Source organism: Rhizobium sp. PDO1-076 (assembly GCF_000247475.1).
GTDB lineage: Bacteria > Pseudomonadota > Alphaproteobacteria > Rhizobiales > Rhizobiaceae > Allorhizobium.
Map to the genome: position 1 here is coordinate 1 of NZ_AHZC01000210.1, position 43,841 is coordinate 43,841.

A 43,841-nucleotide genomic window follows, 5' to 3' on the forward strand; every position below is an offset into this window, starting at 1 on the left:
CGGGCGGCTGACAGAGCCATGCACCACGACTTTCTTGCCGAGCAGGACACTGGCCCGATCCTCGAAGTTCTGCCGGAAATTCGTCCAGTCCACGAAGAGCGGAGCCAGAAGCGCCGAAAAAAAGCGCAACGACGAGCAGGCCTCCGAGACTTACCAGGATGCGTCCGAGCACCAAATGCCACTCCCTTGTTCACAGCCCGCAAGGTAACCCAATTCGCCGTGGGAGCAAGCTGCAAGGTCTTGTAATCAGAGCCTAAAAATCTTGCCCGGATTGAATATGTTGTCGGGGTCCAGGCTCGCCTTGATTGTTCGCATCACCGGCAGCGCACTCGCCAGTTCCTGCTCGAGGTAACTGATCTTGCCCTGGCCTATGCCGTGTTCGCCGGTGCAGGTCCCCTCCATCGCCAGCGCGCGATTGTTGAGCCGCCCGATAAACGCCTCGGCCTTCGCAACGTCTTCAGGATCCTTGTCGTTGAAAAGTAGAAGCACGTGAAAATTGCCGTCTCCGGCATGGCCGACGATTGGAGCCAGAAGATTGTTTTCGCGAATATCAGCCTGTGTTTGTGCAACGCAGTCTGCCAGCATCGAAATCGGCACACAAACGTCGGTCGACAGCGCGGCAAGTTCCGGCGCCAGCGCGCGGCTTGCCCAATAGGCGTTGTGACGCGCCTTCCACAAGGTCGCGCGCTCTTCGGCATTGGTCGTATAGTGGAATTCGCCACCGCCGAATTCGGCCGCGATCTCGGCAAATTGCTGTGATTGCAGGGCGACCGTTTCATCCGTGCCGTGGAACTCGACAAACAATGTCGGCCGCTCCTCGTAGGACAGTTTGGAATAGGCGTTGCAGGCGCGGATCTGCATCTCGTCCAACATTTCGATACGCGCCACCGGCACGCCCATCTGGATCGTCATGATCACCGCGTTGCAGGCATCCTGCAGTGTCGGAAAGGCACAGACACCACCGCTGATCTTCGCCGGTATGCCCTGAAGGCGCAATGTGATCGACGTAATCAGCCCGAGGGTTCCTTCCGAACCCACGAACAATCGGGTCAGGTCGTAACCGGCAGACGACTTGCGGGCCCGCTGCGCAGTGAGGATTTCCTCGCCATTGGCCGTAACCACGGTCAAGGCCAGCACATTGTCCTTCATCGTGCCGTAACGCACGGCATTTGTGCCCGAGGCGCGTGTCGACGCCATACCGCCGATCGAGGCATTGGCTCCCGGGTCGATGGGAAAGAAAAGGCCGGTGTCGCGCAGATAGGTATTCAGCTCTTCGCGCGTCACGCCCGGCTCGACCGTGCAGTCGAGATCCTCGGTATTGACCCGCAAGACCTTGTTCATCCGGCTGAAGTCGACGGAAATGCCGCCGAAGGGGGCATTCACCTGCCCTTCCAGCGATGAGCCGATCCCGAAGGCAACGACGGGAACCTTGTAGGCGGCGCAGGCACGCACGACATCGCGCACTTCCTCACTGCTTTCGACGAAGACGACACCATCCGGTAACTGCGACGGCAGGTATGTAGTCGTGTGGCTGTGCTGTTCGCGAAACGATTGGCCGGTCTGGAAGGCATCGCCGAAACGCTGTTTCAGGATCGCGCTGACAGTTGCAATTGCCTCGACATTGCGCAGGCCCTCGATAACATCTTTCAGCGCCATATCGGCCACTCCCATAAACCAGCACTATTGCGGCCGATCATGCGCCGCACTTCGTGGCGTCTGCTATGGGATAGGCTCCGGCGTTTGTCCAGCCGGTGAAAGGCGCGGCGCGGCAAAGCACCGCGCCCTTTCGTCGGTTGCTACTCCGCAGCAATCCATCGCGGCTCTCCGGCATCATTGGCAGCCGACGTGGCGTCCTGCAGTTCCGACTTCAACCGCTCTTCCTCATGCGCATGCGGCTTGGAGAAGCGGGCTAGGAGCAGATAGGCAACCGGCGTAATATAGAGCGTCACCAGTGTCGCCATGCCAAGCCCGCCGACAATGACCCATCCGAGCGCGATACGCGCTTCGGCGCCGGCTCCCTTTGCCAGCACCAGCGGCAAGCCGCCCAGCACCGTGGCAATCATCGTCATCATCACCGGCCGAAGGCGGATCGAGCAGGCACTTTCGATCGCCTCGCGAACGCTGGCACCCCGATCGCGCAACTGATTGGCGAATTCGACGATCAGGATGCCGTTCTTCGCCATGACACCGACCAGCAGAACGAGACCGATCTGACTGTAGACATTCAGGCTGGAGCCGGTGATCACCAAGGCAAACACTGCACAGGCAAGACCGAGCGGCACCGTAGCCATGATGATCAGCGCTGAAATGACGCTTTCGAACTGCGCCGCAAGCACCAGGAAGATGATGGCAAAGGCAAATCCGAAGGTCAGCGCCATGCCTGAGGCATTTTCCTCAAGCGTTGCGGCTTCGGCGAGAGGAACCAGCCGCGCTCCGGAAGGCAGAAGCGGTTCGGCAATGGCCTTCATCGCCTCGACCGCTTCGCCAAGCGATACGCCCTCGTTAAGGCTCGACGAGAACGACACCGAGGCTAGCTGCTGCTCGCGATTGAGCTGCGGCGACACGGCATTTTCCTGCAGGGTCGCAATGGTCGACATCGGCACCACGCGACCATCGGACGTGGTGAGGAATATGTTTTCCAGATCCGTCGGATCATTGATCGGTTGCGTGCTCGAAATCAGCCGAACCGGAATGGCATCGCCGTCAACGAAGACATCCGTTACCGAGCGGCCTTCCAAAAGAGCCTGCACCGAGGTTCCGATCGCATTGATATCGACGCCGAGATCGGAAGCGCGCTCGCGATTGACCGTCACCGATATCTGCGCCTGGGTCGGTTCGTTATCCAACCGCGGCGTCTGGAAAAGACTGGAGTTGCGCATCTGGTCAACGACCTTGATCGCCGCTTCCGTCAGTTTCTCGTGGTCGCTGCCGACAAGCGCCATCTGCAGACCGCTACCCGCACCACGGATGCGCAAACTGTTGGTCTGGAAGACATTGCCGCGCAATGCCGGCACGGTCGCCGCGGCGGCATTGATATCCTGGACGATCTGGTTCTGTGTGCGCTCACGCTCGCTCCAGGGTGCCAGCGTCAGTACCATGAATGCGCTGTTCGTTGCACCCTGCCCGGAGATCGAGAAGATATTGCGGATCTCGCCGCTATCGACCAGAGGCTGCAGCTTTTCCTCGACGCGCTGGACCTGATCGCGCGTATAGGCAAGACTCACGCCCTGCGGCGCGGAGAGCCGAAGCATGACCATCGACCGGTCTTCCTGCGGCGTCAGCTCGTTCTGGATCAAGCCGAATGTCGCAAATGCCGCCCCCGAGATCAGTATCGAGACAACCACGACGATCAGCGGATTGCTGAGGCTTGAATGCAGCGTACGTTTGTAGACCTTTGAAAACAGCGCGCCAAATCGACCGAGCAGCCCATGATCCTCGTGCTCGGACTTTCCGAGCATGCGTGACGCCAGCATCGGGCATAGGGTCAGAGCCGTTACCGATGACAGAAGAACGGCAAAGGCCAACACGAAGCCGAACTCGCGGAACAGGCCGCCAAGCTGTCCGGGCAGGAAGGAGAGCGGAATGAACACCGCGGCCAGTGTTGCCGTGGTTGCCAGTACGGCAAAGAACACTTCCTGCGTTCCCAGAACAGCCGCCGCACGCGGCCCCATGCCCTCGGCCCGCCGACGCACGATGTTTTCCAGAACCACGATGGCATCATCGACTACCAGTCCGGTGGCCAGAACGATGGCAAGCAATGTCAGAATATTGATCGAGAACCCGACCATGTAGATGGCGACCAGCGTTCCGATGAGCGCCACCGGCATGGTCAGTGCCGGAATGAGCGTGGCCCGCCAATCGCGTAGGAAGAGATAAAGCACGACGACAACGATGAAGGCGGACAGCGAAAGCGCCAACTCTACTTCATGAAGCGCCCCTTCGATGAACACCGCGTCATCGCTGGTAATGGCGATTCTCGTGCCTTCCGGCAGCGTTTTCGACAGGGCGTCGACGGCCGCGTGCACGCCCTCGGAGATGTTCAATGTGTTAGACTGCGCCTGGCGGATAATGCCAAGGCCCACCCCCTGCACGCCGTTCGAACGCAACGATGTCGATCCGTCATCCGGACCAAGCGTCACGGTCGCCACATCGCGCAACCGGACATTGTCGCCGATCAGCACATTCTCGAAATCTTCGGGCGTCGTCAGATTGGCTGTTGCCCGCACGACGATGTCCTGCGTCATGGATTCAAGCGAACCCGCCGGCACATCCATGGCCGAACTCTGCAGTGCGGTTGCAAGATCCGCGACGCTCAGCCCACGGCTGGCCAGTGCCGCCTGATTGACATCGACCCGGAAGACCTTCTCCTGATCGCCATACACCTGGACATCGGCCACGCCTTCGACGGCCGCAAGACGGTCGGATATCTCGTTATCGACGAGCAGCGTCAGATCTTCCATGCTGAGCTTCGACGACGTGACCGCAAGGCGCATGATGGCCTGCGAATCCGAGTCTGCCTTGACGATGCGCGGCTCGTCGGCATCATCCGGCAACTGGTTCGCGACGCGGCCTAGCGCGTCTCGCACATCGTTCGCCGCAACCGCCAGATCGACATTGTCGCTGAACTCCAGCGTCGTCCGGCTTTCGCCGAACTGCGATCGGGACGAGATCGACTTCAGGCCGCTGACGCGAGCAACGGCGCCCTCAACCACCTTGGTCACTTCCTGGTCCATTGTCTGGGCCGAGGCGCCGTCATAGTCGGTGGTGACGGAAATGACCGGCTGATCGACATCCGGCAATTCGCGCACTTCGATACCGGCGAGGGCTGCGAGACCCGCGACGACCAGGAGCGTATTCAGCACCGCAGCCAAAACCGGGCGCCGAACGAAGAGCGCCGTGAAGGACTGACCTGATTTTTCAGATGAGCTGTCGACAGGGTTCATTGGCTTGCCACCTCCGGCGTCGCCGCGCTCTTGTCGCTGCCCGCAACCTGCCCCGCAACCTGAACGCCGCCGCCCTCCCGCACCCGTTGCAAGCCTTCGATCGCAACGACATCGCCCTCCTTCAGGCCGGAATCAACAAGAACCTGATCCGAGTTGCGCTGGATAATCCGCACCCGGGTCTTGACCGATTTGTCATCCTTGATCTGCCAGACGAACGAACCGAGCCCGTCCCATTGGACCGCCAGCGGGTTGACGGCCGGATAGTGATCGCCCGGAAACTGCATGGTCACATTGAACGACATGCCGGCCCGCAGCAGATCGTTGGAATTGTCGATACGGGCGCGAATGCGGATGGTCCGGCTCGCCGGGTCAACCCGGTTGTCGACAGCATCGACCTTGCCAGCGAACACATCGCCCGGTCTCGAAACCGAAATCGCCTTGATCGCCATACCGGCTTTTACCGCTGTTGCGAACCGCTCCGGCGCCCAGAAGTCGACGAGTAGCTCGGACCGGTTGTCCAGCGTCACCACATTGCTCGAGGTCGTGACATTGTCACCGATGCTGACCCCGATAATACCAATGATCCCGTCGATCGGGGCGACGATATCGCGTCTCTTGAGATTGAGTTCCGCTGTCGTCAACTCGAGTCGAGCCTGTTCCAGTGCAATCTGGGCGTCGAGAACCTCAAGCCGCGAGAAGCTCTGAAGGTTGCGGTAGGATTCGGATTTCTCGCTCGCGCTGTGCAGCCCGACCTTGGCCAGGTCACGCAAGATGACCTGTTCATCATCATCGAGCTTGGCGACGACCTGGCCCTTTTTGACCCGCTCGCCAGAAGATACGAGTATCTCGGTGATCGTTCCGGAAGCCTGCGGCATCACGGTCACCGCCTGGATCGCTTCGCCATCGCCGATCGCGCTCAGGCGATCGTTCAGAATGCCAACCGTCACCGGCTGGGTGACAATCAGGATCGGCTGGTTGCGGCCACCCTGACGCTGTCCTTGGCCTGCAGTCTGGCCTTTGCCGCGCGACTGACCCTGTGCCTGCGTTCCTTCGCCGGCTGCACCGGAACTTGAAACCATTGCGACCAAGTTCTGCGGCACGCCCATCTGAACCAGCGTCTGGCCGGCCTGCGGCGAGACATAGACCCAAAGACACAGCCCTGCGAAAAGCAGCAACAGACTGAGACCGAGTTGCTTCCAAAGCGGCATGCGGAACTCCAAATTTATACAATGAAAATCGTGCTCAACTATCTTGTTTCAAGGGGCCGAATGCAATGCCCGATCATCAAGCTTACTGATTTGTAATATCACGCGAATTCACGCGACTGTGATTGCCGGTCGTGGTTGACAACGGCGCTTGTGGCCGGATTTGCCTATGGCACATGGCGTCAGTGCACCCGGCAACGGCCGCAACCAGTTTGCCTGAGCCCTTGCAGGCGTGACAGCGACAAAAACCGTCAGCAAGTCAGGCTTCTGGAATAAAACCAGAACGCTTCATCTGGCCTTTCCAGACCGAATCACTACATTGAGCCGCATGAGTAACGGTTTCGATGACATTCCTTTCTTCGATGAAGAACCCGCCCCGCGCAAGCCGGTGCCGGCGACAGCCTCCCCCTCGGCCCCATCTTCTGGCAGCGGGCTGGGTATTGCCGCACGCGCCATGGCGGCACGCGACCAGGCGCGTATTCCGGATTATCTGTCCGGCCTGAACCCGGAGCAGCGTCTGGCCGTCGAAACCGTCGATGGTCCACTTCTGGTCCTGGCGGGTGCGGGGACCGGCAAGACCCGCGTTCTGACCACCCGCATCGCCCACATTCTCGCAACAAACAGGGCATTCCCCTCCCAGCTTCTCGCCGTGACCTTCACCAACAAGGCCGCCCGCGAGATGAAAGAGCGCATCGGCCACCTCGTCGGTGGCGCGGTCGAGGGCATGCCCTGGCTCGGAACTTTCCACTCGATCGGCGTCAAGCTCCTGCGTCGCCATGCCGAACTGGTCGGGCTGTCGTCGGATTTCACCATTCTCGACACCGATGACGTGGTGCGCCTGATCAAGCAGATCATCCAGGCCGAGGGTCTCGACGACAAGCGCTGGCCGGCCAAGCAGTTTGCCGCCATGATCGATGGCTGGAAGAACAAGGCACTCGACCCGGCTCAGATCCCCGAAGGAGACGCCCGCGCTTTCGCCAATGGCAAGGGACGCGAGCTCTATGCTGCCTATCAGGCCCGGCTAAAGGCCCTGAACGCCTGTGATTTCGGCGATCTCCTGCTGCATCCGATCCGCATGTTCCGCGCCAATCCGGATGTGCTGAAGGAGTATCATCAGAAGTTCAAATACATTCTGGTCGACGAGTATCAGGACACCAACACTGCCCAGTACATGTGGCTCAGGCTGCTGGCCCAGCGACCTGCAGGCGTGCCGCAGAATGTCTGTTGTGTCGGCGACGACGACCAGTCGATCTATGGCTGGCGCGGCGCCGAAGTCGACAACATCCTGCGCTTCGACAAGGATTTCCCCGGCGCCAAGGTGATCAAGCTGGAGCGCAACTACCGCTCCACCGAACATATCCTCGGCGCCGCCGGCCATCTGATTGCCCACAATGAGGGCCGCCTCGGCAAGACGCTGTTCACCGATCGCGTCGATCCGAACGATGACAAGGTCGTCGTGCACGCAGCCTGGGATTCCGAGGAGGAAGCCCGTGCCGTTGGCGAGGAAATCGAGCAATTGCAGCGCAACGAGCATCCGCTCAACAATATGGCGATCCTGGTGCGCGCCTCCTTCCAGATGCGCGAATTCGAAGACCGCTTCGTCACGCTCGGCCTGAACTACCGGGTGATCGGCGGCCCGCGCTTCTACGAGCGTCTCGAAATCCGCGATGCCATGGCCTATTTCCGCATGGTCTGCCAGCCGGCCGATGATCTCGCCTTCGAGCGTATCGTCAACACGCCGAAGCGCGGGCTTGGCGACACGACCATCCGCAATCTGCACGACTATGCGAGAGCCCGCGACATACCCATGCTGGCGGCAGCGGCCGACATCATCGAGACCGACGAGTTGAAGCCAAAGGCGCGCAAGTCGCTGTTTGACGTCGTCACCGACTTCCGCCGCTGGCAGACGCTGCTGGAGAACACGCCACATACCGAGCTTGCCGAACAGATCCTCGATGAGAGCGGCTACACGGCCATGTGGCAGAATGACAAGTCGGCCGAGGCGCCGGGACGACTGGAAAACCTGAAGGAACTTGTCCGCTCGATGGAAGCCTTCGAGAGCATGCGCAGCTTCCTCGAACATGTGTCGCTGGTAATGGACACCGAGCAGAATGCCGAGATGGACGCCGTCTCGATCATGACGCTGCATTCGGCCAAGGGGCTGGAATTCGAAACCGTCTTTCTCCCCGGCTGGGAAGAGGGCCTCTTCCCGCACCAGCGTGCACTGGATGAAGGCGGGCGCTCCGGCCTTGAGGAAGAACGGCGGCTTGCCTATGTCGGCGTCACGCGCGCCAAGCGGCGTTGCCATATCTGGTTCGTGTCCAACCGCCGCATTCATGGCCTGTGGCAGTCGACCATGCCGTCGCGCTTCCTCGATGAATTGCCGCCGGCGCATGTCGAGGTCGCCGAATCCGAAACGTCCTACGGCGGCTATGGTCGCAACCCCTACGGCCAGTCACGCTTCGACAAGCAGGAGCCTTTCCAGAACTCCTATTCGACACCGGGCTGGAAACGCGCCCAGGCCAACAAGACCGACGCCACGCGCGACAACTGGGGCAGTCGCTCCGGCCACGCCGTCGAACGCATCGGCTATGGCGAGAGTGGACCGCGCGCGAAAACCATTGACGGCGACCTGGTGGCGAAATCCACCAGCACCGAGCCTTCGCGCTTTTCTGTGGGCGACCGCGTCTTCCACATCAAGTTTGGCAATGGCAACATCGCCTCGATTGAAGGCAACAAGCTGACCATCGATTTCGATCGGGCCGGGCAAAAACGCGTGCTGGATGGGTTTGTCGAAAAAGCCGGCTGAGCCAGGCTCGACTGCCGGTCGGCCGGCCCTTGCTTGACCCATGCCCAAAGCCTGCTAGGAGGCGTGGAAGAATTCGCTCACCCGTTTTGTCGGAGATCGCCTTGCATTTTCTGCCCAAGAGCCAGATGACGCTGTCCGTCTACCTGATCAACATGGATGGCGCGACGGACCGCCTCGCGGCCATGACCGAAAAGCTTCAGGCCGCAAGCCTCGAATACGAGCGCGTGCCTGGCGTCAACGGACGCGCGATCACCTTCCCGATCAAGGAATTCAGCGAACTGTCCTACAAGCTGCTGCATGGGCGTCGCACGACCCCTGCTGAAGTCGGCTGCTATCTGAGCCATGTCGATTGCGCCCGGCGGCTGCTCGCCGGCCACGCGGATCTCGGACTGATCCTCGAAGACGACGTGTCGTTCGAGCCGGATTTCCTCAACAGTGTCGATTGCGCCGCCATGCACCCGACGGATTGGGACATCCTCCGCCTGACGACGGTGAACCGGGGTCGGAAATACCCATTCAAGCCCCTGGAAGATGGTCGATCTCTGGCGCTGGCCCTGACCCGGGAAAAAGGCGCCGGCGCCTATGTCATCAATCGCGAGGCAGCACGCTGGATCGTCAATCGGCTGATCCCGATGCGACTGGCCTATGATATCGCCTTCGATCTGGAATATCTCGACGGCCTCAAGGCTGCCTTCGTTGATCCGCAACCGGCCAGCCAGTATTCGGAACACGAAACCCAGATCCAGAGCAACATGCAGCAATACAAGCTGCCGCGCTGGCGCTACCTGACAGTTCTGCCCTACCGCGCTTATCTGGAAGTGTCGCGCTTCTTTTCGCGCGGTTTCCAGTTGCTGAGAAACAGGTTTTTCTAGCTGAATTCGGCGGCGCGCATCATAGAGCGCGAGATCCGGATCGCGGGCCTCAGCCGCGCGCTTCTTCGGCCCGGTGAAGCCACATCAGTTCCATCTGGACGGCGGCCTGAAAATCCATGATTTCAACCCGCATCTCGTCTTCCGGGCAGCCAAGCGAAAGCAGTTCGGCGCCAAGTGCGCGGCATGTCGTCTTCCAGAATTCGACGGCAGCATAGCCGTTGAGGCGATCGAGTTCGACGGCCGAGCGACGCACCAGATCCGTGCGGTTCGCAAGCGGGAAGAAGGCGATGGACGGGTTGGTTTGGCCGGTCATGGCTTGGTCACTCATGCGAATACATCCTCACGTTACGTGAATGTGTGTAGAATCACATGGTTAACGTTTGGTTTCCTTCAGGCACCCGCAGCCGAATCGATCGGAAAACTGCGCCAAAAAGAAACCCTCCGGGCGTTTCCGCCCGAAGGGTAGCACTTCATCGTGGTGACAGGGCCGAACTCAGTCCGGCAATTTATAGGCGATCACATAGTCACCCGGCTTGGTGCCGACTGAGCCATGACCGCCCGCGACCATCACCACATATTGCTTGCCGTTGTCGAGCGCATAGGTCATCGGCGTCGCCTGGCCACCGGCCGGCAGTCTGGCTTCCCAGAGCTGATTGCCGCTCGTCAAGTCATAGGCGCGCAGATAATCGTCGACGGCGGCCCCCAGGAACGCGACACCGCCCTTGGTGATCATCGGCCCACCGATACCCGGAACGCCAACCTTCAACGGCAGCGGCAAGGGCGTCATGTCATAGACCGTGCCGTTGCGATGCTGATAGGCCACCTTGCCCGTGCGCAGATCGACGCCTGCGACGGTTCCCCATGGCGGCGCCTGGCAGGGAATGCCGATCGGCGACAGGAACGGCCCCATATAGACGCCGTAGGGGGCGCCTTCGTTGCGGTTGAGCCCCTGTTCCGAGCCTTTTTCGCCCGCCCCCTTCGGCGCGATTTCCGATCGCGGCACCAGCCGTGAGGTGAAGGCCAGATAGGTTGGCATTCCGAACATCACCTGGCGCTCGGGATCGACCGCGACCGAACCCCAGTTGAACGTGCCGAAATTGCCCGGATAAACCAGCGTGCCCTCCAGCGACGGCGGCGTGTACTGGCCCTCATATTTCAGCTTGTGGAAGGCGATGCGGCACATCATCTGGTCGATGAGGCTCAGCCCCCACATGTCGCTCTCGACCATAGTCTTCGGTCGGAAGCTCAGATCCGAAATAGGCTGCGTCGGGGCTGTAAAATCTTCCTCGATCGCACCGCCAGGTGCCGGGATTTCGTTGACCGGGATGATCGGATCGCCGGTGCGCCGGTCCAGCACGTAGATATCGCCTTGCTTGGTCGGTCCGACCAGTGCCGGCACCGGCGTGCCCTCGGCATTGGTGATATCCAGCAGCACCGGTTGCGCCGGAACATCCATATCCCAGAGATCGTGATGAACGGTCTGGCGCACCCAACGGTCTGCGCCGGTGTTCAGATCGAGCGCCACGATCGAGGAGGAGTATTTCTCGACATTTGCGGACCGGCCCATACCGAGCTGGTCAGGAACCTGATTGCCGAGCGGAATGTAGACCAGGCCCAATTGCTCATCGACGGCAAACACAGACCAGCTGTTCGGCGAATTGGCCGTGTAGGTCTGGCCCGGGCCGATCGGCTGTATCTGGCTTGGATTGCCGGCATCCCAATTCCAGATCAGGGCGCCCGTATTGACGTCGAAGGCGCGGATAACGCCCGATTGCGACTGTGTCGAATAGTTGTCGTTGACCGCACCACCAACAATGATCTTGCCGGCAGCGACCACTGGCGGCGACGTCGAATAATAGTAGCCGGCCGGGTTATACGGCATGCCCTGCTCCAGGCGCAGCGTGCCACCGTCGGCAAAACTTGTGCAGATCGAGCCGGTCTCGGCATCCAGGGCAATCAGTCGCGCGTCGGACGTCGGCAGATAGACGCGTGCGGCACAGCTGGTACCGGCCGCGGCAGCTGGATCCGCGTAGTAGGTCACGCCACGGCATGTCTGGTGCTGCCGGTCCGGGTTCAGGCCCGCATTCGGATCGAATTTCCACTTTTCCTTGCCGGTTTCGGCATCGATGGCGATTGCCCAGTTGTGCGGGGTGCAGATGTAAAGCGTATTGCCGACCTTGAGCGGCGTCACCTGATAGGTTGTCTCGCCAACATCCTCCGGCAATTTCACGTCGCCCGTCTGGTAAGTCCAGGCGACTTCCAGCTTGTCGACATTGTCGGTATTGATCTGCGTCAGTGGAGAATAACGCTGGCCGTAGGGCGTCCGACCATACTGATGCCAATCACCGTCCGGCACATCACCACCAAGGCTCGGGGCGGCGGCAACCTGCTCTGTTGGCAAGGCGCCGGCGCGGTCGTAGGGATCCTGCGTCATCGAAAAGACCGCGACAACCAGTGCCAGCAGCACCGGAAGTGCAACCGGCCATGCATTCGCAGCCACCCGACCGCGGCGATGGACCGGACCGAGCTTGCGGCGTAGCACCGGCAACATCAGGCACAGGCCAAGCACCACGACCAATCCGCCGCGTGTTCCGAGTTGCCACCAGTCGAATCCGACCTCCCAGATCGCCCAGGCCAGGCTGCCGACGATGAACAAGCCATAAAGCCACAAAGCCTCGTCCCGTCGGAGCAACAGCAACACAGCCGTGAGAAGCAGGACGACACCCGCGATGAGATAGTAGAGGCTGCCTCCCAGCATCAAAAGCTGCCCGCCACCCACGGCAAGCACCAGCCCCAGCACGCCAAAAATGATGGCAGTAATGGTGATCAGCATTTCCAATTCCGTTCATTCTAAAATGGATCGAAGCGCCTCCGGCCGGAGGCGCATGACCATGCCGCAACGCACAAAACCGGTGATTGTTCCATGCTGACTGGAAAAACGATTTTAACGCCGCTGTGCTGGAAATGAGCGATGGATTGACGACGCGCTTGAACAGTGTCGCCTGAATCGTCATCTTGCATTGCACACAAGCGCTGGGGAGCGTCCATGACCAAGGCCTTACTGCTGATCGATATTCAAAACGGTTTCTGTCCGGGTGGCAATCTGCCCGTGGCCGATGGCGACATCGTGGTTCCAATCGCCAATGGCCTGATGGAAAGTGGCCACTACGACCTGATCGTCGCCTCCCAGGACTGGCACCCTGCCGATCACGGCAGCTTCGCCTCGCAACATCCCGGAAAACGGCCCTTCGACATGGGCGAACTGTCAGGCCAGCCCCAGGTGATGTGGCCCGACCACTGTGTTCAGGGAACACCGGACGCCGCCTTTCATCCGGAACTCCTGACCGCAAAGATCAACCACGTGCAGAAAAAAGGGCAAAATCCGGCCGTCGACAGCTACTCCGCCTTTCGCGACAATGATCAGGCGGCCCTGACAGGTCTCGCCGCCTATCTGCTGTCGAAAGACGTGACCGAACTCGACATCATGGGCCTTGCGACCGACTACTGCGTCAAGTTTTCGGCCCTGGATGCGGTCGACATGCTGCCCGGCGTCAAGGTGCGCCTGATTGCCGACGGTTGCCGTGGGATCGATCCCAAAGGCGTTGAAGAGGCGATCGAGGCGATGCGCGAGGCCGGCGTCGACATCATCGAGAGCAGCGGAATCACCCTCTGAGCAGATGACTGCAAACGATTCGTGCGATTGCCTTTTTTGACGCCACGGGTTAGAGCCCGAGCCAATGAAAAGTCAGGGAGGACGCCGATCATGGAAATCATCACCACGATCGCCGCATTGCGCGACAAGCTCGCGCCCCACCGCCGCGCCGGCCATGCGATTGGTTTTGTGCCGACCATGGGCTACCTGCATCAGGGCCATCTCAGCCTTGTTGCGCATGCCAAGGCCGAGAACGACGTCGCTGTTGTATCGATCTTCGTCAACCCGCTGCAGTTTGGCAAAAACGAGGATCTCGACAAGTATCCCCGCGATCTCGCCCGCGACAGCGCCATGCTGGAAAAGGCAGGCGTCGATTTCATTTTTGCGCCCGGCGTCACCGACATGTATCCGGAGCCGATGCAGACGGTGGTTGACCTGCCGAAGCTTGGCTCCGAACTCGAAGGCGAAGCCCGGCCCGGCCATTTCGCCGGCGTCGCCACGGTGGTGACCAAGCTCTTCAACATCGTCCAGCCCGATGCCGCCTATTTCGGCGAGAAGGACTATCAACAGGTCACGATCATCCAAAAGATGGTTCAGGATCTGGCGCTCCCAGTCCGCATCGTCCCGGTCGAAACGGTCCGAGAAACGGACGGCCTCGCCTGCTCCTCGCGCAATGTCTATCTGTCGAAAGAAGAGCGCGCCGCTGCCGTCATCGTCCCGAAGACCTTAGCCGAAGCCGATCGGCTTTTGCTCGCCGGCATCCGCGACGTGAAGACGCTGGAGGCACGGCTGACCGACTTCCTCAAGACAGAACCGCTGGCCATTCCCGAAGTCGTTGCCATCCGCCACCCGGCAACGCTTGCAAAGCTGGAGACGATCGACGGCCCTGCCCTCGTGCTTCTCTTCGTGCGCTTCGGCAAGACCAAACTCCTCGACAATCGCGTCATCGGCCACCAGGCCAACGCCGGCATGGAGGCCGCCTGACATGAGCACACCACCCCGCCAAAAACGTTTCACACCCGCGGACATCACCGCGCTGAAGGGGAACCGGGCGATCGTCTCCCTGACGGCCTATACGACGCCGATCGCGCGATTGCTCGACGGGCATTGCGACCTTCTGCTGGTCGGCGACAGCCTCGGCATGGTGCTTTACGGCCTCGAGACAACAGTGGGCGTCACCATGGAGATGATGATCGCCCATGGTCAGGCGGTCACGCGCGGCGCCAACCGCGCCTGCGTCATCGTCGACTTGCCGTTCGGCTCCTATCAGGAATCCAAGGAACAGGCGTTCCGCAATGCCGCACGTCTGATGAAGGAAACCGGCTGCGACGGCGTAAAGCTTGAGGGCGGGGCGGAAATGGCCGAGACCGTCGCATTTCTGGTCGCGCGCGGCGTGCCGGTCTTCGGCCATATCGGCCTGATGCCACAGCAGGTTAACACATCCGGCGGTTACCGCTCCAAGGGCCACAGCGACCAGGAGCAGGACAAGATCCGGGCCGATGCCAAGGCGATCGATGAAGCCGGCGCATTTGCCATGGTCATCGAAGGCACCGTCGAACCGCTGGCGCGAGAAATCACCGGAACACTACGCGCCGCAACCATCGGAATTGGCGCATCTCCGGCTTGCGACGGCCAGATCCTGGTGTCCGACGACATGCTGGGCCTGTTCAACGATTTCAAGCCGCGCTTCGTTAAGCACTTCGCCGATCTCGCCCAGGTGATTTCCACCGCGGCCGAAAATTACGCATCCGAGGTTCAAGCGCGAAGCTTCCCGGGCCCGGAGCACACATTCCAGATCCGCACCAAGAAGTAGTCGAACGGACTATGTCTCTGACGTCCGCTCGAGTTGGTAAACCGCATCGTTGAACAGATCGACCTGCTTGGTGAGAAGTGCCTGCGCATCATGCAGCCCGCGATTGTAGAATTGCGGGCCGAGCACGTTCGAAAAGAACGCAGCGACACCTTCCGCTTCGAAGCGTCCCAGTTCAAGATCGAATTCATCCTGAACGTGCGCCTGAATACGCGCCACAAGACGCGCCTGCTCTTCCTTTGAAAATCCGGGTGCCTCCAAAATTCCGTCTCCCCAAAGCAAGCCCCACCCGAATATCGACAACGTGTGGCGGCTGAACCGAATCAAATATTCACAACCATAGACGCCGCTTGACTGCCGCGAACGGATTTCGAATGGCTGAAATGCAGAACCGTGTTTCTTTTCGACAAGATCTTCAAAGGGTGTGCGTGCAACAGGTCTGTTCCATCAACCCTGATGCACGTTCCATCAAACCTATTGGTTTGCCTGTACACGGCAGACAGGGTAACCGGGCTGCAAAACACGGAATTTCAGTATGTCACGCTCAGAATTCAGCGAAGGGATCACCCGGTCCATTCCGATTGTCGTCTCCGCAAGCCCCTTTGCCGTGCTTTTCGGTGCCATTGCCATCGCCAACGGCCAGACAATCGGTGAAGTCGCGCTGACCAGCGGCACCATTTTTGCCGGCGCAAGCCAGCTTGTCGGCATCGAACTGTTTGGCCACCATGTCCCGGCCTGGTTGATCGTATTGTCGATCTTTGCCGTCAATTTCCGCCATGTGCTCTATTCCGCGGCGCTCGCCCCCTTTGTCGAACATTTCTCCGCGTCGCAGAAGGCTGCAACCTTCTTCCTGCTCACCGATCCGCAGTTCGCCGAAACACTGAAGCGTGCAGAGACCGGCACAAAGGTGACCTTTGCCTGGTACATGGGGCTGGGATTGCCAATTTTTGTCGCATGGGTCCTGCTCAGCGTCGTCGGCGCCTATTTCGGCCGCCTGATGGGCGACCCTGCCCGTTTCGGCTTTGACGTGCTGCTTCCGATCTATTTTCTCGCTCTGGTGCTCGGTTTTCGCCGCCGCAGCAATTTCCTGCCGGTGGTCGTCGTCAGCGCGCTCGCTTCGGCCATCGCCCACAAGACCGTCGGCTCTCCTTGGCATGTCAGCATCGGCGCGCTGGCCGGCGTTCTGGCTGCCGCGCTGATGCCTCCCGCCAAGGCTGAGGAAGCGAAATCCGCATCCGGTGCGGCTGCGGAGGACAGCCAATGAATGCGCACTTCAATCCCGAAATGGTGGCGATCATTCTCGCCTCGGCGGTCGCAACCTATGTCACGCGCATCGGCGGCTATGTCCTGATCCGCAAGATGAAAAACATACCGCCGCGCATGGAAGCCGCCCTCAACGCCGTGCCCGCTGCCGTTCTGACCACGCTTGTGGCGCCGGCCTTCTTTGCAGGCGGCATCGAGGTCAAGATTGCGCTTGCGGTCAGCCTGTTGGCGGGCATGCGCCTGTCGACAATCCCGATGCTGCTGGCCGGATGGGCTGTCGCCGTCGCGATCCGCCATTTCGGTGGCTGAACGGCCAGTAGGAGTGCCGGACCGCCGCACGTCAAAATCAACAATCCGGACGCTGGAACATCTTGTTATCCGACAGGATGATCCAGCGGAAACGGCTAGTGTTCGAAGGCTTCGGTCGCACGCTCCAGCCATTCACGCGCTGACGGATCACCGATCAGCGGCAGAAGCTCGGCACGCGTGCGAGCGTGATAGTCATCAAGCCATTGCAATTCCTCGCGTGTCAGCAGGTCTTCGACGATCAACTGTCGATCGATCGGCGCAAAGGTCAGCGTCTCGAAGCCGAGCATCGGCTGATCACCGCCTTCGATAACCTCCGCTTCGCGCACATAGATCAAGTTTTCGATACGGATGCCGAAGCTGCCGGGACGATAGTAGCCCGGCTCGTTCGACAGGATCATGCCCGGCAGCAATTCCTGCGTCGACAGCCGGGAAATCCGCTGCGGCCCCTCATGCACCGACAGGTATGACCCGACACCATGGCCCGTGCCATGGGCAAAATCGGCACCGGATTTCCACAACGCGATGCGCGCCAGCGGATCGAGATCGCAACCGCGCGTGCCCTTCGGAAAACGCGCCGTGCTGATCGCGATCATGCCCTTGAGAGCAAGCGTGAAAAACCGCTTCTGCTCCTCCGGCACGGCGCCGATCGAAATCGTCCGGGTAATGTCGGTCGTACCATTCACGTACTGCGCGCCCGAATCGATGAGAAACATCTCGCCGGCATTGATCATCCGATCGCTTTCGGTCGTCACGCGGTAGTGCATGATCGCGGCGTGCTCCCCGGCGCCCGAGATCGTCTCGAAGGAAATATCCTTGAGCGGGTTCTGCATCCGCTCGCCAACGCGAACCCGACTTGCTTCGAGCGCCTTGGCCGCGCCGATTTCGGTAATGGTTCCAGCCGGCTGCTGATCGAGCCAAGTCAGAAACTCGACCACGGCCACGCCGTCCTGCAAGTGGGCCACAGCCGAGCCATTCAGCTCAACGAGGTTCTTCACTGCCCGCCCAAGCTTGGCCGGATCGTTGCCGACGATGGCGGTACCACCGCCCTGCTTGATCATCTGCGCCAGCGCATGTGGCGCGAGATCCGGATCGATCAGGATGCGCCCGCCGCCGGTGGCCACTCGCTCGACCCGTTCGGCCAGCAATTGCGGATCGACCTGCTCGCACAAGTCGCGCAGGTAGGTTTCCACCTCCAGATTGGTCTTGGCGCTATCGAGGAAAAGTTCCGCCTTGCCGTCGGCCTTGATGATCGCACGCGCCAGCGGATGCGGCGTATGCGGCACGTCGGCACCCCGGATATTGAAAATCCAGGCCACTGATGAGGGGTCGCTGATCAGCACCGCCGAAAGTCCCTTGGCGGTGAGGTCAGCAGCAATCCTGGTGATTTTCTCGGCCGCCGGCACACCGGAATAGCTTTCCGGCTGAATGCTCACCTGTCCCAGCGGTTCTGCCGGTCGATCGCTCCACAGCCTGTCGATCGGATTGAACGACAGCAGGACCAGCGCACCGCCTTTGTCTTCCAGCACCTTTTCCAGCCGGCTGACCTCGACGCCGGTATGCATCCAGGGATCGATGCCAAGACGGAAGCCCTTGCCCGCATGGTTGGCGATCCAGGTATGCGGCGGTTCGCCGATCAGATCTCCAGGCGTGAAAACCGCCAGATCGACCTGCTGGGCGACTTGCGTCACATAGCGCCCGTCGACAAACACAACAGCCTCCGCATCGGTGACCAGCAATTGCCCGGCAGAGCCGGTGAAACCGGTCGCCCAGGCCAGCCGCTCGGCAGAGGCCGGCACGTATTCCCCGAGATGTTCATCCGAGCGCGGGACCAGCACGCCATCGACGCCCATTTCGGAAAACAGCGCGCGCAGCGCCGCAATGCGCTCCTTGCCGTGGAGAGGAGTGGATTTGACATCAAAGGATTGAAACATGGAAAGGCCTGCGGAATGGAGGAGTCTCGGCGACGGTTATAACAAGGCGCCACACGCCTGCCCATCCGTCGCCAGAGGTCATCCGCAGTTTCTCGATGCAATTGAACGCCAGCAATCACCAAGGCGCCTCAAATTCAGGCAAACCTCATGTTGCTATGCAGCAATTGCAGGTCTCCCGTGCCGTTGCCCACCTGACTGAACCTGCTGAATAGATCTATATATGGCTCATCGAACGACGCGGTGATCGCGTCATACCCGAAAGGAACAGAGATATGGCTAAGTCATTCCTGCGTGTCGCTTTGGACAATTTCGTTGAAGCCCGCCAGCGTCGCGCCAACCTCTATGCAAACGGCGCCCTGCAGACCCTCGATGACTCGACGCTTTCGGCAATGGGCCTGAACCGCGAAGAACTGCGTCGCAAGCCTTCGCTGCGCTCGATCAGCTGAGACCGCCTATCGGTCACGGACGGCGACAACAATATCCGCTTGAGCCCATCCTCCCAGGGCTCGCGGAATGCGCGGCATGATGCTGCGCCTAAGGCGACCTGCTTTTTGGGTCGCCTTTTTCTTTGCTGGACGTTGAGCGAAAGACCTCAGCCCTTGCCATGCCGAAGGTGGATCGTCACCCAGCCATTGCGCCAGATGGTCCGCACATGCGACAGGCCAGCACCGCTATAGGCGGCAATCACCTTCCATCGCTGCGCTGCCAGAATTCCCGACAGGATCACCGAGCCACCATCGGCCAGATTGTTGACCAGCTGCGGTGCCATCTTGATCAGCGGCCGCGCCAGGATATTGGCGATGATCAGGTCGAAGGGACCATATTGTCCGAAGGCTGTCGAATGAAAGCCAGGAGCCGTGCGGAAATCGATTCCAGTGACGATCTTGTTGCGGCGAGCATTTTCCTTAGCGACACGCACGGCAATCGGATCGATATCGGTGGCGAGCACCGGCACCGGCAGAAGCTTGCGGACCGCGATCGCCAGCACGCCGCTGCCCGTGCCCAGATCCAGCGCATTGCGAACCTTGCGGGCTCGCACCACCTCTTCGATGACTTCGAGGCATCCTGCCGTCGTTCCATGATGGCCCGTCCCGAAAGCCTGGCCGGCATCGATCTCGATCGCCACGTCGTTAAGCTGGACCTTGTCGCGGTCATGCGATCCATGCACCAGGAAGCGGCCGGCGCGCACGGGCGTCAATCCTTCAAGCGACTTGGCAATCCAGTCGATCTCCGGAATGATCTCCCGCTCGATACTGAGGTCGGAAAAGTCTGGAGCAAGCATTTCGGCCAGCCGCTCGCGGAGCTCATCCTCTTCCTCGAACGTTAGATAGATCGAAGTTTCCCAGATGTCTTTTTTCTCGTCGACCTCGGTGGTGGCGATCGCATAATCCTCCTCCCCGAAGCCGAACGTCATCACGTCGAGCACGTCGTTGGCACGAGTCTCGGTGGTCGTCACATAGAGGCGGATTTCACTCACGGGCGCAGGTCCTGTCGATCTAGACTTGAAGGGGTTGCGGTACAACGCAATCGCCGCCAAGGCAACCGCCCAGCCGGCGACAACGCGCAGGTGATCAGCCCTTCATCAGATTTTCAAGCTTCTTCACCGCGGTGTCCGGGTTCTCGCCATAGGCAATCGTGCCCTTGAAGCGACCATCCGCGTCGAGCAGGAAAATCGAGGCGGTGTGATCCATTGTGTAGTCGCCGTTCGGATCCTTTTCATCCAGCGGCACCTTCTTGGCATATACCCGGAAGCCCTTGATCACTTCGGCAACTTTCGCAGGATCACCGGCAATGCCGATCACGCGATCTGTCACGTTCGAGATGTACTGGCCGAGAAGCTCGGGGCTATCACGCTCGGGATCGACAGTGACGAAATACGCCTGCAACCCCTTGGCATCGGGATCAACCTGCTTCATCCAGCCATTGAGTTCGAAAAGCGTGGTCGGGCAGACCTCCGGGCAATGGGTGAAGCCGAAGAACAGAGCCGTCGGCTTGCCGCGAAAGGCCTGTTCGGAGATGGCCTTGCCATTCTGGTCCACCAGTTCGAAAGGCACACCGAATGGACCTTCGGCGATCTTGTCGCCGGATTGCGTAACGGTCAGCGTCAGCCAGCCCAGCAGACCCGCCATGATCAGCACGCCCGCCCATAAAATGACCCGCAAAGTCCGCATTTCAAAGTCCTCAACAAAATTGGCCACCGATTGAGCCGGATAAGCCGCGCTTCGGTGAAAGGCAATTCAACTCGCCGTCAAATCCGCCTCAAGCGCTGATTTGTCGCAAAAACCATGTCGAAGGTGATTAGAAACAATAGGACAGGCCGGTCTCGACCAGACTGAGAAAGATCGCAGAACCATAGCGCATCCAGCCGATGAAGATCAGGCACGCGATGAGGACACTGGCCAGCCCGATGGCGGCAAGAGGGAGAAACTTGAGGCGGCGCTCTGCAGTGAACATCATACGAATATAGCGCGTTTATCGCTCTGATAAAACCGGGGATCGGGCTGGTTCGCGGACAAAACTTGACCGAGATCAAGGAAGCCATTTGATTTTTGCTGAAACATTGCACGCAGGCGGGTGTCTTGGGAGGGACCAATGGAAGAACAGGCGATACACAGTGGTCAGACGCCGAAGTTCCGCGTCAACCGTCTGATGGGATCCGATGTCACCGCTGCATTTCGCGATGGCTGGCGCGATTTCCGCCGCTATCCGGCGATCGGTTTGTTTTTCGGGACCATCTATGCATTGGGCGGCCTCTTCATTGCCGTCGTTCTTGTCCACTATCATCTTCCCTGGATGATCATCCCGGTCGCAATCGGTTTTCCCCTGATCGGTCCTTTCGTCGCCGTTGGCCTCTATGACGTCAGCCGGCGCCATTATCGTGGCGAAGACGTCCGATGGTCGGCGGTCCTCACCGAGGTTTTCCGCCAGCGCGAACGTCAGTTGTCGTGGATGGCTTTTGTCGTCCTGTTCATTTTCTGGATCTGGATCTACCAGGTGCGCCTGCTCATGGCACTGTTTCTCGGTTTCAGGATCCCCGCATCTCTGGATGCCTTTGCACACCTGCTGATCTCGACACCGCACGGCCTGCTGTTCCTCGTCGTCGGAACGGTCGTTGGCGCCGTTCTGGCAACCATACTCTTCACCGCGACCGTCATTTCCATGCCGCTTCTGCTCGACTACGACGTCGACTTTGTCACGGCCATGCTGACCAGCATGCGCACGGTTCTGGAAAATCCGCTGCCGATGCTCTCTTTCGGCGCGGCAGTCGCAACGCTGGCGATCCTCGCGCTGGTACCCGGCTTTCTCGGTCTGTTGGTCGTCTTGCCGGTCGCCGGACATGCGACATGGCATCTTTACCGTCGCGCCATCAGCAAAATCTAGGCTCACGACCGGGAATATCGGTGATCCGCCGCCGCCCGGCAGCATCGTTAGCCGTAGATTAACTAATATTCGGGATTCTTAATACGCGTTGCGATCCCGCCGGGTCGCGCACGGACATGAACCGTCCGCCAGGCCGCCAAACCGCCTCCCTGGTCTTCGCATGACATGCTTCCGGCTGGCACACGCCAGCGGAACACGCGCTTGGGGAGACAAATGCTAAATTTCATTTCAGGACAAAGCCTGTCGGTTCGCCAGCGGCTCATGACACTCGGTGTCGCAGCGGTGGTTGGTATCGGTTCGATGCTCGGCGTCGGCTGGTATCAGAACGCCGGGCTGGACAGCGCCCTCCGGCGCGCCGTTCAGATGAAGGCCGACGTTGAACGTGTCAACGAGATGCAACTCGCCAACGCCAATCTGGTATTGGCGGCCATGGACACGATCATCGACCGCTCGGAAGGGGCTATCCAGCCAGAGCGCATCGCAATCATCGACACAGCTGTCAATCTTTTGGCCGCGGGCTCGTCCACGCTCAAATCGATTGCGAACGAGGCCGGAGCAGCCTCCGAGGTTGCAACTTACGACGACGACCTGAAGGCCGTCGCTGGTGCGATCCAGATCGATTTGAAGCGCCTGGTCGAGAATGGTGCTGCAGAAGAAGACTATGCCGCCATCGACGATGCGATCGACGGTGCCGGTGAGCGGCTCGGAAATGTCCTCAGCAAGATTGCCACACTTGGCGGCAAGGAAGTCGAAGAGCGGGTCGGCGAAGCGACAGCCCGCAGCCGCAGCGCCCTGTCTGTCCAGCTCAGCCTCGGCGGCATCGCTTTCGTCCTCGTGGTGCTGCTGCAGTTGATCCACGGCAATTCCATCGCCAACGGCATTCGCAGCGTCCGGGCGAGCATGCAGCGCATTGTCGACGGCGATTACGATAGCGAGGTCGAAGGCACCGACCGCCAGGACGAAATTGGCGGCATGGCCCGTTCGACCGACATATTCCGCAGGGCCGCAATCGAAAAGCGCGATCTTGAAACCTCTACCCGTGACACCAACCGACAGAACGAAGCCGAGCGCGAAAGCCGTACCGCCGCGATGGAGGCCGACACCCGTGCATTGAAGCTGGCTGTCGATGCACTCGGCGGCGGGCTGATGCAGCTGTCTGAGGGCGACCTCTGCGCCGAGATCAGGGGTCCCTTCCCGGCTGATCTGGAACGTTTGCGCAATGACTTCAACCAGGTCACACTGCACCTGCGCACCGTCATGGGCGAGATTGCCGCCAACAGCAGTTCGATTCGCGCCAACGGCCAACAGATGCGCAGTGCCGCCGACGACCTCGCACGCCGTACCGAACAGCAGGCGGCCTCCCTTGAGGAAACCTCGGCCGCCCTTTCCGAAATTACGGCAACCGTCCAGAGCGCGACCCATCGCGCCGAGGAAGCAAGCCATATGGTCGATGACGCCAGGGACTTCACCGAGAAGTCTGGTCTTGTGGTCAACGACGCGATGGCCGCGATGGAACGCATCGAGGATGCAACGGGCGAGATCGGAAAGATCATCAACGTCATCGACGAAATAGCGTTCCAGACCAATCTGTTAGCGCTGAACGCAGGCGTCGAGGCCGCTCGTGCGGGGGATGCCGGCAAGGGCTTTGCAGTCGTGGCGCAGGAAGTTCGGGCATTGGCCGGGCGCGCTGCCGAAGCCGCCCGCGACATCAAATCCCTGGTCGGGCGTTCGTCTGAAGAAGTCAAAACCGGCGTCGAATTGGTGACCGCAACCGGCGATGCACTGCACCGCATTGGCGAAGACGTTCTCAGAATTAATGAGCACGTTAAGGCAATCGTTACCAGCGCACGTGAACAATCGGTTGGACTGAGTGAAATCAATTCTGCCGTGGGCCAGATGGACCAGGTTACCCAGCAGAATGCAGCCATGGTAGAACAGACCAATGCTGCAAGCCATACCCTGGCGGGCGACGCGGAAAACCTGTCGCGCCTCGTTGGACAATTCCAGGTGGGTAGCGACCAGCCGGTCGCCGCTTACCGCCCGGAGCCGGCCCAGGTCGCCTCCAAACCGAGACCATCTCCTGCAAAGGCCTTGATCGAAAAGGTTGCAGGAACATTCAACCGAACGACTCCGGCGTCCTCAAGCAACGCCGCAGTAGCAGAGCACTGGGAAGAGTTCTAACATGTCTAACGCAATCAAGCAGTCTGGCGCTTATCTGGAAATCGTATCCTTCCATCTGGCCGAGCAGGAATTCTGCATCGACATCATGGCCATCCGCGAAATCCGTGGCTGGGCACCGGTGACGCCGATGCCGCATACTCCGCCTTACGTTCTCGGCCTGATCAACCTTCGCGGCGCCGTGATCCCGGTTATCGACATGGCCTGCCGCCTGGGCATGAACATGACCGAACCGTCGGAGCGCGCGGCAATCATCGTCACCGATATCGCCGGCAAGCTGGTCGGCCTTCTGGTCGAACAGGTTTCCGACATGATGACCATTCGTGGCGAAGACCTTCAGCCGGCTCCGGAAATCATTCCGGAAGAGCAGCGCGCATTCTGCCGCGGTATCGTTGCGCTGGAAAAGTCGATGGTCTGCTTCCTCAATCTCGACACGGTCATCGCCGACGAGCTTGCCCAGGCCGCATAAGCCGAACCTCTCTTCCCAGGGACAAGGCCCCGCCACGGCGGGGCCCGCCCCATCCAGAACGTGATGACGCAATTGGCGAAAGCAGGTTGCGATTTTTTGCGTCGGCAGACGCAGCCGACGTTGGGCCCGCTTCGTGCCGGGTGCGTGATGCTTCCATTTTAATCGGAACATGTCGATCTCCGGGGAGTTCTACAATCACTTCCAAAAGAAAAAACGGAAGTTTCTGTAAGGAAACCAAGGAGAAAGATCATGAATTCTGTATTTAGGATCGCACTTGCAGGTGCCATGACCGCCGCTTCGCTTTCTGGTGTGGCACTGGCGCAGACTGCCACCAAGCCGATGGTGGACACCACGACGACCACCAACTCGACGGCCATGGATGACAATGTCTCCGTTGTGATGATGAGCAGCCTGGAAGGCGAGAACAATAGCGCCAAGTTTGCCGAGATCGAAGCGCTGTCCAAGAGCGAAACCGCGCTTGCCGAAACACGCAGCATGATCGAAGGCGATGCCAATCTCGCCGCTGCTCTGACAGCAAAGAACGTGCAGCTGGAGAACGTGGTTCACATCGAAACCGCGGCCAATGGCGGCAAGGTTGTCTACGTCAAGTAATTGTCGGATATCGGATCATAAGCGCCCTGGAGCCCAAAGGCTTCAGGGCGCTGTCCGTTTGGCGCAGGCCCGGTGAACAGATCCTTGCCCGGCCTTGGACACGACCGAACCACTTTGGACGGCGATATTGGGGATCACGCCGCCCGGTCCAGCCCGTCATGTACGTGGCAAAGTGCACCTCAAAGCAAAAGTGACCTTCGTCACACCGGCCTGTATATGCGCCGATGCACCCTAAAACGGTCGATCAGTTTGGCTTACCCTTGGTCCATGTCACCGGCTGATTGAACAGCGGCACAGTCGAGATCGCCATCTTTGCCGAGCCGTCGACAACTTGGCGCGAATGAATGAGATAGATCAGCGTGTCATTCTGCTTGTCATAGATCCGGTTGACCACCAGCGACTTCCAGATGATCGACAGGCCCTCGCGAAATACTTCCTCACCCTCCTTCGACAAATCGATATCGCCGATCTCGATCGGGCCGGTCTGCCGGCAGGCGATTGAATTATTGGAGGGATCCTCGAACCAGTTGCCCTTCGACAGACGATCGATGATCGAACGGTCGAAATAGGTGACATGGCAGGTCACGCCCTTGACGCCGGGATCGCTGACCGCCTCGACAATGATGTCATTGCCCACCCAGTCGACCCCGACTTCGCCGACCACTTCCGCGCTGGCCGCAACGGGCAACAGCGCCAGAGCTGCGGCACCGGCGAGGTTTCGAATGGTCTTTGCAATTGTCATCGAGCTATCTCCACTATCATCTCTGCAGAGACTTAAGGCAGATCCGCCCCGTTACAAGGCGCGTGCCGAAACCTTGCGCACCGAACAGGCCTGATAGCCCGCTGCATGCAGGCGTCCGGGCGTCAGCCCGATCATCGCAGCCAGATCAAGGATCCGTGCAGCACCCTTCTGTTCTGCCATGACGATGGATGCCTGGGCGCAGACCACAGCGTCTTCCGCGGCATTGTGGTGGACAAACCGCATGCCCAGATGATCGGCGAGAATGTTTAGCTTGTGCGACGGCAGATGCGGCCAGACGCGTTGTGCCATCTTCACGCTGCACAGGTAGGATAAGGTCGGATACGCCATGCGATAGCCATCAAGCGATGCCCGCCAGACCGAAAAATCAAACGCCGCATTGTGTGCGATCATCGTCGCCCCGGCAAAATCCTCGGCGAACTCGTCCATCACCTCGGGAAACTCACCGGCATCTTCGACATGCTCGGCGCGAATTCCATGGATCGCGACATTGAACAGCGAGAACCGCATGCTCCTCGGCCTGATCAGACGCTCTTCCACCCGCACGATCCGGCCATCCTCGATCCAGGCAAGCCCCACGGAGCAGGCACTGCCGCGTTCCTCGTTGGCGGTCTCGAAATCGATGGCGATGGTCTTCAACGGATGCGACTCTTCTCAACGGCAGTTCACCTTGTCATAACCGAGACCGCAAGTGACGCAAACCCGGATTGACGAAGACCCGCCGACAACGCACAGTAACCGCATGATCGCTAACCGCTCGACCCATCTCGTGATGATGCTCACCACCGTTCCTTCAGGGAACGTGGATGTTTCGTTGCGCGGCTAGACGGCGTATCGATCACCCCACGAACCCTGCCGGGATGAGCAGGGTTCGAAAAGTCCCTGCTCCCCGCAAATTTGAAGGAGAGCAGCGATGCAGCAAGAGCCACCTATAAATCCGACAGCGGGCCCGATCATGCGGGCCGACAAGAGCCCTGTCGCGCGTGATGCCCGATGGCCGGTCGATCTCTCGATTCGGGCGCAATCGCCTGACGATGCAAACGGAATTGCCGAGCTGCAGAGCATGCCTGGCGTCCGCGCCGGTACGTTGCGTCCGCCCTATCCGCGTATCGCGGATATCCGCAAGCATATCGAGAATCAGCCTGCCAACACCGTGGCCCTGGTTGCGATCCTGGAAGGACGGCTCGTCGGCAATGCCGGTTTGACACGCCTGCCCGGTCGCCGCAGCCATGTCGGCGAGATCGGTATGGCGGTGCATGATGTCTATCAGGGCCGCGGCATCGGCCGGGCTCTGCTCGGCGAACTTGTTGCCAATGCCTTCGACTGGATGGACATCAGACGGCTTGAACTGACTGTCTTCACCGACAATGTCCCGGCGATTGCTCTCTATGAAAGCTTCGGCTTCGAACGTGAGGGCTCCCATCGCGCATATGCATTGCGCGCGGGCAGATATGTCGACGCCTATGCAATGGCCAGGATAAAAACCTGACGCTGCACGGGTCTGATGACCCCGGGCGCGGCAGGCGGGGCAGCGTTTTGGTTGCCCCGCCTTCACCATATGCGGCCTTTTGCACGCAGCCCCCTATACTTTCCGGGCCGAGACGAGTAGGAACGGCGCCAACATACCCGCAATCGGCGGGCGCGGTGCTTTGGCCCGCAAGAGACACCAATTTCGAAAGTTGACCCCGATGACTGATTTTGACGGCATCGTCCCGGCGATCGCCGAGGCATTGCGCCAACGTGGCTATGACACGCTGACCCCCGTGCAGCAGGCGATGATCGACCCCGATCTCGAAAGCCAGGACGCACTCGTCTCCGCCCAGACAGGTTCCGGCAAGACGGTTGCCTTCGGCCTCGCGCTTGCCCCGACGCTGCTCGGAACCGAGAACCGCTTCGGCCGCGCGGCAGCCCCGTTGGCGCTTTGCATCGCACCGACACGCGAGCTGGCCATGCAGGTCATGCGCGAACTGGAATGGCTCTACGAGAAGACCGGTGCGGTCATCGCCTCATGCGTCGGCGGCATGGATGTACGCAACGAGCGCCGTGCGCTCGAACGTGGCGCCCATATCGTCGTCGGCACGCCGGGCCGACTGCGCGACCACATCACCCGCCGCGCGCTTGATCTGTCCGAACTGCGCGCCGTCGTTCTCGACGAAGCCGATGAAATGCTCGACCTCGGATTCCGCGAAGATCTCGAATTCATCCTAGAAGCCTCGCCGGACGAACGCCGCACCCTGATGTTCTCGGCAACGGTTCCGCGCTCGATCGCCGACCTTGCCAAGAATTTCCAGCGCAATGCAAAGCGTATCGAGACCGTTTCCGAAAAGAAGCAGCACGTCGACATCGAATACCGCGCGCTGACAGTTGCCAATCCGGACCGAGAGAACGCCATCATCAACGTCCTGCGTTTCTACGAGGCTCGCAACACCATCGTCTTCTGCTCGACCCGCGCCGCTGTCAATCATCTGACCGCGCGTCTGCACAATCGTGGCTTCTCAGTCGTCGCTCTGTCTGGCGAACTGTCGCAGAACGAGCGTACGCACGCCCTTCAGGCCATGCGTGATGGCCGTGCCCGCGTCTGCATCGCGACCGACGTCGCCGCCCGCGGTATCGACCTGCCCGGCCTCGAACTCGTCATCCATGCCGACCTGCCGAACAATTCGGAAACCCTGCTGCACCGTTCGGGCCGTACCGGCCGCGCCGGCAACAAGGGCGTTTCCGCCCTGATCGTGCCGGTCAGCGCCCGCCGCAAGGCCGAGCGCCTGCTCGCCGGCGCCAGCGTCCAGCCGACCTGGGCCCTGCCGCCATCCGCCGACGAGGTGCTGGCCCGCGACGACGAGCGCCTGCTTGCCGATCCGGCTCTGGCACAAGCGATCAACGAGGATGAAGCCCCCTTTATCGCAACGCTTCTGGCCCAGCATGGCGCCGAACAGGTTGCAGCCGCCTTCCTGCGGCTGCAGCGCGGCAATCGCTCGGCTCCAGAAGATCTGATCCCCGTCGCCCTCCAGGCAGAACGCAAGCGTCGCGAAGGCGAAACCTTCGAGCAACGCCCGACAGAACTGCGTCCGCGCAGCGAATTCGGCCCGAGCGTCTGGTTCTCGCTGTCGGTTGGGCGTCGCCAGAGCGCCGAGCCGCGCTGGCTGATTCCAATGATCTGCCGCAACGGCAACATCACCAAGAATGAAATCGGCGCGATCAAGATGCAGCCGGAAGAGACCTTCGTTGAAATTGCCAAGAGCAATCTCGAGCAGTTCCTCACGGCGCTCGGCCCCAACAAGGCCCTCGAGCGCGGCATCACAGTGACCCAGCTGCCCGGCGTGCCGGACTTCTCGGCACCGCCGAAGGAACGCGCAGCCCGTCCGCCGCGCGAAGAAGGCGAACGCCAGTCCTATGGCGACAAGAAGCCCTTCGCCGACAAGAAGCCCTATGGCAACAAAAAGCCCTACGGTGACAAGAAGCCGTATGCGGCAAAGAGCGAAACTGCCGAACGCAAGCCTTACAAGGACGACATGGCGCGCGCCGACGCCGACGTCTGGGGCGACGCACCGGCACGGCCCAGGCGTGACGATTCGACCGGGGCCAAGCCCGATTTCAAGAAGAAGCCGAAGAGCGCGTCTAACGCCTGGGACAAGCCGGCCAAGTCCGATTGGGCCGGCAAGCCGAAGGGCGACAAGCCCGCATATGCCGGCAAGCCGAAGTTCGACGATCGCGGCCCGTCGGCCGGTCCGAAAAAGAAGACCTTCAAGCCCAAGGTCTGAGTGATCGATGGGGCAGTCTATGCCCCATCCCGCCTCTCCGAGGCACGGGCTCCGTCACTGATGGAACAAGCCCCGCCCCCTGCGCATTGAGTGCGCGAAGGGGAACAATTTCACATGGCCGCCAACAGCGCTCGACACAAGACCTCCACGGATATCCACGATTTCCTGACAGGGCTTGCCCGTGGCCTGGCTGGCGCCCTGCTGTTTGCGCTGCCTATGCTGATGACCATGGAGATGTGGAGCCTCGGTTTCTACATGGAGCGCGTGCGACTGCTCCTGCTCTTGATCATCAACATCCCCTTGCTTGTCTTTCTGTCGCACCGGATCGGCTTCGAGCACACCAATTGCTGGAGCAGCACCATCCGCGATGCGCTGGTTGCCTTCGGCATGGGCATCGCGGCAAGCGCTGCCCTCCTGCTGGTCCTCGGGGTCATCACCACAGACATGCCGCCACGGCAATGGGTCGGCATGGTCGCGATACAGGCGGTGCCGGCGAGCATCGGCGCCCTGCTCGCACGAAGCCAGCTAGGCATGGGCGCCGATCATGAGGACGAGGACGAGGAAAAAGACGCCGACGAGACCGACCACTCATCTGAAGGCAGCAGCTATGTCGTCGAACTCTCGATGATGGCCGTCGGCGCGCTGTTTCTGTCGCTCAATCTGGCGCCCACGGAAGAGATGATCCTTCTCGCATACAAGATGACGCCCTGGCATACACTTGCACTGATCGCCATCTCCATCGGCATGATGCACGGCTTCGTCTATGCCCTGTCCTTTCGCGGTGGCCACCGGCTTGAAAGCGGCGTGCCCGGCTGGCATGCCTTCATCCGCTTCACTCTGCCCGGCTATCTCGTGGCATTGGCCATCAGCCTTTTCACCTTGTGGACCTTCGAGCGGCTGGACGACACGGGCGTGACGCAGATTGTTCTGATCGTCATCGTCCTGGGCTTACCGGCAGCCATCGGTGCGGCTGCCGCACGGCTCATTTTGTAGGAAGATCGCCAATGACCAGTTTGGAGAGCAAAAAGGTGGCAAGAAAAGGCAAGCCCCCGAATACCGAGCGCCTTAAACCACACTGGATAGAGTGGCTGACCGGTGCGGTCTCCTCGCTTCTCATCCTCGCCATCATCGGTTGGGTGAGCTATGAGGCCGTCAATGGGACAGACACCCCTGCCGAGTTGCGCGTCGACATTGCATCGATCGAAAAAACGGGCGCCGGTTGGCGGGTGCTGTTCGACCTGAGCAACAGCGGCGAAGCCACCGCAGCGGCCGTCGAAGTGCGCGGTACCGTGACCGATCGCGGTCGCTTCGTTGAAGAGGCCGCAGTCATATTCGACTATGTTGCGGCACGCTCCATTGCGCATGGCGCATTGATCTTCACTCAGGATCCAGCCGGCCGCGACCTCAATATCCGGGCTGTCGGCTTCAATGAACCATGATATCGGCACCATCCTGGATCAGGCGGCACGCCCTGCCTTAAACCGCAATTGCTCAAGCATCCGGCCAATACCGTCAGAAAGTTCGATCGACGGCGCCAACCCATAGTCAGCCTGCATTCGGGTATCGCCGCAACGATAGAATACGCCTTCAGGCTTGTCGGACAGGCCGGAGACCTTCGGGTCCCATCCGATTTGCCTGGCGACCTCCTCGGCAAGTGTAATGAACGAGGTTGCAATACCGGTCGAAAGGTTAAGGCTCGCGCCCGTTGGCAACCTGTCCACGGTGCGCCAGACGAAATCCACACAATCGGAAATATGGATAAAATCGCGGCATTGCCGTCCGGATCCCCAGACGAAAACCTCGTCTCTGCCCATCTCGGCCATCAGACGCTGGCAGATCGCCGGAAAGGGATAGGCCAGATCCTGATCCTCTCCGTAACCGCTGAACGGCCGATAGGCCACCGCTCGCCCGCCATAACGCTCGACATAGAGCTTCATCAAAAACTCGCCGGTCAGCTTCGCCCAACCATAGCTGAGATCAGGAACACCGAGGCCTTCCTGGAACGAGATCATCTCCTCTCTCAACAAGGTATGCCCGATCGCCCTCTGGTGGCCGATCGAATAGGCGGCACTCGAACTGAAGAAGACGACGCAGCCCGGGCGCGTGGCCGCCGCCCATTTCCACATCAATGCATCAACCGCAAGGTCCTCGGCCACGCTAAGCGCTTGCGTCTCCATCATGATCCGCCCCCCGACAACCGCAGCAAGGTGGTAGACATAGTCGAAACGTTCGTTAGTCCGGGCAAAATAGTCGCGGCAATCGGACGACACGAAGGTAAACCGACCCTTCGGCGGAACCGGCCAGTGTTCGGGAAGAAGGCCACCGGTCCCATGGACAACACTGTCGACGCAGACGACATCGAGCCCCTCTGACAAGAGACGCGCGCAGAGATGACGTCCGACAAATCCGGCCCCACCGGTCACCAAAGCCCTTGTCATGACATCCCTCTCTCAGTGCACGGACAAACTCGAATTGCCTCTGTAGATATCGACGATCCGCTGGCGCCATTCGTCGTTCGACGGCGCAATGCGTTTGCCGTATTCGTAAGCGCCCTCACTCAAGTTGCGCACGAGTGCGTCATTGTCCATCAGCGCGATCTTCTCGGCGAGCGAAGCTGCATTGCCGCTCTCGAACACAAGCCCTGCACCATTGCGGGAGACTTCCTCGGCGATCAGCGCATTGCTGCTTGCGATCACGGGAATGCCGCTCATCACCGCCTCGGCCGCCACGAGGCCGTAGGGCTCGGGCATGCGCGAAGGCATGATGAAGAAACGTGCCTCCGCCGCCATCCGGTTGACTTCGCTGTCTTCGAGCCAGCCGGGCACGTAGCAGTGCGGCAGGGCTGCCTGCATTTCCTGAAGCAAGGGCCCGCGCCCGATCAGCGTCGCGGCCCGGCCGGTGCTGTTCAGCGCTTCGGCAAGCGTTCGCACGCCCTTCTCCCAGGTCATGCGACCGAGGAAAAGAGCGCGGCTGTTTTCCCAGGCCCTGACCGGTCCGGCCGTCAGGGGTTTGCAAGGCGTCCTCAGCGTCTGGAAATGCTGGAGCGCGCCACCCGTCAGGTGCAGCTCCATATTCTCATGCGCCAGGATGACCTCGACCCGCCCCCAGAAGTCCTTGCCGGCAGAGGTCTGGGTCAGCATGCGGCTGACCCGCCAGAGCTTGTGCAGATAGTTCCGCTTGTCGCAATTGCTGGCAAGGCAGCCGAACGACATCGGCTGCTGTTCACAGACTTCGCCAGTGTTGAAATTCAGATAGCCGCCATTCGGACAGGTCAGGAAAAAATCATGGGCCGTGACGATGACCCGCGCACCATGTTTGGCCAGCGCGTGAAAGATCGAAGGCGACAGGATCTGCGACCAGCCATGCACATGCACGACCGTCTTTTCCGCGCTGGCACCCAGGAGCCGGTCAAGCGCAGCATAGGCCTGCCGATTGAAATTCCGATCCACCACGTCACGCAGGCGAACCCCGTCGCGCAAAGGTGTTTCGCCCAGTGCCTCGACCTTTGCCGCCGGAAAATTGCGGCGCACGCCCTCGCCGTCGTCACCGACCAGCACCGTGCAATCGAGCCCGGCCGAGAGGCCGGCCTCCACACATTGCATCGCCACCTTGGTGGCGCCACCCAAAATCACAGAGACATCATTGATCAGAATAAGCCGCATGACCCGCCGTGATGCAATCGAGGATAGAGCAAACGAGAAAGGGCGGCGCAACCTACCGCGGCGCGCCATTTCCCTCGTTCTCAGGCCTGATTGACCGCTATTTCAGGGGGTAATTCAACTTATCCTTTTTCACTAGACGAAGAGGTATTTTGCCCCTTCCGGGCCGTCTCCATCAGCCTCTCCAAACCGCTTTCAGCCGCCGATGAGTTCGAGCCATTCGTCTTCCGTCATCACCGCAACACCCAGTTCTCGGGCCTTGTCGAGCTTGGACCCCGCGCCGGGACCAGCCACGACATAGTCGGTCTTTTTCGAGACGGAGCCGGCAACTTTGGCACCCAGTCCCTCGGCGCGCGCCTTGGCTTCATCACGGGTAAAACGCTCCAGAGAGCCGGTGAACACGACTGTCTTGCCGGCGACAGCGCTGTCGGTCGCAACCTGTGCTTCCGCATCGAGCGGCGTTACCTCGTCCAGCAGCCGCTGGACAACTTCCAGATTACGCGGCTCCTTGAAGAACTCGACAATCGAGGCCGCAACCACCTCGCCAATGCCATCGATGCTGTTCAGTTCGTTCCAGGCTTCGCCATGTCTCGGAGCCGCCGCCTGCATCGCCTCGGCGAAGGCAGCGTAGGAACCATAGGAGCGCGCCAGCAGCTTGGCGGTGGTCTCGCCGACATGACGAATGCCAAGTGCGAAGATGAAGCGCTGCAGGGCAATCTCGCGCCGCGCATCGATTGCATCGAACAGCTTGCGCACGCTGACGCGACCAAAGCCCTCGATATTCTCAAGCTTGGTCAGCAGAGAACTTTCCTGGCGCCTCTTCAGGGTAAAGATATCGGGTGCCGTGCGAATTGAAAGCGATGGATCTTCGGCCTCAAAGAAGAAATCGACCTGCTTCGTCCCCAGACCCTCTATATCGAAGGCGTTGCGCGAAACGAAATGCTTGATGTGCTCGACCGCCTGTGCCCGGCAGACGAAGCCGCCGGTACAGCGCGTGACAGAATCGAGCTTGCCGGTTTTCTCGTTTCTCTCGCGCACGGCATGGCTGCCGCAGACGGGGCATCTTGCCGGAAATGCGTATTTCTCCGATACCGCCGGACGCTTTTCCAGCACCACGTCCAGCACCTGCGGGATCACGTCGCCCGCACGTTGAACGATGACTGTATCACCAATGCGTATATCATGGCCGTCCGGGCGGATGCGCTCGCCGCCATTGCCGATGCCTTCGATATAGTCGGCATTGTGCAGCGTCGCATTGGTGACCACGACGCCGCCGACGGTAATCGGCTCAAGCCGCGCCACCGGCGTCAGCGCCCCGGTGCGCCCGACCTGGATGTCGATCGCCTGCACCGTGGTAAAGGCCTGTTCGGCCGGAAACTTGTGTGCGGTCGCCCAGCGCGGGCTGCGTGAGCGAAACCCCAGCCGGCCCTGCAGATCGAGCCGATCGACCTTGTAGACGACGCCGTCGATGTCATAGTCGAGATCGGCGCGCTGCAGGCCAATGTCGCGGTAATGCGCGATGATGTCATCGACAGAGCTCAGGCGACGGGTCAGAGGATTGACCGGGAATCCCCATGTCTTGAAGGTCTCGACCATGCCCCATTGGGTATCGGCCGGCATGGTGGTGATTTCGCCCCAGGCATAGGCAAAGAATTTCAGGTTGCGGCTCGCCGTCACCTTGGGGTCAAGCTGGCGGAGCGAGCCCGATGCCGTGTTGCGCGGGTTGACGTAAGTTTGCTTGCCTTCGGCCTCCATCTGGGCGTTGAGCGCCAGAAACGCGCTCTTGGCCATGTAGACCTCGCCGCGCACCTCGACCACGTCGGGTGCATCCGCCGGAAGCTCGGTCGGGATCTCCTTGATGGTGCGGATGTTGGCCGTGACGTTTTCGCCGGTTGTCCCGTCTCCACGGGTCGCAGCCGTGACCAGCTTGCGGTTCTCGTAGCGCAGCGACATGGAGAGACCGTCGATCTTGGGCTCGGCGGTAAAGGCAATCGAATTGTCCGGCAGCATGCCGAGGAACCGATAGACCGACGCGACGAAATCGGCGACGTCGTCATCGGAAAACGTGTTGTCGAGCGACAGCATGGGGCGTGCATGAACAACCTGGGCAAAGATGCCGGCAGGCGCTGCGCCCACCCGCTGCGACGGGCTGTCGGTGCGAACGAGCTGCGGAAACTGCGCTTCGATCGCATCATTGCGCCGTTTCAGCGCATCATAGTCGGCATCGGAAATCTCCGGCTTGTCCTTGCCGTGATACAGCGCATCATGATGGGCGATCGCGGTGGAAAGCCGTGCCAATTCGGCCTGAGCCTGCTCCTCTGTCAGATCCTCGACTGCGGTCAGTTCAACGGCCATGGCGCCCTCCGAAAAATCACCTGCCGGTCTTACCCCCGAATCTGACAGGTTGAAAAGGCTCGCTTCGACTAATCCTCAACCCGATGCAGCCTGACCCTTGCCGTCAGCGGCAGATGGTCGGAAGCGAGCCGCGCCAGGGGCGTGTCATGCACGGTCATGTCGGAAATCAGATCGGTACGGTTTGCCATGATCCGGTCGAGCGACAGCACCGGCAGCCGCGCCGGGAAACTCGGGATCGGCGGCGGCAAGGGCCCGAAGATCGGCTCCAGCCGGGTCAACGCCGAGCCCGGCCCCAGACGCCATTCGTTGAAATCGCCCATCAGCAGTGTCGGCCGCTCCTCGCGTGCCTGCAGGAGATCGAGGATCACATCCGCCTGCTGGCGGCGCGCCCAGCGCAACAGTCCGAGATGCGCCGCAATCACCCTCAGACCGGCATGCCCCTCGATATCGATTTCGGCAACCAGCGCGCCACGCGGCTCAAGCCCCGGCAGGGCAATCTGATGCACGTCACGCACCATGCCCTGGCGAAACAACAGCACATTGCCCCGCCAGCCGTGCGATTTTGGCCCGCCGACCACAGGTACCGCCAGCAAGCCGGTGTCGAGCCGAAGCCGCGTCAGGTCGAGAAGCCCGGAGCGGTCGCCGAAGCGCTGATCGGCCTCCTGCAGCGCGATCACATCCGGCTCGATTTCCCGGATCACGTCGATCACCCGTTCCGGATCGAAGCGCCCATCGGTTCCGACGCATTTGTGGACATTGTAGGAGGCGACGGTGATCATGCCGTCTTCAGCCTCGCGCATCGCAGGACCAAACGGTCGCTGGCGCCGATTGCGGATCGACGAGATCATCGTGCGCGCGAGACTGCCGTTCGTCTTTTTCATTCCACCATCCGGCTCATTCACAGTCAGGACAGCCTGTCGCCACTACAGATAGGGCGAACCAAGCCAGAGGAAACGTTCAAAAAGCCGTATCGCGAATGGCCGGGCGCGAAGTTCATCGAGAATGACCTCCTCCGCATCTTCCATCGCCGCTGCAATCCGGCTTTCAATCTCGCTGGCCACGTCCGTGTCGAAGATTTCCATGTCGATCTCGAAATTCAACCGAAGCGAGCGCGAATCGAGATTGGACGAGCCGACAAACACCCACCGGCCGTCAATGACAGCAAGCTTGGAGTGATCGAAGGGGCCGGCGGCCCGCAGAACGCGGCAGCCATCCCTGAGAACCTGATCGAATTGCGCCGTCATCGCATGACTGACAATCGCCAGATTGTTGCGTGACGGAACGACGATATCGACCTGCACGCCCCGGCGAGCCGCCGTCGCCAGCGCCGAAATGAGCACGGCATCGGGCAGGAAATAGGGCGACATGATGCGGATCGAATGCTGTGCCACCGAAAAGGCGCCGATCAGCATCTTGTGATTGGTCTCCAGATGCGTATCCGGGCCTGATACGATCAGCCGCGCATATGATGGATCACCGGCGACCGCACCATCCAGTCCCAATCGCCATTCCGGTCCCTTCAGGACTTCCCTGGTTTCGAAGTGCCAGTCTTCGGCAGCAACAGCCAGGATATCGGCGACGATCGGGCCGCTGACCCTGAAATGCGTGTCACGGGCACCATCCGGCCCGGTAAACCCGGCGCGAATGTTCATGCCGCCGATAAAGGCAGTCTTGCCATCGGCAACCACGATCTTGCGGTGTGTCCTGAGGTTCGCATAGGGCAGCCGAAGTCCCATGATGACCTTGCCGTTGAAGGCAGCAACCGGCACGCCCGCATCCTGCAGATAACCGATAATGCTTGGCACGCTGTAGCGGGCACCGACCGCATCGATCAGCACGCGCACTGCCACGCCGCGCTTGTGGGCAGCGATCAGGCAATCGGCAACCATGAGGCCAATCACATCGCGATCGAAGATATAGGTTTCCAGAATGACGCTGCGCTCGGCGGAGGCAATGGCATCGCAGATGGCCGAATAGGTCTCCTCGCCCGTGCCAAGCAGGTTGACACGATTGCCGGAGGACAGCGGATGACGCGCCACCCGGTCACCCAGCGTCTTCAGCGACGCCATCTCGGAACCGAACTGTGCGGCGATCACCTCCCGGCTCACCCCATAGGACGAGATGCTGCGCCAGAGTTCATCGAGCCGGAGTGCCCGGCGCGAGATCAGCGATGCCCGCCGGATACGATTGATGCCGGCCACGGCATAGATCATCGCCCCGACCAGCGGCGACAGCACGATAACGCCAACCCACCCCACCGCGGAGCGAACCTCACGCTTGGTCATGGTGGCATGCACGGCGGCCACGGTGCCGAAAACGATCGACAGTGTGGCAAGCACATGGGGCCAGTAGCTGATCAGAAGGTCAAACATGGTTGCCGGAGCGAAACAGCTTTCACAGTCGAATGCAATGGCAATCGCCGGGCGCAGAGGTATGCCTCATGCCTCGCCGGCCAGAAGCTTCGCCGCCGCAGCCCGCGCCTCGTCGGTGATCGATGCGCCAGCCAGCATTCGGGCGATTTCTTCCTTGCGATGGTCGGGCTCCATGATCGCAACACGCGTCGCAATCTTGTCACCAGCATCGCCCGCCGGTCCCTTGGAGATCAGGAAATGCGTCGCCGCACGCGCCGCCACCTGCGGTGCATGGGTGACGGACAACACCTGAACCCTGCCCGACAGCCGTTTCAGCCGCTGGCCGATGGCGTCGGCCACCGCACCACCGACACCTGTATCGATTTCATCGAAGACCAGCGTCGGTGCCGATCCACGATCCGCCAGCGCGACTTTCAGCGCCAGCAGGAAACGGGACAATTCGCCGCCGGAAGCAACCTTCATGATTGGACCCGGCCTTGTGCCGGGATTGGTCTGCACGTGGAACTCGACGGTATCGATACCCTCGGCCGTGGCGGCCTCCGGATCGCTGGTCACTTCGACCATGAACTTGGCCCGCTCCAGCTTCAGGGCCGGCAATTCCTGCATCACCGTGTCGCCAAGCGCGCTCGCGGCATTGTGGCGCTTGGCTGAAAGCTGGACGGCCAGGTGATCGTAATGCGCCCGGGCCTCCGTCACCGCGGCCTCAAGCTGCCCCAGGCGCTCCTCGCCAGCATCGAGATCGGCAAGGTCGGTCACCATCTTTTCAGCGAGAGCCGGCAGACCAGTCACCGCCACCGAATATTTGCGGCCGGCTGCGCGCAACGCAAACAGGCGTTCTTCGACGCGCTCCAGTTCGCGCGGATCGAATTCGGTTCGCCGAAGTGCTGCCTCCACTTCCATTTGCGCGCTCGAAAGCGTGTCGAGCGCCGAACCGAGCAATTGCACCGTCTCTTCCAGCAGCCCCGGCGCCTCGTGGCTCTTGCGCTCGAGCTTGCGCATCAGCGAAGCGATATGCGGAACCGGAGATGCATTGCCGTTGAGAAACTCTGAAGCTTCGGAAATGTCGCCGGCGATACGCTCGGATTTCTGCATCCGGGACCGGCGCTCGGCAAGCTCTTCCTCTTCGCCATCCTGCGGCGACAGGGCTTCCAGTTCCTCGACCGAGGCACGCAGGTAATCCGCCTCGCGCGCGGCTGCCTCGACCTTGGCCTTGTGCGTCTTGAAGCTGCGTTCAGCATCACGCCAGCGGCGATAGCTCTCGCCCAGCGTCACCGCCTCGTCGGAGAGGCCAGCAAAAGCGTCAAGCAGCATGCGGTGTGCGTCGGTGTCGATCAGGGCGCGGTCGTCGTGCTGGCCATGGATCTCTACCAGCAACTGGCCGGCCTGGCGCATCAACTGCACGCTGACGGCCTGATCGTTGATGAAGGCGCGTGTACGGCCATCGGCAGACTGAATACGGCGGAAAATCAGGTCACCGTCATCATCGACACCATTGCCCCGCAGCAGCGTCCGGGCGGCATGGCTGCCGTCCACATCAAAAACGGCTGTGACCTGCCCCTTGTCTTCGCCGTGGCGGACAAGCGAACCGTCGCCGCGCCCGCCAAGAGCGAGCGACAGGCTATCGAGAAGGATCGATTTGCCTGCGCCCGTTTCACCGGTCAGCACCGACAGCCCTGCCTCGAAGGCAAGATCCAGCCGCTCGATCAGAACGATATCGCGGATCGACAACTGGACCAGCATGGGCTCAAGATCTCACTTGACGGACGGTGGCAACAGGAAATGGTTCTCAGCTACCGGTCAGGAATTTGCGACCGGCGCGTGCGATCCACGAACCCTCGTTTTCGCGCGGCTCGACACCGCCGCTCTGCAGCAGCTTGTAGGAGTCGGCATACCACTGGCTGTCTGGATAGTTATGTCCGAGAACGGCCGCAGCGGTCTGCGCTTCCTGCACGATGCCCATGGCGAAATAGGCTTCCACGAGACGCGCGAGCGCTTCCTCGATCTGGTTCGTATTGGAGAATTCTTCGACCACCACACGGAAGCGCGACACGGCAGCGAGATATTCCTTGCGTTCCAGATAGTAGCGTCCGACCTGCATTTCACGACCGGCGAGCTGGTCGCGGGCAAAACGGATCTTCGCCTGTGCGTCGTCGACATATTCCGAATCGGGATATTGATCGACCACGCGCTGCATCGCCTCAATGGTCTTTTGCGAAGCCTTCTGGTCCTGCGTCACGTTGGCGATCTGCTTCCAGTTGGAAAGACCGACCAGATACTGCACGTAAGCGGAATCCTCAGACTTCGGATACAGGCTCATGTAGCGGTTGCCGCTGGCGATGGAATCGCCGTAGCGGCCGAGGCGGTACTTGGTGAAGGTGCTCATCACCAGCGCCTTGCGCGACCACTCGGAGAACGGGTGCTGGGCATCGACAGCGTCGAACTTGCGCGCCGCTTCGCTCATATTGCCCGCCTTGATATTGGCGAGGCCCTGATTGTAGAGAACGTCCGGCGGATCGGTTTCCGTGGCCAGTTTGGAGATGTCGATGTCAGGATCTGATTGGCAACTGGCGAGCACGCCTGCCAGCGACATCATCACGCAAAGGCTGGCGACACGCGCGGCTTTCTTCACAACGACCGATCCTACTTGACTCATTCCGAAAGATCCCGATTGCAGCGCCGCCTAAAAAGTCGTCGCTTTCAGATGGCGTTTCTAGCCACAAAAGACGTATGAGAGCAACGCAGTGATGGCGATTTAGCGCAATTTTGTGGCGGCGACCGAAGAAAGTTCCAATTCGACCGGTTCCGGCCGGAAAAGCAAAGGCGCCAGCCCACATGAAGCGGAACCGGCGCCCAAATCATTCAAACGACTTTAGAATCTCGAACAGGACGCTTACGCGGTCCATGGCGCGAATTCGAGCGCCTGGACCGGCACGAATTCGCGTGCACGCGCCTGCAGGCTGCGCGACGGCGCCTCGACCACTTCGTAAGCCGAAGCATCGCTCAGCAGTGCCTTCAGCGCATTTGCGTTCAGCTTGTGGCCCCCACGATAAGAGCGGTAGCAGCCGATGAACTGGGCACCGGCCAGCGCCAGGTCGCCAACAGCGTCCAGCGTCTTGTGACGAACGAACTCGTCTTCGTAGCGAAGGCCTTCGACATTGATCACGGTATCATCGTCCGAAATCACAACGGAATTTTCCAGCGACGAGCCCAGTGCAAAACCTGCGGCCCAAAGGCGTTCGACGTCACGCATGAAGCCGAAGGTGCGAGCGCGAGAAAGCTCGGTCTTGAAGGTTGAAGCCGTCAGGTCACCCTGCCATTTCTGGCGGCCGATCAGCTTGCTGTCGAAATCGATTTCCACTTCGAAGCGTGTGCCATCGTAAGGATGAAACTCCGCCCAGGAAGCCCCCGCCTCGATGCGAACCGGCTTGGTCACACGGATATAGCGGCGCTTCACGCCCAGATTGGTGATTCCAACCTGTTCGATGGCATCGATGAAAACCTCCGAGCTTCCGTCCATGATCGGCATCTCGGCGCCATCGACTTCGACGATGAGGTTGTCGAGACCGAACGCATACAGCGCCGCCATCACATGCTCGATCGTTGCGATCGAACGGGTCGCGGACGTACCCAGAACGGTGCAGAGATCGGTATTGCCGACATGGGCCGAGACGGCACGGTATTCACTGGTCGAGCCGTCATCATGCTGACGGCTGAACACGATACCAGTACCGGCTTCCGCCGGCTGCAGGGTGATCGTGACTTCGCGACCGGAATGCACACCAATACCCGTGACAGAGAGCGGAGACGCGATCGTCGTCTGAAATCCGAGCAAAGCAATTGCCATTCCGAATGCCTTATCTAACTTGGCGCTTGCCTCCAAAAGAAAGCTTCATGCACCAATTGGTATTTTCCGAGGACTCGATGAGCCCTGTTTCGCATCCATACATACGGAGGTAGCTGCCCCAAGCCAAATCACTGTTTCTTTCCGACTGTAACGAAACTACCGGATTGAAAAAGCACGAGAAAAGCCACACGCATACTGCCATTTCCAAAAGCAAAAAACCCGGGCTTTTGGCCCGGGTTCCGTAAGCGATCAGAAGCGCTGATCAGTTAGTCTGGCGGCGTAGGAAGGCCGGGATTTCCAGCTGGTCGTCTTCGTTCGACGTGCGGGTCGCAGGTGTCGTGCGGCCCTGATCGTCGAGCTGGCCGCGACGCGGAGCGTAGAGGCTGGCTTCAGCCGAAAGCGGACGACGCTGCTGCGGCGCGGCAGGCGCCGAGCCGGTCATGTCGCCGACAACCGGCTCTTCGTCCTGATGGCGGCCGAGCGAATTGGTGATCCGCTTCAACAGACCCATCGGGCCACGTTCGTCCTGGGCAGCCGGAGCAGCGGTCTGCGAGCGATGGTCGATTTCAGCCCGCAGAACCGGCGGGAAGTCTTCGACCTTCGGCATGCGTGCCGGTTCCGGAGCCATGCGCGGGGCAGCAGCCATCTGATCCGCCTGCATCGGTGCCGGAGCAACGGGAGCATGATAGACCGGAGCATGCGCGACCGGAGCCGGCTGCGAAACGACAGGAGCCGGAGCCATCATCGGTTCGGCCATGCGTGGCGCCGGGGCAGGAGCAACGTCTTGTGCCGGAGCACCGAACAGGCGGCTGGCCGGACGGAATTCCGATTCGGCAGCAGCCTGCGGCTGGGAGATAGCCTGACGAGCGATTGCGATTTCAAGTTCCCGTTCCATTTCAGCTTCTGCCGAACGGATGGTTTCTGCGACCGGATCAACAACGGTCTTGGGGGCCTGCGTCATTGCAGGCTGATATGCGGCCGGCGCCGAAGCAACGGCCGCGGAAGGACGCATAACCGGCTTTGCCAGCGGGGCTGCTTCGAAGCCCTTGCTTGCGAGTGCCGCACGGTCGATGCCGGTGGCAACGACGGAGACGCGGATGATGCCTTCCAGCGCTTCGTCGAAGGTCGCGCCGAGGATGATGTTGGCATCCGGATCGACTTCTTCGCGAATGCGGGTCGCAGCTTCGTCGACTTCGAAGAGCGTCATGTCACGACCACCGGTGATCGAGATCAGCAGGCCCTGCGCGCCCTTCATCGAGGTTTCGTCGAGCAGCGGGTTGGCGATCGCAGCTTCTGCAGCCTGCATGGCACGGCCCTGGCCGGAAGCCTCGCCGGTGCCCATCATTGCTCGGCCCATTTCGCGCATAACCGAACGGACGTCGGCGAAGTCGAGGTTGATCAGGCCTTCCTTGACCATCAGGTCGGTGATGCAGGCAACGCCCGAGTAGAGAACCTGGTCTGCCATCGCGAAGGCGTCGGCAAACGTGGTCTTGTCGTTGGCGATACGGAACAGGTTCTGGTTCGGGATGACGATCAGTGTGTCGACCGACTTCTGCAACTCCTCGATGCCCTGCTCAGCGAGCCGCATGCGACGCGCGCCTTCGAAATGGAACGGCTTCGTGACGACGCCAACAGTCAGGATGCCCTTGTTGCGAGCGG

37 protein-coding genes are annotated in these 43,841 nt (G+C 60.6%); 16 read left to right on the top strand and 21 right to left on the bottom strand.

The window, feature by feature from the left end; all coding sequences use genetic code 11:
• Window positions 1-246 precede the first annotated feature (246 nt).
• From PDO_RS12470 to PDO_RS12480, 3 genes are all read right to left on the bottom strand, one after another.
• Complete coding sequence (locus PDO_RS12470) at window positions 247-1,656, bottom strand: FAD-binding oxidoreductase (RefSeq protein ID WP_007602038.1); 1,410 nt, start codon at window positions 1,654-1,656, stop codon at window positions 247-249.
• 140 nt (window positions 1,657-1,796) lie between these two features.
• The gene (locus PDO_RS12475) at window positions 1,797-4,943 is read right to left on the bottom strand and encodes an efflux RND transporter permease subunit (RefSeq protein ID WP_007602040.1); all 3,147 of its coding nucleotides are present in this window, start codon (window positions 4,941-4,943) and stop codon (window positions 1,797-1,799) included.
• On the bottom strand, window positions 4,940-6,151 hold the full coding sequence (locus PDO_RS12480) for an efflux RND transporter periplasmic adaptor subunit (RefSeq protein ID WP_007602042.1): 1,212 nt from the start codon (window positions 6,149-6,151) through the stop codon (window positions 4,940-4,942). The genes PDO_RS12475 and PDO_RS12480 overlap by 4 nt, the downstream gene beginning before the upstream one ends.
• Before the next feature lie 325 nt (window positions 6,152-6,476).
• Between PDO_RS12480 and PDO_RS12485 the strand changes: the two genes are divergently transcribed.
• Window positions 6,477-8,957 (top strand): ATP-dependent helicase, encoded by a 2,481-nt coding sequence (locus PDO_RS12485; RefSeq protein WP_007602044.1) that lies wholly within the window; start codon window positions 6,477-6,479, stop codon window positions 8,955-8,957.
• 101 nt (window positions 8,958-9,058) lie between these two features.
• Window positions 9,059-9,829 (top strand): glycosyltransferase family 25 protein, encoded by a 771-nt coding sequence (locus PDO_RS12490; protein WP_007602046.1) that lies wholly within the window; start codon window positions 9,059-9,061, stop codon window positions 9,827-9,829.
• 49 nt (window positions 9,830-9,878) lie between these two features.
• On the opposite strand, the gene PDO_RS12495 is transcribed toward PDO_RS12490, so the two are convergent.
• Together PDO_RS12495 and PDO_RS12500 are read right to left on the bottom strand one after the other, a co-directional pair.
• Window positions 9,879-10,157, bottom strand: coding sequence for a DUF6074 family protein (locus PDO_RS12495; RefSeq protein ID WP_007602047.1), 279 nt, complete (start codon window positions 10,155-10,157; stop codon window positions 9,879-9,881).
• Between the two features lie 165 nt (window positions 10,158-10,322).
• Window positions 10,323-12,662 carry a glucose/quinate/shikimate family membrane-bound PQQ-dependent dehydrogenase gene (locus PDO_RS12500; RefSeq protein WP_007602048.1) on the bottom strand — a complete coding sequence of 780 codons (2,340 nt, stop codon included), beginning with the start codon at window positions 12,660-12,662 and terminating at the stop codon, window positions 10,323-10,325.
• Window positions 12,663-12,875: 213 nt separating this feature from the next.
• On the opposite strand from PDO_RS12500, the gene pncA reads away from it, so the two are divergent.
• The 3 genes from pncA to panB all read left to right on the top strand — a co-directional run bounded on the left by pncA (window position 12,876) and on the right by panB (window position 15,294).
• Window positions 12,876-13,502, top strand: a complete 627-nt coding sequence (gene pncA, locus PDO_RS12505) for a bifunctional nicotinamidase/pyrazinamidase (protein ID WP_007602050.1) — start codon at window positions 12,876-12,878, stop codon at window positions 13,500-13,502.
• 90 nt (window positions 13,503-13,592) lie between these two features.
• The gene (gene panC, locus PDO_RS12510) at window positions 13,593-14,465 is read left to right on the top strand and encodes a pantoate--beta-alanine ligase (protein WP_007602057.1); all 873 of its coding nucleotides are present in this window, start codon (window positions 13,593-13,595) and stop codon (window positions 14,463-14,465) included.
• Window position 14,466: 1 nt separating this feature from the next.
• Window positions 14,467-15,294, top strand: a complete 828-nt coding sequence (gene panB, locus PDO_RS12515; protein ID WP_007602058.1) for a 3-methyl-2-oxobutanoate hydroxymethyltransferase — start codon at window positions 14,467-14,469, stop codon at window positions 15,292-15,294.
• A gap of 9 nt (window positions 15,295-15,303) precedes the next feature.
• On the opposite strand, the gene PDO_RS12520 is transcribed toward panB, so the two are convergent.
• Window positions 15,304-15,552, bottom strand: coding sequence for a DUF2164 domain-containing protein (locus PDO_RS12520; protein WP_007602060.1), 249 nt, complete (start codon window positions 15,550-15,552; stop codon window positions 15,304-15,306).
• A gap of 274 nt (window positions 15,553-15,826) precedes the next feature.
• Here PDO_RS12520 and PDO_RS12525 point away from each other — a divergent pair, with 274 nt between their 5' ends.
• Together PDO_RS12525 and PDO_RS12530 are read left to right on the top strand one after the other, a co-directional pair.
• Entirely contained in the window at window positions 15,827-16,555 is a 729-nt protein-coding gene (locus PDO_RS12525) for an AzlC family ABC transporter permease (RefSeq protein WP_007602063.1), read from the top strand.
• Window positions 16,552-16,863 (top strand): AzlD family protein, encoded by a 312-nt coding sequence (locus PDO_RS12530; RefSeq protein WP_007602066.1) that lies wholly within the window; start codon window positions 16,552-16,554, stop codon window positions 16,861-16,863. Before PDO_RS12525 ends, PDO_RS12530 begins: the two co-directional genes overlap by 4 nt.
• Window positions 16,864-16,958: 95 nt before the next feature.
• On the opposite strand, the gene PDO_RS12535 is transcribed toward PDO_RS12530, so the two are convergent.
• Entirely contained in the window at window positions 16,959-18,794 is a 1,836-nt protein-coding gene (locus PDO_RS12535; RefSeq protein ID WP_007602068.1) for an aminopeptidase P family protein, read from the bottom strand.
• 272 nt (window positions 18,795-19,066) lie between these two features.
• Between PDO_RS12535 and PDO_RS28625 the strand changes: the two genes are divergently transcribed.
• Window positions 19,067-19,240, top strand: a complete 174-nt coding sequence (locus PDO_RS28625; RefSeq protein ID WP_007602069.1) for a hypothetical protein — start codon at window positions 19,067-19,069, stop codon at window positions 19,238-19,240.
• Window positions 19,241-19,386: 146 nt separating this feature from the next.
• On the opposite strand, the gene PDO_RS12545 is transcribed toward PDO_RS28625, so the two are convergent.
• The 3 genes from PDO_RS12545 to PDO_RS28330 all read right to left on the bottom strand — a co-directional run bounded on the left by PDO_RS12545 (window position 19,387) and on the right by PDO_RS28330 (window position 21,251).
• Window positions 19,387-20,271 carry a 50S ribosomal protein L11 methyltransferase gene (locus tag PDO_RS12545; protein WP_007602070.1) on the bottom strand — a complete coding sequence of 295 codons (885 nt, stop codon included), beginning with the start codon at window positions 20,269-20,271 and terminating at the stop codon, window positions 19,387-19,389.
• A 94-nt stretch (window positions 20,272-20,365) separates the two neighbouring features.
• The gene (locus tag PDO_RS12550; protein WP_007602072.1) at window positions 20,366-20,965 is read right to left on the bottom strand and encodes an SCO family protein; all 600 of its coding nucleotides are present in this window, start codon (window positions 20,963-20,965) and stop codon (window positions 20,366-20,368) included.
• 127 nt (window positions 20,966-21,092) lie between these two features.
• Window positions 21,093-21,251 (bottom strand): hypothetical protein, encoded by a 159-nt coding sequence (locus PDO_RS28330; RefSeq protein ID WP_007602073.1) that lies wholly within the window; start codon window positions 21,249-21,251, stop codon window positions 21,093-21,095.
• Window positions 21,252-21,386: 135 nt separating this feature from the next.
• Here PDO_RS28330 and PDO_RS12555 point away from each other — a divergent pair, with 135 nt between their 5' ends.
• The 4 genes from PDO_RS12555 (at window position 21,387) to PDO_RS12570 (ending at window position 25,434) form a co-directional block, all read left to right on the top strand.
• A complete protein-coding gene (locus PDO_RS12555) occupies window positions 21,387-22,175 on the top strand; it encodes a DUF2189 domain-containing protein (protein ID WP_007602074.1) in 789 nt (262 codons plus the stop codon).
• Between the two features lie 213 nt (window positions 22,176-22,388).
• Window positions 22,389-24,356 carry a methyl-accepting chemotaxis protein gene (locus PDO_RS12560; protein ID WP_007602075.1) on the top strand — a complete coding sequence of 656 codons (1,968 nt, stop codon included), beginning with the start codon at window positions 22,389-22,391 and terminating at the stop codon, window positions 24,354-24,356.
• A gap of 1 nt (window position 24,357) precedes the next feature.
• On the top strand, window positions 24,358-24,822 hold the full coding sequence (locus PDO_RS12565) for a chemotaxis protein CheW (RefSeq protein ID WP_007602076.1): 465 nt from the start codon (window positions 24,358-24,360) through the stop codon (window positions 24,820-24,822).
• 249 nt (window positions 24,823-25,071) lie between these two features.
• Complete coding sequence (locus tag PDO_RS12570; RefSeq protein WP_007602077.1) at window positions 25,072-25,434, top strand: hypothetical protein; 363 nt, start codon at window positions 25,072-25,074, stop codon at window positions 25,432-25,434.
• Window positions 25,435-25,678: 244 nt separating this feature from the next.
• Here PDO_RS12570 and PDO_RS12575 read toward each other — a convergent pair whose 3' ends face one another.
• Window positions 25,679-26,176 carry a CreA family protein gene (locus tag PDO_RS12575; RefSeq protein ID WP_007602078.1) on the bottom strand — a complete coding sequence of 166 codons (498 nt, stop codon included), beginning with the start codon at window positions 26,174-26,176 and terminating at the stop codon, window positions 25,679-25,681.
• Between the two features lie 51 nt (window positions 26,177-26,227).
• Complete coding sequence (locus tag PDO_RS12580; RefSeq protein WP_007602080.1) at window positions 26,228-26,833, bottom strand: 3'-5' exonuclease; 606 nt, start codon at window positions 26,831-26,833, stop codon at window positions 26,228-26,230.
• 274 nt (window positions 26,834-27,107) lie between these two features.
• On the opposite strand from PDO_RS12580, the gene PDO_RS12585 reads away from it, so the two are divergent.
• The 4 genes from PDO_RS12585 to PDO_RS12600 all read left to right on the top strand — a co-directional run bounded on the left by PDO_RS12585 (window position 27,108) and on the right by PDO_RS12600 (window position 31,391).
• Window positions 27,108-27,683 (top strand): GNAT family N-acetyltransferase, encoded by a 576-nt coding sequence (locus tag PDO_RS12585; protein WP_007602082.1) that lies wholly within the window; start codon window positions 27,108-27,110, stop codon window positions 27,681-27,683.
• Window positions 27,684-27,882: 199 nt separating this feature from the next.
• Entirely contained in the window at window positions 27,883-29,952 is a 2,070-nt protein-coding gene (locus tag PDO_RS12590; RefSeq protein WP_007602085.1) for a DEAD/DEAH box helicase, read from the top strand.
• A gap of 114 nt (window positions 29,953-30,066) precedes the next feature.
• Window positions 30,067-30,945 carry a TIGR02587 family membrane protein gene (locus tag PDO_RS12595; RefSeq protein WP_007602087.1) on the top strand — a complete coding sequence of 293 codons (879 nt, stop codon included), beginning with the start codon at window positions 30,067-30,069 and terminating at the stop codon, window positions 30,943-30,945.
• Window positions 30,946-30,956: 11 nt separating this feature from the next.
• Entirely contained in the window at window positions 30,957-31,391 is a 435-nt protein-coding gene (locus tag PDO_RS12600; RefSeq protein ID WP_007602089.1) for a TIGR02588 family protein, read from the top strand.
• An 18-nt stretch (window positions 31,392-31,409) separates the two neighbouring features.
• Here PDO_RS12600 and PDO_RS12605 read toward each other — a convergent pair whose 3' ends face one another.
• The 9 genes from PDO_RS12605 to PDO_RS12645 form a co-directional block, all read right to left on the bottom strand.
• A complete protein-coding gene (locus PDO_RS12605) occupies window positions 31,410-32,390 on the bottom strand; it encodes an NAD-dependent epimerase/dehydratase family protein (RefSeq protein ID WP_007602091.1) in 981 nt (326 codons plus the stop codon).
• A gap of 12 nt (window positions 32,391-32,402) precedes the next feature.
• On the bottom strand, window positions 32,403-33,614 hold the full coding sequence (locus PDO_RS12610; RefSeq protein ID WP_037073800.1) for a glycosyltransferase family 4 protein: 1,212 nt from the start codon (window positions 33,612-33,614) through the stop codon (window positions 32,403-32,405).
• Window positions 33,615-33,806: 192 nt separating this feature from the next.
• The gene (gene ligA / locus PDO_RS12615; protein ID WP_007602096.1) at window positions 33,807-35,966 is read right to left on the bottom strand and encodes an NAD-dependent DNA ligase LigA; all 2,160 of its coding nucleotides are present in this window, start codon (window positions 35,964-35,966) and stop codon (window positions 33,807-33,809) included.
• Window positions 35,967-36,034: 68 nt separating this feature from the next.
• Window positions 36,035-36,847: an endonuclease/exonuclease/phosphatase family protein gene (locus PDO_RS12620; protein ID WP_007602099.1), complete on the bottom strand. Its 813-nt coding sequence runs from the start codon at window positions 36,845-36,847 to the stop codon at window positions 36,035-36,037.
• Window positions 36,848-36,889: 42 nt separating this feature from the next.
• On the bottom strand, window positions 36,890-38,338 hold the full coding sequence (locus PDO_RS12625; RefSeq protein WP_007602101.1) for a phospholipase D-like domain-containing protein: 1,449 nt from the start codon (window positions 38,336-38,338) through the stop codon (window positions 36,890-36,892).
• Window positions 38,339-38,404: 66 nt separating this feature from the next.
• Window positions 38,405-40,078, bottom strand: a complete 1,674-nt coding sequence (recN, locus tag PDO_RS12630; RefSeq protein WP_007602103.1) for a DNA repair protein RecN — start codon at window positions 40,076-40,078, stop codon at window positions 38,405-38,407.
• Window positions 40,079-40,124: 46 nt separating this feature from the next.
• Complete coding sequence (locus PDO_RS12635) at window positions 40,125-40,931, bottom strand: outer membrane protein assembly factor BamD (RefSeq protein WP_458574651.1); 807 nt, start codon at window positions 40,929-40,931, stop codon at window positions 40,125-40,127.
• Window positions 40,932-41,228: 297 nt separating this feature from the next.
• The gene (gene lpxC, locus PDO_RS12640; RefSeq protein WP_007602107.1) at window positions 41,229-42,182 is read right to left on the bottom strand and encodes a UDP-3-O-acyl-N-acetylglucosamine deacetylase; all 954 of its coding nucleotides are present in this window, start codon (window positions 42,180-42,182) and stop codon (window positions 41,229-41,231) included.
• Between the two features lie 262 nt (window positions 42,183-42,444).
• A partial coding sequence (locus PDO_RS12645; RefSeq protein WP_007602108.1) for a cell division protein FtsZ occupies window positions 42,445-43,841 on the bottom strand: 1,397 nt, incomplete at its 5' end.

Excerpts from the sequence above, each read along its gene's own strand:
- pncA (WP_007602050.1), top strand. The coding sequence starts at position 12,876 with ATGACCAAGGCCTTACTGCTGATCGATATTCAAAACGGTTTCTGTCCG.
- PDO_RS12560 (WP_007602075.1), top strand. The coding sequence starts at position 22,389 with ATGCTAAATTTCATTTCAGGACAAAGCCTGTCGGTTCGCCAGCGGCTC.
- PDO_RS12480 (WP_007602042.1), bottom strand. The coding sequence starts at position 6,151 with ATGCCGCTTTGGAAGCAACTCGGTCTCAGTCTGTTGCTGCTTTTCGCA.
- PDO_RS12485 (WP_007602044.1), top strand. The coding sequence starts at position 6,477 with ATGAGTAACGGTTTCGATGACATTCCTTTCTTCGATGAAGAACCCGCC.
- PDO_RS12590 (WP_007602085.1), top strand. The coding sequence starts at position 27,883 with ATGACTGATTTTGACGGCATCGTCCCGGCGATCGCCGAGGCATTGCGC.
- PDO_RS28625 (WP_007602069.1), top strand. The coding sequence starts at position 19,067 with ATGGCTAAGTCATTCCTGCGTGTCGCTTTGGACAATTTCGTTGAAGCC.
- PDO_RS12585 (WP_007602082.1), top strand. The coding sequence starts at position 27,108 with ATGCAGCAAGAGCCACCTATAAATCCGACAGCGGGCCCGATCATGCGG.
- PDO_RS12570 (WP_007602077.1), top strand. The coding sequence starts at position 25,072 with ATGAATTCTGTATTTAGGATCGCACTTGCAGGTGCCATGACCGCCGCT.
- PDO_RS12620 (WP_007602099.1), bottom strand. The coding sequence starts at position 36,847 with ATGAAAAAGACGAACGGCAGTCTCGCGCGCACGATGATCTCGTCGATC.
- PDO_RS28330 (WP_007602073.1), bottom strand. The coding sequence starts at position 21,251 with ATGATGTTCACTGCAGAGCGCCGCCTCAAGTTTCTCCCTCTTGCCGCC.
- PDO_RS12575 (WP_007602078.1), bottom strand. The coding sequence starts at position 26,176 with ATGACAATTGCAAAGACCATTCGAAACCTCGCCGGTGCCGCAGCTCTG.
- PDO_RS12610 (WP_037073800.1), bottom strand. The coding sequence starts at position 33,614 with ATGCGGCTTATTCTGATCAATGATGTCTCTGTGATTTTGGGTGGCGCC.
- lpxC (WP_007602107.1), bottom strand. The coding sequence starts at position 42,182 with ATGGCAATTGCTTTGCTCGGATTTCAGACGACGATCGCGTCTCCGCTC.
- PDO_RS12495 (WP_007602047.1), bottom strand. The coding sequence starts at position 10,157 with ATGAGTGACCAAGCCATGACCGGCCAAACCAACCCGTCCATCGCCTTC.
- PDO_RS12500 (WP_007602048.1), bottom strand. The coding sequence starts at position 12,662 with ATGCTGATCACCATTACTGCCATCATTTTTGGCGTGCTGGGGCTGGTG.
- PDO_RS12475 (WP_007602040.1), bottom strand. The coding sequence starts at position 4,943 with ATGAACCCTGTCGACAGCTCATCTGAAAAATCAGGTCAGTCCTTCACG.
- PDO_RS12605 (WP_007602091.1), bottom strand. The coding sequence starts at position 32,390 with ATGACAAGGGCTTTGGTGACCGGTGGGGCCGGATTTGTCGGACGTCAT.
- panB (WP_007602058.1), top strand. The coding sequence starts at position 14,467 with ATGAGCACACCACCCCGCCAAAAACGTTTCACACCCGCGGACATCACC.
- PDO_RS12535 (WP_007602068.1), bottom strand. The coding sequence starts at position 18,794 with ATGTTTCAATCCTTTGATGTCAAATCCACTCCTCTCCACGGCAAGGAG.
- PDO_RS12555 (WP_007602074.1), top strand. The coding sequence starts at position 21,387 with ATGGAAGAACAGGCGATACACAGTGGTCAGACGCCGAAGTTCCGCGTC.
- PDO_RS12595 (WP_007602087.1), top strand. The coding sequence starts at position 30,067 with ATGGCCGCCAACAGCGCTCGACACAAGACCTCCACGGATATCCACGAT.
- PDO_RS12530 (WP_007602066.1), top strand. The coding sequence starts at position 16,552 with ATGAATGCGCACTTCAATCCCGAAATGGTGGCGATCATTCTCGCCTCG.
- PDO_RS12625 (WP_007602101.1), bottom strand. The coding sequence starts at position 38,338 with ATGTTTGACCTTCTGATCAGCTACTGGCCCCATGTGCTTGCCACACTG.
- PDO_RS12565 (WP_007602076.1), top strand. The coding sequence starts at position 24,358 with ATGTCTAACGCAATCAAGCAGTCTGGCGCTTATCTGGAAATCGTATCC.
- panC (WP_007602057.1), top strand. The coding sequence starts at position 13,593 with ATGGAAATCATCACCACGATCGCCGCATTGCGCGACAAGCTCGCGCCC.
- PDO_RS12550 (WP_007602072.1), bottom strand. The coding sequence starts at position 20,965 with ATGCGGACTTTGCGGGTCATTTTATGGGCGGGCGTGCTGATCATGGCG.
- PDO_RS12600 (WP_007602089.1), top strand. The coding sequence starts at position 30,957 with ATGACCAGTTTGGAGAGCAAAAAGGTGGCAAGAAAAGGCAAGCCCCCG.
- PDO_RS12635 (WP_458574651.1), bottom strand. The coding sequence starts at position 40,931 with ATGATGTCGCTGGCAGGCGTGCTCGCCAGTTGCCAATCAGATCCTGAC.
- recN (WP_007602103.1), bottom strand. The coding sequence starts at position 40,078 with ATGCTGGTCCAGTTGTCGATCCGCGATATCGTTCTGATCGAGCGGCTG.
- ligA (WP_007602096.1), bottom strand. The coding sequence starts at position 35,966 with ATGGCCGTTGAACTGACCGCAGTCGAGGATCTGACAGAGGAGCAGGCT.
- PDO_RS12525 (WP_007602063.1), top strand. The coding sequence starts at position 15,827 with ATGTCACGCTCAGAATTCAGCGAAGGGATCACCCGGTCCATTCCGATT.
- PDO_RS12470 (WP_007602038.1), bottom strand. The coding sequence starts at position 1,656 with ATGGCGCTGAAAGATGTTATCGAGGGCCTGCGCAATGTCGAGGCAATT.